At 32.4% G+C, this 57,671-nt stretch carries 39 protein-coding genes, 1 tRNA gene and 1 pseudogene (1 of these 41 running past the window's edge); 19 read left to right on the top strand and 22 right to left on the bottom strand.

Annotation, left to right across the window (positions count from 1 at the left end):
* From ilvB to ES044_RS04600, 4 genes are all read right to left on the bottom strand, one after another.
* Positions 1-264, bottom strand: partial view of a biosynthetic-type acetolactate synthase large subunit gene (gene ilvB / locus ES044_RS04615; protein WP_147118097.1) — the start only. The gene continues 1,470 nt to the left of window position 1, outside the view; the window shows 264 of its 1,734 coding nt (coding positions 1-264); its start codon is at positions 262-264; its stop codon lies beyond the left edge, outside the window.
* 119 nt (positions 265-383) lie between these two features.
* Positions 384-2,060 carry a dihydroxy-acid dehydratase gene (ilvD, locus tag ES044_RS04610; RefSeq protein WP_147118098.1) on the bottom strand — a complete coding sequence of 559 codons (1,677 nt, stop codon included), beginning with the start codon at positions 2,058-2,060 and terminating at the stop codon, positions 384-386.
* Positions 2,061-2,643: 583 nt separating this feature from the next.
* Positions 2,644-3,765: a 3-isopropylmalate dehydrogenase gene (gene leuB, locus ES044_RS04605; protein WP_147118099.1), complete on the bottom strand. Its 1,122-nt coding sequence runs from the start codon at positions 3,763-3,765 to the stop codon at positions 2,644-2,646.
* A gap of 76 nt (positions 3,766-3,841) precedes the next feature.
* The gene (locus ES044_RS04600) at positions 3,842-5,017 is read right to left on the bottom strand and encodes a 2-isopropylmalate synthase (RefSeq protein ID WP_147118137.1); all 1,176 of its coding nucleotides are present in this window, start codon (positions 5,015-5,017) and stop codon (positions 3,842-3,844) included.
* Between the two features lie 131 nt (positions 5,018-5,148).
* Here ES044_RS04600 and ES044_RS04595 point away from each other — a divergent pair, with 131 nt between their 5' ends.
* The 5 genes from ES044_RS04595 (at position 5,149) to thrC (ending at position 12,955) form a co-directional block, all read left to right on the top strand.
* Positions 5,149-6,714, top strand: coding sequence for a hypothetical protein (locus ES044_RS04595; protein WP_147118100.1), 1,566 nt, complete (start codon positions 5,149-5,151; stop codon positions 6,712-6,714).
* A gap of 77 nt (positions 6,715-6,791) precedes the next feature.
* On the top strand, positions 6,792-7,022 hold the full coding sequence (locus tag ES044_RS04590) for a hypothetical protein (protein WP_147118101.1): 231 nt from the start codon (positions 6,792-6,794) through the stop codon (positions 7,020-7,022).
* 668 nt (positions 7,023-7,690) lie between these two features.
* A complete protein-coding gene (gene thrA, locus ES044_RS04585; protein WP_147186924.1) occupies positions 7,691-10,126 on the top strand; it encodes a bifunctional aspartate kinase/homoserine dehydrogenase I in 2,436 nt (811 codons plus the stop codon).
* 77 nt (positions 10,127-10,203) lie between these two features.
* The gene (locus ES044_RS04580; RefSeq protein WP_147118103.1) at positions 10,204-11,133 is read left to right on the top strand and encodes a homoserine kinase; all 930 of its coding nucleotides are present in this window, start codon (positions 10,204-10,206) and stop codon (positions 11,131-11,133) included.
* Positions 11,134-11,671: 538 nt separating this feature from the next.
* A complete protein-coding gene (gene thrC / locus ES044_RS04575; protein WP_147118104.1) occupies positions 11,672-12,955 on the top strand; it encodes a threonine synthase in 1,284 nt (427 codons plus the stop codon).
* A 780-nt stretch (positions 12,956-13,735) separates the two neighbouring features.
* Here thrC and ES044_RS04570 read toward each other — a convergent pair.
* A tRNA-Gln gene (locus tag ES044_RS04570) sits at positions 13,736-13,807 on the bottom strand.
* A gap of 171 nt (positions 13,808-13,978) precedes the next feature.
* Here ES044_RS04570 and ES044_RS04565 point away from each other — a divergent pair.
* Complete coding sequence (locus ES044_RS04565; RefSeq protein WP_147118105.1) at positions 13,979-17,131, top strand: DUF2723 domain-containing protein; 3,153 nt, start codon at positions 13,979-13,981, stop codon at positions 17,129-17,131.
* A 475-nt stretch (positions 17,132-17,606) separates the two neighbouring features.
* Here the strand turns inward: ES044_RS04565 and ES044_RS04560 are convergent, their stop codons facing one another.
* From ES044_RS04560 to ES044_RS04540, 5 genes are all read right to left on the bottom strand, one after another.
* On the bottom strand, positions 17,607-18,197 hold the full coding sequence (locus tag ES044_RS04560) for a hypothetical protein (RefSeq protein WP_147118106.1): 591 nt from the start codon (positions 18,195-18,197) through the stop codon (positions 17,607-17,609).
* Entirely contained in the window at positions 18,187-18,660 is a 474-nt protein-coding gene (locus ES044_RS04555) for an RNA polymerase sigma factor (protein WP_147118107.1), read from the bottom strand. Before ES044_RS04555 ends, ES044_RS04560 begins: the two co-directional genes overlap by 11 nt.
* The gene (locus ES044_RS04550) at positions 18,660-19,589 is read right to left on the bottom strand and encodes an alpha/beta hydrolase (RefSeq protein ID WP_147118108.1); all 930 of its coding nucleotides are present in this window, start codon (positions 19,587-19,589) and stop codon (positions 18,660-18,662) included. Before ES044_RS04550 ends, ES044_RS04555 begins: the two co-directional genes overlap by 1 nt.
* Positions 19,590-19,683: 94 nt before the next feature.
* Positions 19,684-19,977, bottom strand: coding sequence for a thioredoxin family protein (locus tag ES044_RS04545; RefSeq protein ID WP_147118109.1), 294 nt, complete (start codon positions 19,975-19,977; stop codon positions 19,684-19,686).
* 83 nt (positions 19,978-20,060) lie between these two features.
* Positions 20,061-21,284 carry a metallophosphoesterase gene (locus tag ES044_RS04540; RefSeq protein WP_147118110.1) on the bottom strand — a complete coding sequence of 408 codons (1,224 nt, stop codon included), beginning with the start codon at positions 21,282-21,284 and terminating at the stop codon, positions 20,061-20,063.
* Positions 21,285-21,391: 107 nt separating this feature from the next.
* Here ES044_RS04540 and ES044_RS04535 point away from each other — a divergent pair, with 107 nt between their 5' ends.
* Entirely contained in the window at positions 21,392-22,219 is an 828-nt protein-coding gene (locus ES044_RS04535) for a sterol desaturase family protein (RefSeq protein ID WP_147118111.1), read from the top strand.
* Between the two features lie 81 nt (positions 22,220-22,300).
* Here the strand turns inward: ES044_RS04535 and cphA are convergent, their stop codons facing one another.
* Entirely contained in the window at positions 22,301-24,961 is a 2,661-nt protein-coding gene (cphA, locus tag ES044_RS04530) for a cyanophycin synthetase (protein WP_147118112.1), read from the bottom strand.
* 159 nt (positions 24,962-25,120) lie between these two features.
* Between cphA and ES044_RS04525 the strand changes: the two genes are divergently transcribed.
* Entirely contained in the window at positions 25,121-25,984 is an 864-nt protein-coding gene (locus ES044_RS04525; protein ID WP_147118113.1) for a cyanophycinase, read from the top strand.
* 108 nt (positions 25,985-26,092) lie between these two features.
* Here the strand turns inward: ES044_RS04525 and ES044_RS04520 are convergent, their stop codons facing one another.
* Entirely contained in the window at positions 26,093-27,022 is a 930-nt protein-coding gene (locus ES044_RS04520) for an isoaspartyl peptidase/L-asparaginase family protein (protein WP_147118114.1), read from the bottom strand.
* 190 nt (positions 27,023-27,212) lie between these two features.
* On the opposite strand from ES044_RS04520, the gene polA reads away from it, so the two are divergent.
* From polA to ES044_RS04465, 11 genes are all read left to right on the top strand, one after another.
* Entirely contained in the window at positions 27,213-30,047 is a 2,835-nt protein-coding gene (gene polA / locus ES044_RS04515; protein WP_147118115.1) for a DNA polymerase I, read from the top strand.
* Positions 30,048-30,607: 560 nt separating this feature from the next.
* Positions 30,608-33,244, top strand: coding sequence for a phosphoenolpyruvate carboxylase (locus ES044_RS04510; protein ID WP_223813541.1), 2,637 nt, complete (start codon positions 30,608-30,610; stop codon positions 33,242-33,244).
* A 279-nt stretch (positions 33,245-33,523) separates the two neighbouring features.
* Positions 33,524-34,177: a succinate dehydrogenase cytochrome b subunit gene (locus tag ES044_RS04505; RefSeq protein ID WP_147118117.1), complete on the top strand. Its 654-nt coding sequence runs from the start codon at positions 33,524-33,526 to the stop codon at positions 34,175-34,177.
* 7 nt (positions 34,178-34,184) lie between these two features.
* Complete coding sequence (locus ES044_RS04500) at positions 34,185-36,095, top strand: fumarate reductase/succinate dehydrogenase flavoprotein subunit (RefSeq protein WP_147118118.1); 1,911 nt, start codon at positions 34,185-34,187, stop codon at positions 36,093-36,095.
* Positions 36,096-36,101: 6 nt separating this feature from the next.
* The gene (locus tag ES044_RS04495) at positions 36,102-36,848 is read left to right on the top strand and encodes a succinate dehydrogenase/fumarate reductase iron-sulfur subunit (protein WP_147118119.1); all 747 of its coding nucleotides are present in this window, start codon (positions 36,102-36,104) and stop codon (positions 36,846-36,848) included.
* Between the two features lie 995 nt (positions 36,849-37,843).
* Complete coding sequence (locus ES044_RS04490; protein ID WP_147118120.1) at positions 37,844-38,233, top strand: hypothetical protein; 390 nt, start codon at positions 37,844-37,846, stop codon at positions 38,231-38,233.
* A gap of 115 nt (positions 38,234-38,348) precedes the next feature.
* The gene (locus ES044_RS04485) at positions 38,349-39,170 is read left to right on the top strand and encodes an alpha/beta hydrolase (RefSeq protein WP_147118121.1); all 822 of its coding nucleotides are present in this window, start codon (positions 38,349-38,351) and stop codon (positions 39,168-39,170) included.
* A gap of 171 nt (positions 39,171-39,341) precedes the next feature.
* Positions 39,342-40,673, top strand: a complete 1,332-nt coding sequence (gene tilS / locus ES044_RS04480) for a tRNA lysidine(34) synthetase TilS (RefSeq protein ID WP_147118122.1) — start codon at positions 39,342-39,344, stop codon at positions 40,671-40,673.
* Positions 40,670-42,652: a protein-disulfide reductase DsbD family protein gene (locus ES044_RS04475; protein WP_147186918.1), complete on the top strand. Its 1,983-nt coding sequence runs from the start codon at positions 40,670-40,672 to the stop codon at positions 42,650-42,652. The genes tilS and ES044_RS04475 overlap by 4 nt, the downstream gene beginning before the upstream one ends.
* Positions 42,653-42,888: 236 nt before the next feature.
* Complete coding sequence (locus tag ES044_RS04470; protein WP_147118124.1) at positions 42,889-43,272, top strand: hypothetical protein; 384 nt, start codon at positions 42,889-42,891, stop codon at positions 43,270-43,272.
* A 153-nt stretch (positions 43,273-43,425) separates the two neighbouring features.
* Positions 43,426-46,005, top strand: coding sequence for a phosphoenolpyruvate carboxylase (locus ES044_RS04465; protein ID WP_147118125.1), 2,580 nt, complete (start codon positions 43,426-43,428; stop codon positions 46,003-46,005).
* Positions 46,006-46,037: 32 nt separating this feature from the next.
* Here the strand turns inward: ES044_RS04465 and ES044_RS04460 are convergent, their stop codons facing one another.
* The 10 genes and pseudogenes from ES044_RS04460 to ES044_RS18790 all read right to left on the bottom strand — a co-directional run.
* Positions 46,038-46,298: a hypothetical protein gene (locus ES044_RS04460; RefSeq protein ID WP_147118126.1), complete on the bottom strand. Its 261-nt coding sequence runs from the start codon at positions 46,296-46,298 to the stop codon at positions 46,038-46,040.
* A gap of 43 nt (positions 46,299-46,341) precedes the next feature.
* Positions 46,342-46,656: a hypothetical protein gene (locus tag ES044_RS04455; protein ID WP_147118127.1), complete on the bottom strand. Its 315-nt coding sequence runs from the start codon at positions 46,654-46,656 to the stop codon at positions 46,342-46,344.
* Between the two features lie 194 nt (positions 46,657-46,850).
* Positions 46,851-48,695, bottom strand: coding sequence for a hypothetical protein (locus tag ES044_RS04450; RefSeq protein WP_147118128.1), 1,845 nt, complete (start codon positions 48,693-48,695; stop codon positions 46,851-46,853).
* Between the two features lie 429 nt (positions 48,696-49,124).
* The gene (locus ES044_RS04445; protein WP_147118129.1) at positions 49,125-49,721 is read right to left on the bottom strand and encodes a mobile mystery protein B; all 597 of its coding nucleotides are present in this window, start codon (positions 49,719-49,721) and stop codon (positions 49,125-49,127) included.
* Positions 49,712-50,173, bottom strand: a complete 462-nt coding sequence (locus ES044_RS04440; RefSeq protein WP_147118130.1) for a mobile mystery protein A — start codon at positions 50,171-50,173, stop codon at positions 49,712-49,714. The genes ES044_RS04445 and ES044_RS04440 overlap by 10 nt, the downstream gene beginning before the upstream one ends.
* 1,229 nt (positions 50,174-51,402) lie before the next feature.
* A complete protein-coding gene (locus ES044_RS04430) occupies positions 51,403-51,681 on the bottom strand; it encodes a hypothetical protein (protein ID WP_189663180.1) in 279 nt (92 codons plus the stop codon).
* Between the two features lie 207 nt (positions 51,682-51,888).
* On the bottom strand, positions 51,889-54,228 hold the full coding sequence (locus ES044_RS04425) for a choice-of-anchor D domain-containing protein (RefSeq protein WP_147118131.1): 2,340 nt from the start codon (positions 54,226-54,228) through the stop codon (positions 51,889-51,891).
* Positions 54,228-55,295: a T9SS type A sorting domain-containing protein gene (locus ES044_RS19445; protein WP_410524694.1), complete on the bottom strand. Its 1,068-nt coding sequence runs from the start codon at positions 55,293-55,295 to the stop codon at positions 54,228-54,230. Before ES044_RS19445 ends, ES044_RS04425 begins: the two co-directional genes overlap by 1 nt.
* Before the next feature lie 1,668 nt (positions 55,296-56,963).
* Positions 56,964-57,299: pseudogene (locus tag ES044_RS19440) on the bottom strand (S8 family serine peptidase); the annotation flags it as partial.
* A gap of 176 nt (positions 57,300-57,475) precedes the next feature.
* Positions 57,476-57,671: hypothetical protein (locus ES044_RS18790; RefSeq protein ID WP_223269086.1), on the bottom strand; the 196-nt coding region annotated here is incomplete at its 5' end.

Genomic DNA, 57,671 nt, shown 5'->3' with positions numbered 1-57,671 from the left:
GATTGCCACACCCACTTTTCCAGAAATTCTTGCAAAACCCTGTGCAGCGTGTGTTGCACCTTGCTCATGACGCGCTAAAACATGGTGAATTTTATCTTGATATTTGTATAGTTCATCATACACTGGCATAATTGCTCCGCCAGGATATCCATAAATTATTTTTACATCTTCAGCTATTAAGCATCTAACAATAGCCTCGCTACCAGAAATTCTCTCGGTAACTTTTGTTACTATTTCTTTCTTTGTTATGGTTTGAGTTTCCATATTTCCTGTTTTGAGATGAAAGAATAGAGAAAATAGAATAAAGACGTTTCCATCTTTCCTCTTATCTCTTTTTTCTTGTTTCTTATTTCTTTTATCTTGTTTCTTAATTCTTTTAAAACCTACGCGTCAGTAATACACCCTTTTGAAGCAGATGCAACCATTTTTGCATATTTGTATAAAATTCCTTTTGTGTGCTTTAATGCTGGGGCAACCCATTGTGATTTTCTTTCTGCAATTTCTTCATCAGAAATTAAAACGTTTATAGAATTATCTTCTGCACTAATTCTTATGGTATCACCTGTTTTTAAAATTCCAATAGTTCCTCCGGATTGTGCTTCTGGTGTAATATGACCGACAACAAAACCGTGAGTTCCTCCAGAAAAACGCCCATCAGTAATTAAAGCGACAGATTTCCCTAAACCTGCGCCCATAATTAGCGAAGTTGGTTTCAGCATTTCTGGCATTCCTGGTCCTCCTTTTGGGCCAACATATCTAATGACAACGACATCTCCTCTTTCTACTTCTCCGTTTGCAATTCCTGTATTTGCTGCTTGCTCACCGTCATAAACCACCGCTTTTCCTTCAAAAAGCAATCCTTCGTTTCCAGATATTTTTGCAACAGCTCCTTCAGTTGCAAGGTTTCCGTAAATTATCTGAATATTTCCTGACGATTTTAATGCTTTATCCTTTGGGTAAATTACATCTTGATCTTCAAATTCCATTGCTTCAACATTTTCTAAATTTTCTGCTAATGTTTTTCCTGTAACGGTTAAACAATCTCCATGCAAATACCCTTCTTGTAATAAATATTTCATGATTGCTGGTGTACCTCCAACGCCATGCACATCTTCCATTAAGTATTTTCCTGATGGTTTTAAATCTGCAATTAATGGCGTTCTATCAGAAACTCTCTGAAAATCTTCTAACGTAAATTCGATATCTGCTGCATGCGCAATTGCTAAAAAGTGCAACACTGCATTTGTAGATCCGCCTAAAGCATTTACCAGAGCAATGGCATTTTCTAAAGATTTTTTAGAAATAATATCTAAAGGCTTTAAATCTAATTCTAATAGATTTTTTATTGCCAAAGCGGTTCTTTCTGCTTCGGATAATTTATTAGGGTTTTCTGCTGGGATTGAAGAATTATACGGCAATGCAAAACCCATACATTCTATAGCAGAAGCCATAGTGTTTGCGGTGTACATGCCACCACAAGCACCTGCACCAGGAATTGCTCTTTTAATAATTTCTCTATATTCTTCTTCATCAATTTCTCCTGACATTTTTTGCCCTAAAGCTTCAAATGCAGAAACAATATTTAATTTTTTTCCTTTGTAACTTCCTGAGGCCGTTGAGCCACCATACATCATGATCGCTGGGCGATTTAAGCGCAACATTGCAATTACAGATCCTGGCATATTTTTATCACAACCAACAATTGCAATTACTGCATCATAACTTTGTGCATTCATAACGGTTTCTATAGAATCTGCTATGATATCTCTAGAAACTAACGAATAATTCATACCAGAAGTTCCCATAGAAATTCCGTCTGAAACCCCAATGGTATTAAACCCTAAACCAACGACACCTGCAATATTACATTCCACTTTTACCTCTTCTTTCAAATTATTTAAGTGCATGTTACAAGGATTGCCGTCATAACCTGTACTTGCTATACCAACTTGCGCCTTGCTCATATCTTCATCTGTCAAACCAACTGCGTACAGCATTGCTTGAGATGCTGGTTGAGATTCGTCTTGCGTTAACCTTTTGCTGTGTCTATTTAATTCCATGTACAGTTTTCTTCTATTCTTTGTCTAAATTACTCTTTATCTTGATTTTTGTGACACAAAACACCATACAGTTCTTTAAATTCAGGTCTTAAAATGTATACTTAACTTATTTACTTTCAGTTTTTTAAGTATATAAAATTATGATATTCAATTTTTGAAATAAAGTCATAAAAAAACCTTCTTTTTTAAGGAAGGTTGTATTTGTTGTTTATTAAACTATAAAATCACGTAAAGTTTTTTGAAGATTGTAAAATTTTTACGGTTGCCGAACGTGAATTTTTGCGATTTAACAAGCCTTTACTTTCTGTTTATTGGTGAAAGTTCGCAAACAAGTTTAGCCCAGATTGAATGGCCTGTTTGAGCTCTTTTTTATGTTTTAATATTAGGTATCTCTTTTTACAATAAGATTACCTGTGGATAATTAGAAGATGTTATTTCTATTTCACATAAAAAAAGCGAGTAATGAAAGCTGGAAATAGCTTCAAAAAAAAAACTCATTTCAGCTAACAAAATTGATAAATAATTTTAGAACAAACTCTTTATGAAACGTGTGTTTTCCTTTACTTATTTACGGTTCTTTTTTTTAAATAATAGTACTCTGCCCCATATGAATATTCTGAAAATTCATATTGCTATCGTCTTGATTTTTAATATAATCTGCAATAAAATCTCCTACTTTTGATGTGGAAGCAGAAAATTGTGTTTTGCGTTTAATATCTTTTGTCGTAATCCCTAAAGTAATTGATTTTTCTACTGCTCTTTCAATAGCATCGGCTTCTTCATGCAACCCTAAATGCTCTAGCATCATGGCCGCAGATAAAATAGACGCTAACGGATTTGCAATGTCTTTACCTTTTGCTTCTGGATAAGAACCGTGAATAGGCTCAAACATTGCGTTTTCATCGCCAATAGATGACGATGCTAACAAACCTATAGAACCACAAATTGCACTTGCTTCATCAGAAATAATATCTCCAAAAAGATTTTCGGTTAAGATGACATCAAACTGTTTCGGATTTAAGATCAACTTCATGGCCGCATTATCTACAAACAAATAATCTAACTTAATATCTTTATATTCTTTAGCGATTTCTGTAACTGTTTTTCTCCACAAACGTGAAGTTTCTAACACATTAGATTTGTCTACTAAAGTTACTTTTTTCTTTCTGTTTTGAGCTGCTTTAAACGCTAAATGTGTTATTCTAGAAATTTGAGCAACGGTGTACGAACTTACATCAAAAGCAGATTGTTGATCTTTACTCAATTCTTTTTTGCCGAAATAAATTCCGCCAGTTAATTCTCTAAAAATAACGAAATCTGTTCCTTTTATCACTTCTCTTTTTAGAGGAGAATTTGAAATTAAATTATCATACGCCTTTACAGGTCTTACATTGCAGTATAAATCTAACTCTTTTCGCAAACGAAACAAACCTTGTTCTGGGCGCACTTTCGCACTCGGGTTATTGTCATATTTTGGATCACCAATAGCACCAAATAAAATAGCATCTGCTTTTCTACATATTTTTACAGTTTCATCTGGCAAAGGATCGCCTGCAATCTCCATAGCACAAGCTCCTAACTGCGCTTCTTTATACAAAAAAATATGATCGTAAGCCTCTGCTACTGCATCTAAAGCTTTTTTTGCTTGATCTGTAACTTCGGGGCCGATACCATCTCCAGGAATAACTGCAATTGTATATTTCATGTGTTCAAATTCTTACTATTTATGCTGACCAATATTAGTTAAATTACCGATAAACACAAAATTTATCAGCTGTTATTTAAGCAACTATTATTTTAGAAGTTCTATTCACTTTTTCCATAATTATATGGATGTCTTCATCTTTCACTTCTTTTTGTTTATCCGCGGTTTCTAAAAAGCACTCGTAAGCGGTATCTAGTTGAAGTTTAGTCAATTCATAGCCTATTTTTTTTGCTCTGTATGCTAGTGCTGCCCTGCCACTTCTTGCGGTTAAGACAATCGCACTTTCGGTAACCCCAACCTCTTCAGGATCCATAATTTCATAGGTTTCTCTATTTTTTATAACGCCATCTTGGTGAATTCCTGAACTATGAGCAAAAGCATTCGCACCTACAATTGCCTTGTTAGGTTGCACCGGCATGCCCATACTTTCCCGAACTAAAATACTTGTATCGTATAATAATTTAGTGTTAATGCTGGTTTCTAAATTTAAATAGGGATGTTGTTTTAAAATCATTACCACTTCTTCTAGCGCAGTATTTCCTGCACGTTCTCCGATTCCGTTAATTGTACATTCTATTTGACGTGCACCATTAATTACACCGGCAATTGAATTTGCGGTTGCCATGCCTAAATCGTTATGACAATGGCATGATAAAATCACATTTTCGATTCCTTTTACGTTCTCACGTAAGTACCTCATTTTTGCGCCATATTCTTCTGGTAAACAATACCCGGTGGTATCCGGAATATTTAAAACAGTTGCACCTGCTTTAATCACTTCTTCGCAAACTCTTGCTAAAAATTCATTGTCGGTTCTACCGGCATCTTCTGCATAGAACTCAACATCTTCTACAAAAGTTTTTGAATACGCAACGGCCCTTACCGCTCTTTCTATTACCTTTTCTCTTGTAGAATTAAATTTGAATTTAATATGAGAATCGCTTGTACCAATCCCTGTATGAATTCTTGGATATTTAGCATACTTTAACGCTTCTGCAGCAACTTTTATATCATTCTCAACAGCTCTTGTTAAACCACAGACCGTAGCATTTTTTACAATTTTACCAATTTCTGAAACAGAGGTAAAATCTCCAGGACTAGAAACAGGAAAACCCGCTTCGATTACGTTTACGCCCAGTAAATCTAACCTTTCTGCAATTACTAATTTCTGTTTTGTGTCTAATTTACAGCCAGGAACTTGTTCGCCGTCTCTTAAGGTTGTATCAAAAATTTGTACTTTGTTGTCTTGCATCATAATGAAAAGATTATCTTTAATGTGAATCAAATTTATAAATAACATCTTCAATTCTTATGAATTTAACGACCTTTGCACGATTTCTAGCTTCACATTAAAAAATTTAATTATATAATTATCAAGTACTTATGAGTAAAATTGTTACATTAGCCAGTCAACAAAATGATGCTCTTTTTGTTTTAATTAAGTCTTTAACTAAGTCAGAAAAGAGACAATTTAATTTATATGTAGGTAGATTAGGTGGTAATATTGATGCAAAATTCTTCTCTCTTTTTAAATTTTTAGAGAAATTAAAGACCTACGATGAAAAAGTTATTATTAAAAGTGGTATTGTTTCAAAACAGCAATTATCAAACTTAAAAGCACATTTATACAAACAGATTTTAATTAGTCTTCGTTTAAATCCTGCCCACAAAAATATCAGAATTCAAATTCGAGAACAATTAGATTTTGCCACTGTTTTGTATCAAAAAGGTTTGTATAAACAGAGTTTAAAATTGTTAGATAAAGCGAAAAATTTAGCATTAGAAAATGAAGAAAAAAACATTGCTTACGAAATTGTTGAACTCGAAAAAGTAATTGAAACACAATATATTACAAGAAGTTTAAGCAATAGAGCAGATCAGCTTTCGGTGCAAGCTAAAACATTAAGTCAGCAAAATGTTATTGCGAGCAAACTCTCTAATTTATCATTACAATTGTATAGTCATTTGCTACAAAATGGGTATGTGAAAAATAACGAAGAACTAGAATTTATCAATGTTTATTTTAATGCTCGATTACCCGAATATAATTTTGAAGATTTGGGTTTTAGAGAAAAATTATGGTTGTATAAATCGTATTTATGGTTTAGTTTTCTAACGCAGAATTTTTTACAGAGTTACAAATACGCTACTAAATGGGTAGATTTATTTAAAGAAGATAAAAAGCACATTTCTCAACATCCGGTTTTCTATTTAAAAGGAAAAAATTATTTATTAGAAGCTTCGTTTTTTGTACAAAAAACAACCACTTTTAAAAGAGAATTACTTTTGTTTGAAGAAGAAATTGAGCAAAATATTATTCCGTTAAATACCAATACCGAGCTGCTAATTTTTCAGTATTTGTATGCGAATAAGCTTCATTTACATTTTTTAGAAGCCTCATTTTCTGAAGGTGAGTATTTGGTTGAAATCATCAATCAAAAAATTGAAAAATATAAAAATAGGCTAGACCATCATTATATTGTAATGCTGTATTACAAAATTGCCTGTTTGTATTTCGGAATGGGTAAAAACGAAATTTGTATCGAATATTTACAAAAGATTATCAAATCTAAAAACTTAAGTTCCGCAGAAGATTTACAATGTTTTGCGAGGGTTTTAAACTTAATAGCGCATTATGAATGTGGTTTGGATTATGATTTAGAAAGACAGTTTTTAGACACCTATAAGTTCCTTTTAAAAATGGAGAATTTACAAGAAGTACAGAAAGTGTTTCTAACTTCTATTAGAGATTTGAGTGATGTTTTTCCGAGTGAAATAAAAAATGAGTTTAAGAAAATACACAAGAAATTAAAAAAGTTTGAAAATCATCCTTATGAAAAAAGAGCTTTTTTATATTTAGATATTTTATCTTGGTTAGAAAGCAAGATTCAAAACAAACCCATCGCTTTAATTATTAAAGAAAAAATGAATAACAATGGTAAAAAATAGATATCTAGTTTCTGTGACATAAGGTTTTTAAATACTTTAGTAATTTTTATTATATTTGTTTAAAACAATACTGTGTTATGGATTTAGTGTACAGAAAATATAAATTTATGGAGCAATTTATGAAAATTGCCAGTATTGAAAAGATAGAAAAATTAGAGCTTTTTTTAAAAGAAGAAATTCTTGAAGAAGAAATTCCTAACGATTTAAAAAAGGTTTTAGATAAAGGATTGCAGCAAATCAATGAAGGAAAAACGAATTCTACTGAAGAAGTGATAAATAGCGTTAGAAATAAATACAACCTTGTTTAATAAGAATTAAATGGATTGGTTTAGCTACTGAATCTGTTGAAGATGAAATCGAATTTATAATAGAAAAATGGGATACAAAAGAAGCATTAAATTTTTCAGTTTTGGTTGAAGAATTTCTAATTTTACCGCAACAAAATCCATATTTAGGGAAACATCAGATTATAAAGGGCACAGACAATTTGTATGATCAACACAGACAAAAATTTGGTATCAAGTTGATGAAAAAACAGATTCAATTTTTATTGTCTTCTTTTGGAATGATAAAAAACGCCCGATAAATTTAAAGAAGTATCTAAAATAAACATATCTCTTTAATTATTAAAGAAAAAATAAATAATAGCACAAAAAAATAAATATTATTATATTTTGTTTACTTTATTTTACGAACATCGCATTAATTGAAGAATAGTTCAAAATAATTCTTATTAAAATTTATCAAAATAAATAATATTTCTACATTTACAAAGTGAATTTGACAAAAAAAAATACAAAAACTACGTTAACCACTTCTGTGGTTTGTTTGTATGCTCGTCAAATTATTCGCACTACGACCACAACAACCCTTTAGGGGTTTTCTTATATTCATATAATTTCAGGTTATCTCTTGTTTTGAACAACATCAAAACGAACTCACAACAATTTAGTTACATCAATAACGATCATTCAGAATGAAAGTATTAAAATTTGGAGGCTCATCAGTAGCCAATTCAGAAAACATAAAAAAGGTTTTAGCAATTATTGAAAACGCATCAAAAGAAGATAAAGTTGCCATTATTGTTTCTGCTTTCGGCAAAACCACAGACCAACTATTATCAGCTTCGCATAAAGCTTTAGAAGACATTACCCTTTCTAAAGAAATTTTAGAAACGATAAAAGAACTACATTTTAATGTAATTGATGCTTTAATCACCCAAAACAAAGAAGAAGTTCTTAAAGAAGTTCACATTTTATTTAATCGATTAGAATCTATTTATGAAGGCGTTTTCTTGTTACAAGAATTGTCTGATAAAACCCTAGCCAAAGTTTCTAGTTTTGGCGAAAGACTTTCTTCTTTTATCATTGCTAATGCTGCAAAAGAAACGTTAGATGCAACGCATGGAGAAAGTAGCGACCTTATCTTTACAAACGATAATTACTTAAATGCACAAGTAAATTTTAAAATTACCAATAAGAATATTATTGATTTTTTTGATAAGAACAAACATCAGATTACTGTTTTAGGGGGCTTTATTTCTTCTAATAATATCGAAATAACTACATTGGGTAGAGGTGGTTCAGATTTTTCTGCTGCTATTTATGCTGCTGCTTTACAGGTTGATGAATTACAAATCTGGACCGATGTTAGTGGCATGTTTACAGCAAACCCTAGAGTTGTAAAACAAGCTTTTCCTATTAACGAAATTTCTTATGAAGAAGCCATGGAATTGTCACATTTTGGGGCAAAAGTGCTATATCCACCAACCATACAACCTGCTTTAAGACAAGAAATTCCGATTCGAATTAAAAATACGTTTGACCCCGAAAGTCTTGGAACTTTAATTTGTAAAAATCCGAAGAATAGTAATGGTGTAAAAGGAATTTCTCATATCGAAGATATTAGCTTAATTACGCTAGAAGGTGGAGGAATGATCGGAATTCCTGGGTTTTCGAAACGTTTATTTGAAACACTTTCTCAACAATTTATAAACGTTGTTTTTATAACACAAGCATCTTCTGAACACTCCATTTGCGTGGGCGTTTATGAAAATGATGCCCAAAAAGCCAAAGAACTTTTAGACGAAACTTTTAGCATAGAAATAGACAGAAAAAGAATTAAACCTATTAGCATCGAAAAAGAGCTTGCAATTATTGCCGTTGTAGGAGAAAGCATGAAAAACCATCAAGGTTTAAGCGGACAAATGTTTAGCGCTTTGGGAAGAAACAACGTGAATGTAAGAGCCATTGCCCAAGGTTCATCAGAAAAAAATATCTCGGCGGTCATCAATAAAAAGGATGCAAAAAAAGCCTTAAATACGTTACACGAACAATTTTTTGAAGAACGAATAAAACAATTAAACTTATTTGTAACAGGTGTTGGTAATGTTGGCGAACGCTTTTTGGCACAATTGCAGCAACAGAAAAAATTCTTAAAAGAAAACTTAAAACTTAATATTAGAGTTATCGGAATTGCAAATTCGAGAAAAATGTTTTTTGATAACAATGGTATCAACCTAAAAAACTGGAAAGAAAGTCTAGAAAATGGAGAACCAACAACGCTGGAAAGTTTCTACAAAAAAGTAAAAAAATGCAATCATAGAAATAGCGTTTTTATAGACAATACTGCAAATCAGCGAGTTTCTGAAGTGTATGAACAATATTTACGTGAAAGTATTTCTGTGGTAACCTGTAATAAAATTGCTTGTGCTTCTAATTTCGAGAATTATAAAACCTTAAAAGAAGTTTCAAGAAAATACAATGCTTCTTTTCTTTTTGAAACGTATGTTGGTGCAGGTTTGCCAATTATAGACACGCTTAAAAACTTGATTAACTCTGGAGATAGAGTTCATAAAATTCAGGCAGTTTTATCTGGCAGTTTAAACTTTGTTTTTAATAACTATAATGAACAAGCCACGTTTCATGATGTCGTTGCTCAAGCACAAAAAGAAGGTTTTACAGAACCAGACCCAAAAATTGATTTAAGTGGGGTCGATGTTGCTCGGAAAATTTTAATTTTAGCTAGAGAGAGTGGCTATAAATTGGAACTAGAAGACATTGAAAACAATTCTTTTTTACCAAAAGAAACATTAGCAACCGAAAATAACACTGAATTTTATACATCTTTAACCAAACATGAAAATCATTTTCAAAATCTCTATAAAAAAGCAGATGATAAAGCGTGTCGTTTAAAATATGTTGCCGAATTTGCAAACGGCAAAGCAAATGTTGGTTTGCAGCACATTGCTTCAGACCATCCCTTTTACAATTTAGACGGAAGTGATAATATTGTGTTATTTTTCACGGAGAGATATCCTGAAAACCCCTTAATTATAAAAGGTGCTGGTGCTGGGGCAGATGTAACTGCTTCTGGTATTTTTGCGGATGTAATAAGAATTGCTAATAAATAGTTATGGGTTGCTTGTTGTTGGTTTATGGTTCTCATCTGAACTAAAAACGAAAAACTACAAACCACAAACCAAAATAAATGGATTATTTAAAAATATTTTCTCCTGCAACTGTTGCCAATGTTTCTTGCGGATTTGACTCGTTGGGTTTTGCCGTAGATGCGGTTGGTGATGAAATGACTTTTACAAAAACAGCAGAAAAAGGCGTAAAAATAATGAAAATTACTGGTGCAGCTTTAACGTATAATGTTGATAAAAATGCAGCAAGTGCTGTTGTGAAAAAAATGTTATTAAAAGCCAATGCCGATTTTGGATTAGCATTAACAATTCACAAAGGTTTTACTCCTGGAAGTGGTTTAGGAAGTTCTGCTGCAAGTGCTGCCGGCGCTGCTTTTGGCGTAAATCAATTTTTAGAAAATAAATATTCTGAATTAGAACTTACCAAATTCGCTATGTTTGGCGAAGAAATTGCTTGTGGTTCTGCGATTGCTGATAATGTTGCTGCCGCAATTTATGGTGGTTTTGTTTTAGTAAGAAGTTACGAACCTCTAGAAATTATAAAATTACCCGTACCAAGTGCATTAAGAGTTGTGGCAATTCATCCGCAAATAGAAGTGAAAACAAAAGATGCTCGAGAAGTTTTACCAGCAGAAATTCCGTTAAAAGACGCCGTTATTCAATGGGCAAATGTGGGTGGTTTAATTAGCGGTTTATACACCGATAATTATAATTTAATTAGCAATTCTTTAGTCGATATTATTGTAGAGCCGTATCGTAAAAAGTTAATTCCTTTTTTTGATATTGTAAAAACAAGTGCCATTAGTGCTGGTGCCTTGGGCGCTGGAATTTCTGGTTCTGGACCCACAATTTTTGCGCTTTGTAAGGGTGATGAAATTGCCAATAATGTCTACAAAGCCATTGATGAAAGTTATAAAAATACCGGAATTAAGTTTGAAATGTTTATTTCGAAAGTAAATTCTAAAGGAATGAAAATTATTGAACGTACATAAAAAACATCTCGATACAAATTTGATTGAAAAAATCAAATTCACTCGATGTGACAGCCGTCTTTGTAAGTTCTAGTAATAATACCAGAATTAAATTTGAAATGTTTATTTCGAAAGTGAATTCTAAAGGAATGAAAATTATTGAACGTACATAAAAAACATCTCGATACAAATTTGATTGAAAAAATCAAATTCACTCGATGTGACAGCGTCTTTGTAAGTTCTAGTAATAATACCAAAATTAAATTTGAAATGTTTATTTCGAAAGTGAATTCTAAAGGAATGAAAATTATTGAACGTACATAAAAAACATCTCGATACAAATTTGATTGAAAAAATCAAATTCACTCGATGTGACAGCGTCTTTGTAAGTTCTAGTAACAATACCAGAATTAAATTTGAAATGTTTATTTCGAAAGTGAATTCTAAAGGAATGAAAATATTATAATTGCTTTAAGCCTTAAGCTATAGGCTTTATGCAAAACCATTAATACTCACGCTTAAAGCATACAGCCTAAAGCATAGAGCAAAATTTAAAACAATGAACTACTACAGTTTACACCATAAATCACCAAATACAACTTTTAAAAACGCTGTTATTCAAGGGCTTGCGAAAGATAGAGGAATCTATTTTCCAGAAAAAATTACACCACTTTCAAAAGAGTTTATTGAAAATATTGCTGATTATTCAAATCATGAAATTGCTTACAAAGCAATTAAGCAGTTTGTAGGTGATGAAATTCCGACAGCTAAACTAAAAGAAATTATTGCAGAAACAGTTTGTTTTGATTTTCCTTTGGTACAGGTTGATGCTAACATTGCTTCTTTAGAATTATTTCATGGCCCTACCATGGCTTTTAAAGATGTTGGCGCTAAATTCATGGCGAAATGTTTGGAATATTTTAATCGAGATAATGAGAAAGAAATTACGGTTTTAGTAGCAACCTCTGGCGATACTGGTGGCGCAGTTGCCAATGGTTTTTTAGGTGCAAAAGGCGTAAATGTGGTTATTTTATATCCGTCAGGAAAAGTAAGCGATGTACAAGAAAAACAACTCACCACTTTAGGGCAAAATATTACGGCTTTGGAAGTTGATGGGGTTTTTGATGATTGCCAAGAAATGGTGAAAACTGCTTTTTTAGATGAAGAAATTACCAAAACTTTAACCTCTGCGAATTCTATAAATGTTGCTCGTTGGTTGCCACAAATGTTCTATTTTTTCTTTGCCTATAAAGAATTAAAGTCACTAAATAAAGAATTGGTGTTTTCTGTTCCTAGTGGTAATTTTGGTAATATTTGTGCCGGAATGATGGCGCAAAAATTAGGCTTACCAATTAAACATTTTGTAGCTTCTACGAATGTAAATGATACAGTTCCTAATTATTTAATTGATGGTATTTACAAACCAAAACCATCAAAAGCAACTATTTCTAATGCGATGGATGTTGGAAACCCTAGTAATTTTATCAGAATTCAACAATTATTTAACAATGATTTAGAAGCTTTAAAAAGATCTTTTTCTTCGTATAGTTTTACGGATGATGAAACTCGAGAAACCATGAAGGAAATATACGATTCGTCTGGTTATGTTGCAGAACCGCATGGCGCCGTTGGTTATTTAGGTTTAAAAAAATATGGTTTACAAGAAAACGAATTTGGCGTGTTTTTAGAAACTGCACATCCTGTAAAGTTTTTAGATGTTGTTGAAAGTACGTTGCCTGTAAAAGTTGCAATTCCTGAACAAATTCAGAAAGTTATCAATAACAAGAAAGTTGCTATTAAGGCAAGTTCTTACGAAGATTTAAAAGCATTTTTGATGAAGTAGTTTCAGCTTTCTTAAATGCTATACATAAAAAATGAGGAGAAACCTGTTTTAGGATTTCTCCTCTTAAAAAAATTGAATTTGCTAAAACTCTTCCGGTTTTAAATAAAACTGAATGACCCATAGTTTGCATTGAGCGTTTTAGGATGAAGAACGCAATGAAAACAGAAAGCCACTTCCATAAATTAGGGGATACTGCAATAAAAAAATAGTTCTTTCTGATTCTTCAAAAGAAATTATTTTCAGCACCAATCGTACCGACTAAAAATATCCAAAATTTCGTAATTTTAAAAAAACTAAACTAGTTTCGAAATAAAGTAGTTGGCTTTTTAGACAATCAATCTATTTTTTGGAGTATCTCTGTTTAAAAAGAATTAGGAGCATTCAGAAAACTTTTTACTCACTGCATTTATGTCTAAACAAATACTCGAACTCCTTGTTAAATTTATGCCGGCTATCATTTTAAACAAATCTTAAAAGCGTTGTTTTTAAAAGCGAATTACAGCCAAACCGATCTAGCCCAATACTTAAACAGCAATAAAAAACTAATAATCAATAATTTATCTATGTTTTTTTGTGCCTAAAATTGTATTTTGAACACTATTCCATAAATAATGATTTTTTAATTAAATCCAATTTAAACGCACTAAAAAGCAACTTTAAGCGAAATAAGAGAACTTTTTTATAAAAGATGAAAACGAAAAGAAATAAACACAATTACCGCATCAAAAAAAGACTTAAAAAGCAAAAAGCTTATAATCAAATGATTATAAGCTTTTAAAGTTGGCCTACAAGGACTCGAACCTTGAATGTCGGTACCAAAAACCGGTGTGTTACCAATTACACCATAGGCCACTGTGTTTCTGCGGGTGCAAATTTAGTGCATTCTTTTATATTCACAAACATTTTTTTACAATTTTTATCTTTAACAAAGTTTTGTGAGGTATTCTTTCGTCAGAAAAAAACCAAGAGCTTACTTTTATTCATATTTATTAGTAAATTCGCCCACAGATTATTAAGGAACTTATGACAGCAGGAAACTTTAAAAAATGGAACATCATTTTAGGATGGATGACATTTGTAATAGCCCTAATTACCTATACATTAACACTCGAACCAACGGTTAGTTCTTGGGATGTAGGCGAATACATAGCAACATCCGTAAAACTAGAAGTTGGGCATCCGCCAGGAGCACCTCTCTTTCAAATGTTAGGCGCATTTTTTGCCATGTTTTCTACAGACATTAGTGAAATTGCGAAAATGGTGAACTTTATGTCTGCCTTAGCAAGCGCATTTACCATTCTTTTTATGTTTTGGACTATTAGTAACTTGGCCATCAAACTGTCTGCAAAAACAGGAAACATCTCTAAAGGAAAACGTATTGCCGTTTTAGGGAGTAGTTTGGTAGGTGCATTAACCTATACTTTTTCTGATAGTTTTTGGTTTAGTGCTGTAGAAGGAGAAGTGTACGCCATGTCTTCTTTCTTAATGGCTTTATTATTTTGGCTAGGTTTACGATGGGAAAACGAAATTTATACAGCAAGAGGCAACAAATGGTTAGTTTTAATCAGTTTTGTCGTTGGCTTGTCTTTTGGCGTTCACATTTTATCTTTATTGGTGATTCCTGCCATTGTAATGCTGTATTTCTTTAAAACCTATAAAAACATCAATATAAAAACAACAGCAATTGCGACTGTAATTTCTGTATTTGTCTTAATCTTAGTCTTTAAATTTATATTCCCGTTTACCTTAAAATTCTTTAGTGCTTCTGAGTTATTTTTTATCAACTCTATTGGATTGCCTTATAATTCTGGGAGTATTATTGCTGCTATTATTTTAGTTGTATTGTTCTATTTTGGATTAAATTACACAAGAAAAAAGAAAAACTTAACGGCAAATACATTAATTCTTTCGCTATTATTTATAATGATTGGCTTTTCTTCTTGGATGATGTTGCCCATAAGAGCCAATGCAAATACCACTATTAACGAAAACAACCCCTCTAGTGCACGAGAATTATTAGCGTATTATGAACGAGAACAGTATGGCGATGCCAATGTTTTTTATGACACCTATTATTCTAACACCCACAGTAGAGAGCAAGATGCAAAAAACCCTACTAAAGATGATAAACCCAAATATGAACAGATAGATGGTAAATATGTAATTGTAAATACTTACAAAGATGTTTTGCCAAATTGGTCTGACAAACATAAAGGCTTTATACCAAGAATGGTAAATCCTGCTTCAGAAAAAATGTACAAATCTATTGCTGGTATTCCGGCAAATAGCAAACGTAGACCAACTTTTGCAGAGAACATCAAGTTTATGATGAGCTATCAGTTTGGGTACATGTATGGGCGTTATTTTATGTGGAATTTTGTTGGCCGTCAGAACGATATTCAAGGGAATTTAGATATTTTTAATGGCAATTGGTTAAGTGGTATTGATGTTGTTGATGAGGCAAGATTAGGCTCTCAAGACAAATTACCTTGGCAAGTATTGCTCAATAAAGGACGAAACACTTATTATTTTCTTCCTTTACTATTAGGATTAATAGGACTATTCTTTCAGATAAAATGGGATAAGAAAAACTTCTTTACCTTATTCCTGTTTTTTGCGTTCACTGGCTTTGCCATCATTTTCTATACAAACCCAAAACCTTTTGAACCAAGAGAGCGTGATTATGCTGTTGTGGGTAGTTTCTACATATTTGCTATTTGGGTTGGTTTTGGCGTTCTTGCACTTTACGAATATTTAAAACATTTAGGATCTAGAAAAAAAATAGCCGTTATAATTACATTAACTTGTTTAGTGGCAGTGCCCTCTTTAATGGCCTTTGAAAACTGGGACGATCATGACAGATCTAACAGATATACAACTCGTTTAAACGCACAAGCATATCTAGAAAGCTGCGACCAAAATGCAATTATGTTTACGATTGGCGATAATGACACGTTTCCACTTTGGTATATGCAAGAAGTAGAAGGTATTAGAACGGATATTAAACTGATAAATACAAGTCTTTTTCAGACAGATTGGTACATCGATCAAATGAAGCGTGCAACCTATGAAGCTGCTCCTATTCCGTCTCAACTAACACATGAAGAATACAAATACGGCACTTTAGATGTTGCCTATTATTTTCAAGAATTATTTCCTCAATTAAAAGATTCTGTTCTTGATTTAGATAATTTTATGAAATGGATCCGAAGTGATAGCAAACGTACTTTTTACGATTTAGATGATGACGGGAATCCAGAAAAAATATTACCTACCAACAAAATTAGAATTCCTGTAAACAAAGAAAATGTTTTAAAATACGGAATTGTAGCGCAAAAAGATGCAGATAAAATTGTGCCTTATATAGATATTACCATAGATAGAGCGCTTGGTAAAAACACTATTTTAATGTTAGATATATTAAATAATTTTGAATGGAAACGTCCTATATACTTTACAGGTGGCTCTAATGCTGACAGCGAATATATTTGGTTGAAAGATTATTTACAATTAGATGGTGTTGCTTTTAAACTGGTACCTATTAAAACACCCACTAAAATTTATGATAAAAACGGTCAACTACAACGTGAGTTAAGCTTGTTCGATTTAGGCAGAATTGATCCAGAGAAAATGTATAAAAATGTTAAAAAGTGGGATTGGAGAAATATTAATGATGGTAAAATTTATTTAGATGAACAAACCAAACGGAATTCAATTTCTTTACGAAATAGTCTAATGCGTTTATCTAATGCTTTTGCAGAAGAAGGAGACACCTTAAAAGCCATTGAAGTACTAGATTTATCTCTAGACAAATTAGCTATTGAAGATTTTGATCATTACAGCCTGTCTATGGAATACCCAGAAATGTATTACCAACTTGGCGAGCAAGGCAAAGCGAGGGCAACTGCTGAAGATCTAATACGTTTATTTAAAGAGAAACTAGTTTGGTTCAGTACGTTTCCTGCGGATGAGTTTGATCTTGTTTTTGAAGAATTCGATATGACCTTTAGATATTTATACCGAGGTATTTTAGATCAGGTAAGACAGTATGACCTTGATGAAACTTTTGTTAGAGAACTAGAAAATGAATTTAATGAAACTTTAAATTTATTTCAACATATTATTCCTCAAGAAGAGGAAATAGATCCTACAGAATTAGATCTCTTGAAAAAATAAAGTACAACTGCAAATATTAAAACGTCAAATATAATGATGAGAATTTTCTCGAAATTATATTTGACGTTTTTCTTTGCTTACAAATACTAGAAAAGTAGCGCTCATAAAAGCTTAAAAAATAGTTTAAAATAAAAATCCCTTTCTACAGGTATTGAAGCCTTTTTAAATTGTTTCTTAACTCCATTATAAATCTATTTTGAAATGAACAACATCCTGAAGTAAAACCATCGAAGTGACAAAAAAAAAGATTCACAAACAAATTTAGCCTTGCTTAAATACTTTAAAGAATTAGAAACAACAAGCAACTTTTTTGGCTTTTGTGAAGATTAGCAAAAATACAGGGTTTATTAAATGAAAAATAACGCATTTTATGGTGCTAACTTTTCAGTTAAAAACAAATTTTAAATTTATAAAATTCATTTTCACTTCAGCACTTAGACCGCTATTTTTTATACACAGCGCTATATGATGCCTTTTAGTCAATCATTTGGTTATTTAATTTCTCAAATTCAACTAATAACGTATTAAGCTTTGCGTTCTGTTTCGTAATTGCTTTAGGTCTTAAATAAAACCAATTTATCGCAAACCAAAATATGGTGATTGCATAGGTGATTATTCCCCAAGTAATTGTCATTTTAGAAACATATTCAAACATATATAGCCCAATTCCTAAAGAAAGAAGTATGAAATAGACACTTAACATTGTAGTTTGTTGATATACTTGTATTTCTTTTAACTTTATAAGTTGTTGAAGGCATTCCTTACTATTGGGTTCTGTCTTATTCTTCGTCAGTAAAGAAAACTGTTTGTTAAAAGGTAGTAAAAAAATAAGCATCGCTAAAATAGTTAATAGGATACCAATCTTAGTAGTTATTAATTCAGGTTGATAATAATACCAAATAAAGCCAATAAATATAATGGTTAGTAAAAGTGAAATATTGACCACTAGTAGCTTTAATAAGCTTCTACTTTTTAGTTTATTTGCTTTGGTATAAAGAATTTCCACATTTGGAGTTTCTATCTTTTGTGTATTCCATATTTTTTTTAAATCTATATTAGTTTCCATTTTTCTTGAATTTTTGTGTTAATTTTTCTTTTATTCTGTGAATCTTAACTCGAACGTTACCCTCAGACAAACCAACAATTTCAGCTATTTCTTTTTGATTCATATCTTCTAGTTCCAATGAGATGATGATTCGTTCTACTTCTTGTAGTTCTGAAATACAGTGATATAAAAACTGTATATCCTTCTCTATGTTTGTTTCTAAAATTTCATCCTTAATCTCCAATGGTAATTCAGACTTAGGCATCTTCTTATCTTTTTGAATTTGACGCAAACAGGTATTGGATGCAATTCTAAATATCCAAGTTCCAATAGAAGATTCGTTTCTAAACTTGGGTAATTGTTTCCATACTTTAATAAATGTTTCTTGAGCTAAATCTTTCGCGGCATCTGTATCATTTGCATACCCCATACATAGCCTAAAAACCTTTTGCCAATATGTTTTATAAATAGTTTCAAAATTCATTATTCAGTCCATTTTTTTAACGCGCTAATAAATTTGGTTTGCTGGTCTATAAAGAGGTTATGAGAACAGTTGTGTAAATATTCCAAATTATTTTCCCCAATTAAATTTTCAATATTTCTTACTTGACTTTCTGAAAACAAACCATCATCTTTACCATATAAACCGAAAACAGGAGTGCTATTCTTTACTACTCGTTTTAGATTTTCATTTAAATCTAGCGTTGTATATTTTTCGTTTTGCCAAAACCCTCTTGGTGCTTCATAAGTCATTTTTGAGCTATATTTTAAAAGCAAACTATCTGTTTTAAACTTTGAATATATATTTACAGCTTCTTTTGTTGGCTCTTTTGGATAATAAAATCCATTTTGCATAGCGTGACTAAAACAGTATGAACTAAACTCAATAGAATTTTTATCCATTTTCTCTAGCATGTTTATATAGTTAAGATTTACGGAGTCTTTATTGCTGATGTAAATTGATTTTGATGATTTTAATATGGTTGAAAGCGTTTCTTGCATGGACAGCGGTGCAGAAACAAGAATAATAGCTTTGGTTTTAGTTGGATGTTTTTCTGAATATAAGGTTGCAATTACTCCACCGAAACTATGTCCTATTAGTGTTGCTGATGTTAAATTGAATTTGTCGTAAATTAAATTTATATCATCAAAAGTTTCATTAAAAGTGAATTTTGCATTTTTATCTGGCGACCTTCCTTCACCTCGTCTGTCATAAGAAATGACATAAAAACCATTTTCCGAAAGTTCCTTAGCTGTTGTTGCTTCAAAACCCACAGCATTATATCCTGGTCCACCGTGAAGGTAGAGCAGCGGCTTATCATTTGGATTGCCAAATGCTTTTGAATAAATTGTTTGAGAGTTAACTACGAGTGTAGATACTATAAATACGAATACTGATAGTGTTTTTTTCATTTTGTTTCCTTTTAGTTTTCATTTAGATACAAGGAATTTCAAAATGTTACAAATTATTTTTTTTAGGTTGTATATAACTAACTTGTAAAGAATGCTACAAGTATTGTTTCACTAGACCAATTAAGGTATTGGCATCTTGAAAACCTGTCTGGCGCCATTTCATTTCACCATTTTTATAAATCATAAACGTAGGATTTCCTTTTACACGCAAAGCATCTGCCAAGGTTTCGTTTTTCTTAATATCAATCTTAATTACTTTGGCACTCTCACCCAAAGCAGCAGCAACATCTCTTAAGGTATCAATGCTACTTTCAACCTCATCCCAATCTGCATAAAAGTCAATTAAAACAGGCTTGTCTGCACCAATTAATTCTCCAAATTTTGTCATAATACACTGTTTTTAAAGGGGGAAAATTTATTTTATATTTTTTTGATAACAAAGATAAGAAATCTTATTAAATAACCTGATTATCAAGCTTTCTTCAATTCTATAACGGTAATTTCTGGCCAAATACCTACTCTTCCAGGAAAAGCATGATACCCAAAACCCCTATTTACATTAACATATCTACCAAACTCTTCATATAAACCAGCCCATTGTTTGTAAACAAATTGAGAAGGACTCCACTTTATCCAACCCGGAATTTCAATCCCCATTTGGAAACCATGCGTGTGCCCACTTAACGTAAGGTGATAATTAAAATCATCATTTTTTACTTTTTCTTCCCAATGACTTGGATCGTGAGACATTAAAATCTTAAAGTCTTCCTTTTGAATACCAGTAGAAGCTCGTTGCAAATCTCCGGCCTGATTAAATCCTTTTCCCCAATTTTCAACTCCGATAAGTGCAATTTTTTGTCCGTCTTTTTCTAAATAACAGTGCTCATCCAACAATAAATCGAAACCTATTTTTTGATGAATCTCTTTTACTTTTTTAAAATTATCAATTTTATCTTGAGGTGTTTTCCAATCCATATAATCACCATAATCATGATTTCCTAGAATTGCATACTTTCCTTCTTTGGCTTCTAACTTGTCAAAAACATCAATCCAATCATCCATTTCATCCGCTTTATTATTTACAATATCACCTGTAAACAGCATTAAGTCAGATTTTTGTTCATTAATTAAATCAACGCCATATTGTATTTTTTCTTTATTGGTAAAACTCCCTGAATGAATATCAGAGATTTGTGTGATGGTATACCCATCAAATGCCGCTGGTAAATCATCAAAAGTAAGTTGATATTTTATAACCTTATAATTGTACTTTCCTTGCACAATTCCGTAGATAAAAGAAACAAATGGAATCGCTGCTAAACCCAATGCTATTTGCGAAACAAACTTTCTTCTCCCCACTAAAGATCTTGTTTCGTCACTAGAAATTATAGAAATTAATTTTAAAATCCATCGATATATATCTTCTCCAAACAGCACTAAAATGATCACTAATTTCGGAATAGAAAAGGTAATCAAAACACCCACTGCCATTTGAAATTCTGGCGTTTGCCCTTTCCCTCTGTCATACGTTAAAAGAGTGATGAAAAAATAGAGATAAATACCAATACTCAAAGCTAAAAAAGAAAACGGTATTAATTTACTTTTAGAAATGGTTTTAAAGGCTTGAAATGTGTAAATTTCTACAATAACAATTAAAACAATTAAAATAAGAATCGGGAATAACCAACGAGACATGTAGTATATTTTTTATAAGTTGACAAAGGTAGCTGTTAAAAAATGAATGATTTTTAACATCTTGTTAAAAGTTTTTAGTAATTTTAAATCTTGAACGTATTAAAATAATGGACTCAATAGTTACTTTTTTCGAAAATTTAACCAGCATACAAAAGCTAATTTGGGTTGTTGGCTGTTTGTCTGTCTTTTGGATTTTAGAAGGCATTTATCCTCTAAAAAAACATCAATACAACAAGTGGAAACATGCTAAACCAAACTTAATTCTATTGGTATCTACCATGATAATTAATGTAGTTTTTGGGTTAATTACTATAGGTGTTTTCTTGTGGATAGAAACCACTAATTTTGGTCTGCTAAACATGGTTAATTGGCCTGTTTGGATAGAAATTATTTTAGCCATTATGATTTTAGATTTCACCTCACAATATGCTGTTCATGTATTATTGCACAAAATACCTTTTATGTGGCGCTTTCATACTGTGCATCATAGCGATACGCATGTCGATGTTACTTCAGGAACCAGACATCATCCTATCGATTTTATTTTTAGAGAAACCTTTGCGTTACTTAGTGTTGTAATAGCTGGCTTGCCTGTTTCTTACTATTTAATCTACAGAATTTTAACGGTACTTTTCACCTATTTTTCTTATGCAGATATTCAATTACCTCTTTGGCTAGATAAGACAATTAGTTATGTTTTTATTTCGCCAAATACACATAAATTCCATCATCACCATGTAATGCCTTGGACGGATACAAACTTCGGAAATATCTTTTCTTTTTGGGATCGTATTTTTGGAACCTTTACGTATAAGAATACCGAAGATATTGTATATGGGGTGGATATTTTAGACGCAGAGAAATCTGAAGATATTTTATATCAATTGAAAGCTCCTTTTAAAAGGAATTTAAAATCCGCCGTTTATAAAGGATAATTTTCTTGTCTTTTTTTGATGAACACTAATAGAAGCAAAAAAAAAATCGCCTAAAATAATTTTAGACGATTTTTTTGATCTTTAATGACGGTTCGGAATATCGTCATTTGTAAACTCATAGAGTTCATTTGCTTCTTTCTCTTTTAGTGCTTTTACCAAGTTCAAGGCATCCGGAATTACATCGCTACTTAAAACGATTAAAGCGCCTTTTTTTACATTTTTTACAGCATATAAAATGGCTTCTTTTTCAGACGGAATGATCTTAATTTTCTTATTGGGATCTTGACTTAAAATACCATCTTTTACCATTTTAATTAATTCCTCTTCTGTTTTACCGCGTAATTGCTTGTCTTGTCTTATAATAATTTCATCAAACATTTCTGCGGCAATTGCGCCCATTTCATTATTATCTTCAACTCTTCTATCGCCTATTCCTGCAATAATTCCCACTTTTACAGTTGCCTCAATATTATCTGTAAATTGTTTTAACGCTCTCATGCCTGACGGATTGTGAGCATAATCTAGTAAAATTTGAAAATTTTTAAACTTAAATAAATTGAGCCTTCCTGGTGTTTGAGTTGCCGAAGGAATAAAGGTTTCTAAAGCCATTTTCATATCATCGATAGAAAATCCTCTTATATATGCTGCTACCACTGCTGGCAATACATTCTGAATCATAAATGTTGCTTTTCCGCCATAGGTTAAAGGCACATTTACGGCTTTGATAACTCTAATTTTCCATTCTCCTCTACAAATAGTAATGTATCCGTTTTCATAAATCGCAGAGATGCCTCCCACCCTTTGGAGCGCTTTTATGTGTGGATTATTTTCATCCAAAGAAAACAGCGCAACATTACACGTTACATTTTTACGCATTGCATACACCAATTCGTCATCAGCATTTAAAATAGCAGTTCCTTCTGGTGAAACTGTTTCCGGAATTACCGCTTTTACTTTAGCTAATTGCGCTATTGTATGAATTCCTTTTAAGCCCAAATGATCTGCTGCAACGTTGGTAACAATACCAATATCGCAATTTTTAAAACCTAAACCAGCTCTTAATAAACCGCCTCTTGCAGATTCTAACACCGCAAAATTTACTGTTGGATCTCTTAATACAAATTCTGCACTTGCAGGCCCCGTGCAGTCTCCTTCCATTAATAAACGGTTTTGAATATACACACCGTCACTGGTTGTGTAGCCAACTTTATAGCCTTTCATTTTTGCCATGTGGGCTATTAAACGCGTGGTGGTGGTTTTTCCGTTGGTCCCAGAAATAGCAATAATTGGAATTCTTGAAGTTGCTCCTGGAGGAAATAATTTATCGATTACAGGCGCGGCAACATTTCTTGGCAAACCTTCTGTTGGTGCCAAATGCATTCTAAATCCTGGTCCTGCATTTACCTCTAAAACTGCGCCTCCTGTTTCTGAAAGTGATTTAGAAATGTCTGTTGACATAATATCGATTCCGCAAATATCTAAATCTATAATTTTTGAAATACGCTCTACCATAGCAACATTTGCCGGATGTACGATATCCGTTACATCTTCTGCTGTGCCGCCTGTGCTTAAATTTGCTGTATCTTTTAAAATAAGCATCTTATCTTTTTCTAAAATTGACGCTACCGTATAACCCGCATCTTTAATAATGGTTTCTGTTAAGTCGTTAATGGTAATTTTAGTCAATACATTTTCGTGTCCGTAGCCTCTTCTTGGATCTTTGTTAACCACTTCGATTAATGTTTCTACCGATGATATCCCATCACCAATAACATGAGCTGGCGTTCTTTTAGCCGCCGCAACCAACACATTATTAATCACTAATAATCGATAATCTTGACCAACAACAAACTTCTCTACGATAATTGCGCCACTTTTAGAACTATTTTTTGCGTGTGCAAAAGCTTCTAAAGCGTCTTCATAATTCTGGATATCCACTGTAATTCCGCGTCCGTGATTCCCATCTACAGGTTTAATCACTAAAGGATACCCAACATACTTACAAGCATCTTCTAAACTGCTTTCTCTTCGGATGATATCTCCTTTTGGTACCGCTACTTCTGCTTGTTCTAGCAAGTATTTTGTGTCTTCTTTATCGCACGCTAACTCTACACCAATGCTACTTGTTTCACTAGTTACCGTAGCTTGAATTCTTTTTTGATTGGCACCATACCCTAATTGGCAAAGCGAATATTTATTTAACCGAAACCAAGGAATTCCTCTAGCTTCCGCCTCTGCTACAATAGAACCTGTACTTGGTCCTAAACGCGAGCTTTCTCTTAATTCTCGCATTTCTTGAATATCATCCGTCAAATCATAGGCTTCTCCTACAATTAAAGCCTCGCAAATTTTAACAGCTGCTTTTGCTGCATATCTGCCTACATTTTCTTCGATATAAGAAAAAACAACACTATAAACGCCTTCTTCTCCATAACCACGAGTTCTACCAAAACCAGTATCCATATCTGCCAGCGTCTGAATTTCTAACGCAATATGTTCTATAATATGTCCCATCCAAGTTCCGTCATCTACCCGCATAAAGAATCCACCTGCACAACCTTCTGAACATCTGTGCGAATACATGGTTGGAAACATTGTTTTTAAACGTTCTGAAAATCCGTTTACTTTGTTAGAAGGAAATTCTTCCATTTCCTCTAAATCTAAAACCATTACAATTAGTTTATGACGACGAACTGACCAATAATTTGGACCACGCATTGCATTTATTTCTCTAATTTTCATCTTTTATTGATTTTTGTTTGGTTAAATTTATAGGATCATGCGAAATATAAAACAAAATAGGGAATTTGACGATTAAAATTATATTATATTTAAAAACGCCTAGACGAGTTTTTAATTTTACTTTTGTAGAACTGTTCAGTTATTTTAAACTTAAAGAATATGACGATGATAAAAGGTACATTAATACCGATTGGGGGGAATGAAGACAAAGGAATTGAAGAAAGTGAGCAATATACACTCGAATTTATTGATGATGGAATTCTATATCACGTTGTAGAAGAAGCGGGTGGTATTGAAGCAAATATTGTGGTAATACCCACTGCATCTAGAATTCCGATTGAAGTAGGAGCAAATTATATGGATGCGTTTGCCAAGCTAGGCTGCAAAAACGTAACGGTTCTTGATATTAGAAGTAAAAAAGATTCTGAAAAAGAAGCTTCAATTAGGCTGATTAAAAACGCAAATTGTGTCATGTTTTCTGGAGGAGATCAATCTAAAATTACCGATAAAATTGGCGGAACAACGATTCATCAAATCTTAAGCAATCGCTACAACAACGAAAAAGGTTTTGTAATTGCAGGCACAAGTGCTGGTGCAATGGCAATGGCTAATGAAATGATTGCTGGCGGCTCTGCTTCTGAAGCCTTTATTAAAGGCGCAGTAACCATGTATAAAGGATTAAATTTAATTCCTGAATTAATTATTGACACCCATTTTATAAAACGTGGTCGGTTTGGAAGACAATCTGAAGCCGTTGCAAAGCATCCAAATTTAATTGGATTAGGTTTGGCAGAAGACACCGGGATGATCATTAAAAACGGAAACGATTGTACAGTAATCGGTTCTGGAATGGTCATTGTTTTTGACGGCAGTAAATTGACTCACAACAACGAAAAAATTTTAGAAGAAGGAACTCCAATGACCATGGCAAATCTTATTATTCACGTGCTTTCTAATGGAGATACGTATGACATTAAAAACAGAAAAGTAAGCGTTTTAGATATTGATGCTGATTTTATTTAGAAATAGTTTAGACACAAATTTTACGAATTTTCGCTAATTTAGTTCGTTTTTTCGTAAGAATAAAAAACTAAAAATCGGTGTAATTCGTGAAATTCGTGTCTTTTTTTTTTATTTATAAATCAATACCTCTTCAGCTCCATTAGAAGATTTACTACCTCTATACATTCCTTCTGTATTAAAAGGCATGGCAATATTTCCTTTTGCATCCACAGCAATTAAACCACCATCGCCGCCAATTTCTAAAATTCTTTTGTGAATAACTTCGTTGGCTGCTTCCTCTAAAGACATTTCTTTATGCTCTATTAAACAAGCAACATCGTAGGCCACAACGCCACGAATAAAAAACTCTCCACTTCCAGTACAAGAAATTGCACAGGTTTTATTATTGGCATAATTCCCTGCACCAATCATTGGCGAGTCTCCTACTCTACCAAACTTTTTATTGGTCATTCCACCTGTTGAAGTTGCAGCTGCAATATTTCCGTTTTGATCACAAGCAACAGCACCAACGGTTCCGAATTTACTATCTTTTTTAGTAGCATGATCTAATTGAAAACTGTCTGTATCTTTTATTTCTAACCATTGATTATGACGAAATTCATCATAAAAATAAGAAACATCCTCAATTTTATAAGCGTTCATTTTTGCAAATTGCATGGCGCCTTCTCCTGCTAAAAAAACATGTTCACTTTTTTCCATCACATCTTTTGCCAAAGAAACTGGGTTTTTTATGCCTGATATCAACGAAACTGCACCCGCATTTAAAGATTGACCATCCATAATTGAAGCGTCCATTTCGTGCGTTTCATCCGCAGTAAAAACGGCACCTTTTCCGGCATTGAACAAATGTGAATCTTCTAAAATAATCACGGCTTTTTCCACGGCATCAATAGAAGTTCCTCCGTTTTCTAAAATAGCATAACCGGTATCTAAGGCTGCTTTTAAAACTGATTTGTATTGTGCTTCTAAATCGGCAGTCATCATTCCTTTTACTAAAGTTCCTGCTCCGCCATGAATGGCAATTGAAAAAGTATTCATTGTTTAAATTTTAGAGTTCAAAAATACAGTTTATAAATCAGCTTTTCATCAAAAGACTGCTAGATACAGTTCGACAAAAAAGCAAAATCGTTCGAAGTTATAGTGCTCATATATTTTTAAATTTCTAATTCAATCTAAACTCCTAAATGCAGAAGTTTTTGTAATTTTATAGATTCAATCCAATTTCACAATGTCAGATCAAAAAAGAGTTTTTTTAGTGGATGCTTTTGCATTAATTTTTCGCGGATATTATGCCTTTATTAAAAACCCAATGATTAATTCTAAAGGACTAGACACCTCTGCAATTATGGGTTTTATGAACTCACTTTTAGATGTAATAAAACGTGAAAAACCAGATCATTTAGCAGTTTGTTTTGACAAAGGCGGAAGTGCAGACAGAGTAGAAATGTTTGAAGCCTATAAGGCCAACAGAGATGAAACACCAGAAGCAATTAAAATTTCGGTGCCCTATATTCAAGAAATTTTAAAAGCCATGCACATACCCATTATGGTAAAAGAAGGTTTTGAAGCGGATGATGTAATTGGGACACTTTCTAAACAAGCGGAAAAAGAAGGCTATAAAACGTTTATGGTAACGCCAGATAAAGATTTTGCGCAACTGGTTTCTGAAAATATTTTTATGTACAAACCTCGTTTTGGTGGTGGTTATGACATTTGGGGAATTCCTGAAGTGCAAGAAAAATTCGGTGTAGAAAGACCAGAGCAAGTCATCGATTTTCTAGGAATGATGGGTGATTCTGCCGATAATATTCCGGGATTACCCGGTGTTGGAGAAAAAACCGCAAAGAAATTTTTAGCTACGTATGGTTCTATGGAAAACTTATTAGCCAACACACATGAGCTAAAAGGAAAAATGAAGGAAAAAGTTGAAGGTGCTAAAGAGTTAGGGTTGCTTTCAAAAAAATTAGCAACCATCATGTTAGATGTTCCGGTAACTTTTCATGCAAAAGATTTTGAACTCGATCAACCAGATATAGAAAAAGTAACAGCACTTTTTAACGAATTAGAGTTTAAGAAATTATTACCCAGTTTTACTAAAATTTTTGCTACTGAAGAAGCTGTAAATTCAGCAGAAAATAATACTGATGAAAAAGCAAGGGCTAAAAAAGTGGCTCCTATTGTAGAAGGACAATTTGATTTATTTGCAGCTCCTGGCTCAGGAAGCCTCTCTGAGGCAGACAGTGCATCAGGCTTTAAAACAATAGAAAATACCAATCATTTTTATCAACATATCGATACTCCTTTTTCAAGAAAATTATTGTTGCAAAAATTAATGCAACAAACTTCTGTCTGTTTTGATACAGAAACAACGGGCTTAAAAGCGTTAGAAGTTGAGTTAATCGGAATTGCTTTTTCTTTTGAAGCTGGCAAAGGGTACTATGTTTCTTTTCCGGAAGATCAAGAAGAAACCGAAACAATTTTAGAGGAATTTAGACCATTTTTTGAGAGTGACATCGAAAAAATTGGGCATAATTTAAAGTATGATATTAAAGTTTTATCGAATTATAAAATGCCTGTAAAAGGGAATTTATTCGATACCATGATTGCGCATTACCTCATTAACCCAGATATGCGCCATGGAATGGATGTTTTAGCAGAAACCTATTTAAATTACCAACCCGTTTCGATCACAGAATTGATTGGTAAAAAAGGAAAAAATCAGCTTTCTATGAGAGTTGTACCGATAAAAGAGCAAACAGAATATGCTGTTGAAGATGCAGATATAACGCTACAACTAAAAGAACATTTTACAACGGAATTAGAAAATGGAAATGTAACCAAATTATTTAAAGATGTAGAATTGCCCTTGGTTTCTGTATTAACAGCTATGGAAATTGAAGGAATAAACGTAAACACAGAATTTTTAAGCGAATTGTCTGTAGCGCTAACGAATGACATCAACCGATTGGAAAAAAACATTTATGAATTGGCAGGAGAAGAATTTAATATTGCTTCACCAAAACAGTTAGGAATTGTTTTATTCGAAAATATGAAGTTGGTTGAGAAACCAAAAAAGACCAAAACAGGTCAATATAAAACAGGAGAAGATATTTTATCCTATTTGGCAAAAGACCACGAAATTATTAGAGATATTCAAGAATACCGTCAATATAAAAAATTACAAAGCACCTATGTAGATGCGTTGCCGAATGAAATCAACCAAAAAACAGGAAGAATTCACACACAATATATGCAGGCGGTTGCGGCAACGGGAAGGTTGAGTTCTAACAACCCGAATTTACAAAACATACCCATTAGAACAGCACGTGGTCGTGAAGTTCGAAAAGCCTTTATTCCGAGAAGTCAGGAGTATGTTTTACTAGCTGCGGATTATAGTCAAATTGAATTGCGAATTATTGCCGCTTTAAGTGAAGAAGAAACCATGATGAATGCTTTTAAAAATGGCGAAGATATTCATGCTTCAACAGCTGCAAAAGTTTTTAATGTGGATATTAAAGAGGTAACTCGAGAACAAAGAAGCAATGCTAAAACGGTAAATTTCGGAATTATTTACGGGGTTTCTGCTTTTGGCTTGAGCAATCAAACGGATTTAAGCAGAAGTGAAGCCAAAGAATTGATTGACACGTATTACGAAACTTACCCGAAGTTGAAGGCTTACATGGCGAGTCAAGTTGAATTTGCACGAAAGCATGGGTATGTAGAAACGGTTTTAAACAGACGTCGCTATTTAAAAGATATCAATTCTAGAAACGCAATTGTTAGAGGTGCTGCAGAGAGAAATGCCGTGAACGCTCCTATTCAAGGTTCTGCTGCAGATATTATTAAAATAGCCATGATTAATATTCACAGACGTTTTGAGAAAGAAAATTTCAAATCGAAAATGCTCTTGCAAGTGCATGATGAATTGGTTTTTGACGCTCATAAAGACGAATTAGAAACCATACAACCAATTATTAAGTTCGAAATGGAAAATGCTTTTAAAATGAGCGTTCCTTTAGATGTAGAGATGGATGTGGGTTCTAATTGGTTAGAAGCGCATTAAAATTAGCAATTTCTAACACAGCTTTTACGTCAAATAAAAAGACCTTTTAGTCTTCATTATTTTTATTACTTGATAAGCTTAAATTTTAAGTATCTACAAAGAACCATTCTTTTTTCTAGTATTTTACTAGAAAAAAGAATTGCAAATACGGCAAACCTTTTAGCCCCTTTTTGCAAAGAATAATCTATTAAGTATTTTTATGATATTGACCATCCTACAGATTCGCTATTTTGCAAGACTGCTATTTCATTGTTATTTATTTAACAAAATTTACATGCTTTTAAAATATTAGTTTTTTGAATACCTATTTTGGTATTGATTCTAATCGGTTAGAAACGACTTAAAATATATGTATTCTATTTTTTTTAGTCTTAACCTCCCTACTTTTTAATTTATTTCCATTCAAATCATCTAAAAACATGACATAAATCATAAAAAAAAGCCTCGTGTTTTTTTATTTTTGATTAAAAATTAATTGCATGGAAAAAAAAACACTTGAACTACAAGGCTCACAGAAGATTAGAGTAGATTTCACCTATCTCATGTCTGCTTTCAAAGAAATGTTGCAATCACTCGGCGAAGAAAAACTAGCGGCGATGATTCCTTTAGAAAATAATCAATTGAACTTCAATTACAACGAAATTCCCAATGAAAAAGTGGCACAAGCAATCGGAATTTGTTTTGAACTCCTTAATTCTGTAGAAGAAAACGCTGCCACTCAATTTCGTAGAAAAATAGAAACTGAATTCGGATTGGAAAGTATCCGTGGATCTTGGGGAGAAACCTTGAAATTATGGCATACATCAGGAATTAAGGAGCAAGAAATAGCCGATTTATTGCCAAAAATTAAAGTAACGCCTGTATTAACAGCACATCCTTCAGAGGCAAAACGGTTAACGGTATTAGATATTCACCGAGAGCTTTATATTTTATTAGTAAAAAATGAGAATCCACTTTGGTCTAATTCAGAACGCGCAGTACTAAGACAAGAAATTAAAAGCTTACTAGAGCGTTGGTGGCGAACAGGAGAAATTTATCTACAAAAACCAAGATTAGAAGATGAACGCAGTAACGTAATGCACTACTTTGAAAATGTATTCCCAGAAGCTTTGCGATTGGCAGATCAACGTTTACTAAATGCTTGGAAATACATGAGGTTTTCCCAAAAAAATCTAGAACGACCAGAACAATTTCCTAAACTTGAGTTTGGAAGTTGGGTTGGTGGAGATCGAGACGGTCATCCATACGTTACTCCAGAATTTACTGCCTCTACGCTGAAACTGCATCGGCATTCAGCCTTGAAAATCATAAAAAAAGAGTTGGTTCTTTTAGCCAAAGAACTCAGTTTTTCAGAATACTTAAATGAGATTCCATCGAACTTTGTTCTTGAATTTAAAGCAAATGCCGAAAAATTAGGGGAAGCTGGTCAAAAGGCTTTAGAACGCAATCCGTCTGAACCTTTGCGTCAATTCGTTAACTTGTTAATTGTGCGTTTGCAAAATACGCTAGATGGACATTTTAAGCTTGACAAAGAATGCTATTACCACCGGCCAGAAGATTTAGTTAAAGAATTAAAAAAACTAAGAACTATTTTAGTTGACCTCGGAGCAAACCGAATAAACAAAGAATGCCTGCTTCCTATTGAGCGATCTCTTGATTGCTTTGGCTTCCATTTAGCAAAGCTAGATATTAGGCAGAACAGTGAATATCATGAAAAAGCTATTCGTCAAATACTTCTAGCTTCAGGCGCCATAGACACTGATTATTCTAGTTGGAATGAAGAAAAAAGACTGTCCTTTATCAATCAAGAATTATTAAGCAATCGTCCTTTTCTGGTGGCTGGAACTTTATGCGGACCAGAAGCAGATAATCTACTTGGATATTTTAGGGAAGTCAAAGAATATGTAGATCTGCATGGAAGCAATGGTATTGGAGCTGTAATTGTAAGCATGACTAGAAGTTTAAGTGATTTACTTCTTGTTTTTCTCTTTTTGCGTGAGGTAGGTCTTAAAGATTCTAATTTACCTGTTGTACCATTATTAGAAACTATTGATGATTTGATTGCTGGTCCTGATATCCTAGAAGCATTTTTGACTCATTCAACGGTTAAAAACTTACGAATGCGCAAAGAAACCTTTGTTCAAGAAGTGATGTTAGGGTATAGCGATAGTAACAAGGATGGTGGTATTTTAACTAGTAGATGGACTATTTACAAAGCAGAAGAAAATCTTACCGAAGTAGGCCGTAGACTCGGAATTCAACTTTGTTTTTTTCATGGTCGTGGCGGAACTATCAGTAGAGGAGGCGGAAAAATCCATCGTTTTTTAGAAAGCATGCCACCGGGTTCTATGAGTGGCCATATTAAAATGACGGTGCAGGGTGAAACCATTGCCGATCAATTTGCCAATCGCATCAACGCTTGTTATAATCTAGAAATGATGATTTCTAGCACCGCTCGTCAAACAATGATAGCAAATAACGAAGTTAAAGACCAAAAATTATATGATATAATGGACCGTCTTGTAGAAATGTCTCGAAATAATTACAGACAGTTGTTAGATCATCCCAAGTTTATAGAATTTTACAGCCAAGCTACCCCAATAGATGTTTTAGAACAAAGCAAAATAGGTTCTAGACCCGCACGAAGAAGGGGACAACGGTCTCTCAATGATCTTCGTTCTATACCGTGGGTATTTAGCTGGAACCAAGCAAGATTTAATCTTACGGGTTGGTTTGGAACTGGCGCCGCACTTGGTAAGTTTGAAGAACAGTACCCTGATGATTTTAAGTACTTAAAAACTTTGGCACAAGAATGGCGCTTCCTAAAATATGATCTGATTCAAATTGAGACGAATCTTTTGAATTCAGATACTGAAATTATGAAAGCCTTTGCTGATTTGGTTCATGATCCTGAAGTTAAAACATCGCTGATGGAACTTATAGTAACCGATTACGAGCTCTGTTTAAAACAGATTGAAAACCTGTTAAGTAGATTGGTCGCAGAACGAAGAGTTTCTAAACTAGAAAATAACAAGTTAAGAAAAGAGGCTTTAGGTGTGTTACACGTTATTCAAATCCAATCGCTCAAGAAATGGAGAGCGCATAAAAACAGTGACTCAAAAGAGGAAAATAAATTATTATTAATGCTTTTATTATTAGTAAATGCATTGTCTGGCGGATTAAAAAGTACAAGTTAGGAAATACCAAAAGACACCTTTTTTATACTTTTTAATCAATTTTGATATCAAATGAAATAGATAAAGATGCGTCATAGAAAAAGTTTACATCATTGCTCTATGAACAATTTTATAATAATGCTTAGGCGCAGTTTCTAGTGCTACACTTTTCTGAAAATTTCGTACTAATTTTTAGTTTAGTCCATGCTTAACTGATTTTAAGAATCTATTTATAACGAAAGAAACAACACATAAATGATACTCGTAGTTTTCACATCCATTCAAAAATATAAATAACAGATGTTTTTCAAAAAATCTATCATTGCACTCACAGGTTTATTTCTATGTGTTTTTTTAGTTGTACATCTCTCTGCAAATTGCATTTTACTATTACCAGAAGATATTGCTAGAGATGCATACAACTCCTATTCAACAACATTAAGAGAAAGTTCGTTCATCAAAATTATAGCCTACATTTTATATGTTTCTATTATTGTTCACGCACTTTATGCCTTATTAATAACACTAAAAAATCGCAAGGCTAAACCTCAAAAATATGTTTTAAATCACTCCAAAGAAAACAGTGCTTGGGCATCAAAAAACATGGGGATTTTAGGAACGCTTATCTTAATTTTTATCATTATTCACCTTGCTAATTTTTGGGCACGCATCAAACTTGGTTTAGGAGAAGAAGTTGGTATGGATGCTTTTGGACATAAAGATGTTTACGAAGTAACTTACAGTCTCTTTCAGAACATCTACTTTGTTCTTTTTTATACATTGATTTCTATTCCGTTGGCATTGCATTTGCATCACGGCTTAAAAAGTGCCTTTAAAACTTTAGGTTTTTACCATAAAAAAGGTTTGCAAATTATAGCAAAAATAGCCTTAATATATGCTGTTATTATGGGAGTTGGTTTTGGCATCATTCCTATTATTGTGTACCTAAAATAACTCGAAAATGAAATTAAATTCAAAAATACCAGAAGGAAAACTAGAAGAGAAATGGCGTAACTATCAAGTGAAGTCGCAATTAATAAACCCAGCAAATAAGAAAAAACTGAATATTATTGTGGTTGGCTCTGGATTGTCTGGAGCTGGTGCAGCTTCTACTTTGGCCGAATTAGGCTATGATGTGCAATGTTTTTGCTATCAAGATTCTGCAAGACGAGCGCACTCTGTGGCAGCTCAAGGCGGTATCAACGCAGCAAAAAACTATCAGCATGACGGCGATAGTGTGTATCGTATGTTTTATGATACCTTAAAAGGTGGTGACTTTAGATCGCGTGAGGCAAACACTTATAGACTAGCCGAATTATCTGCACCACTTATTGATCATTTTGTACAACAAGGTGTACCTTTTGCAAGAGAATACGGCGGTACTTTAGTCAATAGAAGTTTTGGAGGTGTTCAAGTACAACGTACATTTTATGCTCGCGGACAAACAGGCCAGCAATTGCTTTTAGCAGCGTATTCTCAATTGTATAAAATGGTGCGCGCTAAAAAAGTAGCAATGTTTCCGCGCAGCGAAATGTTAGATTTAGTGGTGATTGATGGAAAAGCAAAAGGCATTATTGTTAGAGATTTGGTTACTGGTAAATTAAAACGTTTTGCTGCCGATGCCGTAGTTTTAGCAACAGGAGGCTACTCTCGTGTGTTTAGACTTTCTACATTAGCCATTGGCTGTAACGGCAGTGCCTTGTGGAAAGCACATAAAAAAGGTGCTTTATTCGGAGCGCCTAGCTTTACCCAAATTCATCCAACAGCGCTGCCTCAATCTAGTGAAGCACAATCTAAACTCACATTAATGTCTGAATCTCTGCGTAATGATGGTCGTATTTGGGTTCCGACAAAAAAAGCAGATTCAAGAAAAGCCAACGATATTCCTGAACAAGAGCGGGATTACTACCTAGAAAGACGGTACCCAAGCTTTGGTAATTTAGCACCTAGAGATATTGCATCACGCGCTGCAAAAGAACGCATTGATGCCGGTTTTGGAGTAGGGCGTTTAAAAAATGCGGTTTATTTAGATTTTAAGCATCCTATTCAAACATTTGGCTTGGAAACCGTAAAAGATCGCTATGGAAACCTCTTTAAAATGTACAAAAAAATTACAGGTATTGATGCGTATAAAGAACCTATGCAAATCTCGCCAGCAGCACATTTCTCGATGGGTGGCCTTTGGGTAGATTACGAATTAATGACCACCATTCCTGGTTTATATGCCATCGGAGAGTGTAATTTTTCAGACCATGGCGCTAATAGGCTTGGAGCAAACTCGTTATTGCAGGCAAGTATTGACGGTTATTTTATATTACCAAATACCATTAATAACTATTTAGCTTCTGAAATTAAAACAGACCATCCAACAACAGATCACCCAGAATTTGACAAAGCTGAAAAAGAAACCAAAGCTTATATAGATAAAGTACTAGCTATAAACGGAACAAAAACAGTAGATCATTTTCATAGAGAACTCGGTAAAGTCATGTGGCAAGAATGCGCTATGAGTCGAAATAAGTTGGGTTTAGAAAAAGCTATTTTTCAAATTAAAAGGATTAAAAATCAGTTTTGGAAAGAGGTAAAAGTCACAGGAGATGACAAAGAAATGAATACAGAATTAGAAAAAGCATTGCGTGTAGCTGACTTTATTGAATTAGGAATTTTGATGTGTACCGATGCGTTAGAGCGCGAAGAATCTTGCGGCGCACATTTTAGAGAAGAGTTTCAAACTAAAGAAGGCGAAGCCGTTCGTATCGATGAAGAATATTCTTATGTTTCTGCTTGGGAATATGATAAAGGTGATTTTAAATTACATAAAGAAGCACTCAAATTCGAATTTGTAAAACCCTCCGTAAGAAGCTATAAATAATATATCATGAAAATAACATTCAAAATCTGGAGACAAAATAGTCCGAAACATAAAGGAGCCATAAAGAATTACGAAGTAGAAGGTTTAACTGAAGACATGTCTTTTTTAGAAGCTTTAGACCATTTAAATGAATTACTCGTTCTTAAAAACGAAAAAGTCATTGCTTTTGAGTACGATTGTAGAGAAGGTATTTGTGGCCAATGTGGTGTTTTTATCAATGGTCGTGCACACGGCCCACATGATAACATAACGACCTGTCAATTGCACATGCGAAGTTTTAATGACGGCGATACTATTGTGGTAGAACCTTGGCGTGCAACTTCATTCCCGATCATTAAAGATTTAGTTGTAGACCGCTCTGCTTTCGATAGAATTATAGAACAGGGTGCCTATATTAGTTCAAAAACGGGAACTGCGCCAGAAGCAAATGCAATTCCGGTACCCAAAGCTATTTCAGATCGCGCCATGGATGCAGCGGCCTGTATTGGCTGTGGTGCTTGTGTGGCGACCTGTAAAAATGCATCAGCTGCTCTATTTACATCAGCAAAAATTAATCACCTAAACAGTTTGCCTCAAGGAAAAGCTGAAGAACATAAACGTGTTGCAGAAATGACCTATCAAATGGAGGCAGAAGGTTTTGGAAACTGCACATTTACGGGTGCCTGCGAAGTAGAATGCCCCGAAAGTATTTCGATCATCAATATCGCAGAAATGAATGCCCGAAGAATTAAAAGTAACTTGCTAGGATCATAAAAAATGACAACGAATTTATTTTTGCAAAACTGAATGCTCCAGAAAATTTATTGAAGTTATTCTAGCTTATTTTCCTTTTTTAGTAAAAAAAAAATATACTATTTTTAATATAAATGCCTTTCTAACGGCGATAGTGCGTATATAAAATACAAAAAAATAGCCAGAAGCTATTCATAAATAACAAATCGATGCTTACGAAGTTTCCGATATTTTTAGTTGGTTCTTTTTCGAAAAAAAGTTAACAATATGGTTTTAAGTGATACATAAACTTATTTAAAAGAGCCATAAAAGTAATAGAAATAAGAACGATTTGTTTCAAGAATCAAGCTTTTTTTGTCTTGATTCTTGATTCTAAAAATCTTGAATCTATTCACTACAACTAAGGCAAAGCCTCGGGGAGTTATTTCGATAAAAATAAAACAATCACATCTTATCAGCGAATAAAAAAAAGATAATTTTCTTGTCTGTGTGATAAAGTTTCCTGGAGCTCATTATTTAAGAACTTCAATAAAAATCATTGCTGACCAATCCACTTTAAAAAAATAAAACCATCTGAATCGTTAAAAATTAGAAACTATAGATCCTTTTAAAATGTGTGTTCCTTGAGAAGTTGACATCGGATTAAACTCTAATTAGTTAAAAGCAACCTAAAAACAGAATTCCAAACCTATGAATTCCTTTTTTATGAAGCTTCATTGATTTGCTTCTAGACTCAAAAAAATTAACTTTGCTCTGGTAACTTTAGGCACACACCAATCAAAATCAAGACCTGTTTGTATTAAATTCGCATCACAAAAAAAGCTATAAAAACGAAAAAAGCTTCTTGTTAATTTTAGGAAAAACTATTTTATAGAAGGAAGAATTCTATCGATTAAATCAAACCTGCTTCAAAATAATGAAAAAAATTCAGCGTATGAAGTGAGATTAGCTCAAATAGCAACTTTGAATTCATAACTTTGCTACTAAAAAAAAATAAGCTTCACTAAAAACAAAAAATGGAATTAGATTATATAGAAAATTTTAATGGTCTCGACGAAAATATTGTTCGCCTTTATAACTTTGACAAAGCAGAAGCAATAAAGTTTAGAGGTCTTTTGATAGACACTGTTATTGACAAAAAACAAAAACTAGATTTAGGGCAAGTCGATTTTATAACGCCACGTAACTGCAATTTGATTTTCGGGTTGTTCAAATCTGATGAAGGAATTCTTACAAAAGACAACGAAACTTTTTTTTGTGTACTTACAATGGCAGGTTATAAGAATATGGTAAAACTTTTAGAACCTTTCTGTAAAAAAGAATCTAAAAGATATCAGTATTTATATGATATTGACAATCCTACTGATTTGTTATTTTCTCCAAGTGCTGGTTCGGTTGATGAGTAATATATTCACAATTAAATGCAGCGCATTGAAGTCATTTTAAAAGTGTATTTTTATCATCAGGAAATTTATTTTATAGGATTATTCCATCAGAAAAAAGATACACTAACAGCCAATTATGACACATAAAGAATTCAACTTTACTCTTTACAACGCCGAATTTTACGGGCAATATTGGCAGGCAAAAACCACAAAAGCCGCTGTGATTTTGGTCCATGGAATGGGTGAACATTCTGGACGTTATCAACATGTTGCAAAAAAACTAACTGATAATGATTTTTCTGTCGTTACTTTTGATCATTTTGGTCATGGAAAAACAACTGGAAAACGAGGTCATAATCCTAATTTTGAAGCCGTTTTAGAAAGTGTTTCAAAGACCATAGAAAAAGCAAAAAAGCTCTTCCCGAACAAGCCTGTTTTTTTATATGGTCATTCTATGGGTGGCAATACGGTGATCAATTATACCATTCGACAAGAGCATGAATTAAAAGGAGTTGTTGGTACAAGTCCGTTTTTAAGATTAGCTTTTAAACCACCTGCTATTAAGTTATTTGTTGGCAAAATGCTTCAAAATATGATTCCTTCCCTAACAATGGCAAACGAATTAGATATAAATGCGATTTCTCGGGATAAAGAAGAAGTAAAAAAATACATGGAAGATCCGTTAATTCACGCTAAAATAAGTCCTAATTATTCTATCAAATTTATTGAAACCGGAGCATGGGCCATCGAAAATGCGCGCAAATTAAACACGAACATATTCTTATTGCATGGCACTGCCGATAGCATTATCGATTATAAAGGAACACAAGAATTTGCCGATAAAACAGACAAAGCAACTCTAAAATTGTATGAAGGTGGCTACCATGAATTACAAAACGATTTGTGCAAAGAAGAAATGCTACAAGATGTTGTAAACTGGTTAAATTCTCAACTGTAATTTACATATTGCTTCTGTATAAAATAATTGATTTAAAGAACGCTATAATCGACCTAAAACACTATAAATGTGCACTTTTTTCATCAAAAATAGCGCCAAGATAAAGTCCATCATAGAAACCTAGTGCACAAAGAGAAATAGACCATTAAATTTGTTATTTTTGATGCGCAAATGATTCAAAAATTTTCAGAACATATCAACGCTAATTTTCCTTTTTTAAAGGATAAAAAACTACTGATTGCCATTTCTGGCGGATTAGATTCTGTGGTTTTAACCCATCTTTTCTCTGCATTAAACTACACCATTTCTTTAGCCCATTGCAACTTTAAATTAAGAGGAATAGAAAGTAATTTAGACGAAGAATTTGTAAAAAAATTATCACAAAAAACGTCTAATCAGATTTTTATAAAAAATTTTGAAACAAAAAAATATGCCACAGAAAATAAAAGTTCCACACAAATTGCAGCAAGAGAACTGCGGTATACTTGGTTTCAAGAAATTATAAAAGAACACAATTTTAATTTTGTTTTAACAGCACATCATGCAGATGACAATTTAGAAACATTTCTAATTAATTTAACGAGAGGATCTGGACTAGATGGTTTTACAGGCATTCCGGAAATTAACGGAAATATTATTAGACCTATTTTGCCATTTTCTAGAGCAGAAATCATGGAATATGCAAAAGAAAATAAAATAGCATGGCGAGAAGATGCTAGCAATGCCACCACAAAATATATCAGAAATAAAATTAGACATCAAATTGTTCCTGTTTTAAAAGAAATTAACCCTAGTTTGTTAAGTTCTTTTGAAAAGACGATTGATAATTTAAAAGAAAGTCAGCAAATTATAGAAGATCGTATTGAAGATGTTATAACAGATATCATTAAAAAGGGTTCCTCGGATGATTTGCAAATCACAAAAATTCATATTGAAAAATTGCAGCAACTTTCAAATCCGAAAGCGTATTTGTATCAATTTTTAAAAGACTATAATTTTACTGAATGGAACGATGTGTATCATTTACTTTCTGCGCAATCAGGAAAACAAGTTTTTTCTAAAACCCATCGTTTATTAAAAGACAGAGAATTCTTGCTTTTAAGCATCAAAACCGATCTTAAAAATAAGCAATTAGAAGAGTATTTTATTCAAGAAAACGAGAATTTTATTACAAGTCCTATCGAAATAAATTTTGAAGCTGTTAGGCAAAAATCAACAGAAAATAAACGCAGCATTTACGTTGATAAAGGTTTGTTAAAGTACCCGTTACTTGTAAGAAAACGGCAAAATGGAGACTATCTTTATCCGCTAGGAATGCAAGGCAAAAAGAAGTTAAGTAAATATTTTAAAGACGAAAAATTCTCTCTTTTAGAAAAAGAAAATACTTGGCTACTTTGCACTGCCAATAACGAAATTATTTGGGTACTGAATCACAGACAAGATAGCCGTTTTTCATCCAAAGAACATAGTGACAATATTTTAAAAATAACATGCATATCATGAAGAAATTCATCACATTATTCCTCTTTTTATCGGCTTTATATGTACAAGCACAAACCGAAAATGAACCTATAAAAATTAAAACAGCTGTAAAGAAAATATCAGATACAGAATATGATATTATTTTTAACGCATCGCTTTACAAAGGTTGGTATTTATACTCACAATACAATCCAGAAGATGCTTCGCTACCTTTAGAAATAACCATTCAAGAAGAAGAAACAGGTTACAAATTAGTAGGGAAAGCGGTTGAAAAAGATACGTTTAAAAAGTATTCTGAAACTTGGGGATTAGAAGAAATTGTTTTTAAAGAGAAGGCGATTATTACACAGAGAATTCAATTAACCAACAAAAAAATTACCAGTGTAAAATTAAATTTCTTTGGCCAGGTTTGTGAAACTGCTTGTATAAATTTTGATGAAAACTTCACGATTTCTTTAACGGGTAAAGTCATTATAGAAGATATAACGATTGATGAAAAAAGTAAAACTTTAACGCAAAATCTGCAATTAGATTTAAAAAACACGTCGCTTTTAGACAATTCTAATACGACTGATTCAGAGAGTTCAAACGGATTATTTAATATCTTTTTTCTTGGTTTTGTTGGTGGTTTATTGGCGCTGTTAACGCCTTGTGTTTTCCCGATGATTCCTTTAACCGTTTCCTTTTTTACGAAACAATCTCAAAATAAAAGCAAAGGAATTTTCAATGCCATTTTATACGGATTTTTTATTGTGCTGATCTACATTTTATTGAGTCTGCCTTTTCACTTTTTAGATAATTTAGATCCAGAGATATTAAACACCATCTCAACAAATATTTGGTTAAATATTTTCTTTTTTGCCGTTTTAGTATTTTTCGCCTTTTCTTTCTTTGGTTTTTACGAAATAACCTTACCAAGTTCCTGGGGAAATAAAATGGATTCTGCCTCTTCGGTTGGCGGTCTTATCGGTATTTTCTTTATGGCATTAACTTTAGCAATTGTCTCTTTTTCTTGCACGGGCCCTATTTTAGGTTCTTTACTGGCAGGTTCATTAACTTCAGATGGTGGCGCAACGCAATTAACTGCGGGTATGACTGGCTTCGGATTGGCCTTGGCATTGCCTTTTGCCTTATTCGCCTTGTTTCCTAGTTGGTTAACTTCTTTACCAAAATCTGGTGGTTGGTTAAATACCACCAAAGTAGTTTTAGGATTTTTAGAATTGGCATTAGCTTTTAAATTTTTATCGAATGCAGATTTAGTAGCACATTGGGATTTCTTAAAACGTGAAGTTTTTATCGGAATTTGGGTTATTATTTTTATCGGATTGGCCTTGTATTTATTTGGGAAACTAAAATTCCCGCATGATTCTCCGATTAAAAAATTATCCTTTTCAAGAATTTCTTTTGGAACGCTCGTCATTGCTTTTGTCATTTATATTGCGCCCGGAGTTTTAAAAAACCCAACTTGGAATTTAAGTTTGTTAAGTGGTTTTCCGCCGCCTCAATTTTATAGCCTATATGAACAAGAAAGCGATTGTCCTTTAGGTTTAGATTGTTATAAAGATTTTGAAGAAGGTTTGGCAAAAGCAAAAGAAGTTAACAAACCCATTTTATTAGATTTTACAGGTTGGGCTTGTGTGAATTGTAGAAAAATGGAAGAAAATGTTTGGAGCGAACCAGACATTTATCAACTGTTAAAAGAAGATTATATTTTAATTTCATTGTATGTAGATGATAATAAAAAGCAATTACCAACGGAGCAACAATTCGATTTTTTAAAACAAAATGGTAAAGTAAAAAAAATAAGAAGTGTTGGGGATAAATGGTCTACTTTTCAGGTGATCAATTTTAAAAATGCGTCACAACCTTATTATGTTTTATTAAGTCCGGATTTAGAAATCTTAAATAACGCACAACAATATACAGATAGAGATACTTATTATGATTGGCTTCAAGAAGGCTTACTCGTTTTTAATAAAGATTCATTAGTGTCCGATTAAAAATAGTACAAGCTCATAAATCGCCTTAAAATAAAGGATTTAAACTTGTTTTGCAGACTTAATTTTGAAATAAAAAACTCACCTTTTTTTATCTAATTTTAAGATCGTTCAACTCTAGTCTTGGTTCTCTGCTTGCGGTAGGATGGTTCCAAAACGAAAGCGCACATGTTTCTTTTATTAGACAATATTAAAAAAGATTAATTGTATCTTTAAGCTATACTTAAACGAATAGCATTATGAAAAATAGACTTTTTTTTATTGTTACATTTTTTATTTTTAGCATTTCATTAAACGCTCAAATAGCAAAGAAGAAAACCGCAACGAAACCTACAAGTATTTATACAATTTCTAATGTATTGAATGCGAACAACAGTTTTTCTACCATCCATAAAAAATTAAAATTAAACAATTTCAATTTTGTTTATGTAGATTTAATTGATCTTGATACCAATACTTTTTCTTTTAATTTTGATGATTTAGGTAAAAATCCGACTACTTATATTTACGACGACTATGAAAAGTATCGCAATGAAAATTTATTAAAAGGATTTATACAAAAAAATGATCCTAGTTATTGGAATTTACAATGCCCACAGCCCAATTTACATCCTTATGAGTAATCTTAAAACAATTCACTTTTACAGAAATTAAACATTTGCACAATAAATAGCTTAATTTCTATCGTTTTCGTAGTTTAATAAGGCATTATTCGTGAAAACCTAGCTTCTTTATTTTTGGTTTTTTGTAATTTCACAGTACTAAAAATATAAAATATGTCTGTATTACCAAAATTAACAAGATTTAATGACAATGTGTTGTCTAAATATCAAATTTACAACAGCATATTTATCACGCTTCCGTTTGATACCATCGATAATACAGGTGTATTATTACCGCTATTTCATAAAATTTGTGAAAAAGGTTTTCAACAAGGAAACAATCCTACCGAAATTGTAGAACAGTTTTTTGCAAAATATCTAGACGCATCAGAAGATAAGAATAAAAAAGATTTATTGTTTCAATTTATTCAATACATAGAACGCCAAGTAGTTTTATTTGATGCTGTTGAAGATGCCGCTTTTCCTATTGTAAACAACATGGATGGTATTGGTACGCTTCGAAATTCTAAAGAAATTGCCATTTTAAGTGATAAAAAAGAAGAGCTCAAAAAACATTTAGAAGACTTTAAAGTACGTGTTGTTTTAACAGCGCATCCTACACAATTTTACCCTGGTTCCGTTTTAGGGATTATCACAGATTTAGATAAAGCCATACAAAATGATGATTTACTGTTGATAAAGAAATTGTTGGCTCAATTAGGAAAAACACCTTTCTACAAAAAAACAAAACCAACGCCTTACGATGAAGCGATCAGTTTAATTTGGTATTTAGAAAACGTATTTTATCATTCTGTTCCTAAAATATACAACTATATTCAGCATAACATATATGACGGTCATCCTATTGAAAATGAAATTATAGATCTTGGGTTTTGGCCCGGAGGCGATAGAGATGGAAATCCGTTTGTAACCACACAAATAACCCTAGATGTTGCAGAAAAGCTGCGTCAATCTATTTTAAGAAGCTATTACAGAGATGTGAAGCGCTTAAAACGACGTTTTACTTTTGATGGAGTTCAAGAAATTTTAGCTCAAATTGAAAAACGACTTTACAAACATGTTATCAGAAGTTATTCGAAGGTTAATTTTTCTCAAAAAATATTATTAGAAGAGTTATATGCGGCTAGAGAAATCGTTATTAACAACCATAATTCTTTATTTATTGAAGAATTAAATGACTTTATTAATAAAGTAAGAATTTTCGGTTTTCACTTTGCTACGCTCGATATTCGACAAGACAGTAGAGTACACCACAAGGCTTTTACCCAAATTGTAAATGACTTATTAGCTTCTGGAGACACTACGTTTCCTGAAAATTATCATCAGTTAAATGAAAAAGATCAAATTGATGTTTTGGCTGTTGTTAAAGGAGATATAGATCCTAGCATTTTGTCAGATGAAATGTCGGTTAGTACCATAGAATCTATTTATGCGCTTAAAACCATTCAAAAAAGAAATGGAGAACGCGGCGCAAATAGATATATTATTAGTAACAATCAGACTGCATTAAATGTGATGCAAACTTTTGCCATGTTAAATTTATGTGGTTTTGAAAACGGATTGCCTGTAGATGTAATTCCGCTTTTTGAAACGGTAGATGATTTAGAAAATGCTAGCGATGTGATGCGCACTTTATACAGCAATAATACCTATCGTTATCACCTTTCTAAAAGAGGAGATAAACAAACTATTATGTTGGGTTTTTCTGACGGAACCAAAGATGGTGGTTATTTAATGGCAAATTGGGGGATTTTTAAAGCAAAAGAAGCGCTTACAAAAATTTCTAGAGAATTTGATATTGAAGTTATTTTCTTTGACGGTCGTGGAGGACCACCAGCTAGAGGTGGAGGAAAAACCCATCAATTTTACGCCTCTTTAGGCCCAACGATTGAAGACAAAGAAATTCAGTTAACCATTCAAGGGCAAACAATTAGCTCTAATTTCGGAACTCTAAATTCTTCTCAATTTAATTTAGAGCAATTGATAAGTTCTGGTATTAAAAATGAAGTTTTCACAAAAGATCAATTAAACGATTCGCACAGAACTATTATTGATGATTTGGCACAAACAAGTTATAAAACCTATGTAGCCTTTAAGAATCATCCGCAGTTTTTGCCGTATTTAGAAAAAATGAGTACGTTAAAATATTATGCAAAAACAAATATTGGTAGTAGACCAAGCAAGCGTTCTAATTCTGATACCCTAGATTTCTCTGCTTTAAGAGCCATTCCTTTTGTGGGTAGTTGGAGTCAGTTAAAACAAAATGTACCAGGGTTTTTCGGAGTAGGAACCGCTTTAAAGAAATATGAAGATGCTGACCGTTTTGATGAGATTATTGAGTTTTACAATGCGTCTGATTTCTTTAAAACATTACTAGAAAATAGTATGATGAGTTTATCTAAATCGTTCTTTGCCCTAACGGCTTATATGGCAGACGACGAAGTTTTCGGTGAATTCTGGACCATAATTTACGAGGAATATAAAACCACAAAACGCTTATTATTAAAGCTAACCGGTCATAAAGAACTCATGGAGAATTACCCTGTGGGTAAAGCTTCTATAGAAATGCGAGAGAGTATCGTATTACCCCTTTTAACCATTCAGCAATATGCGTTGAAGAAAATTCAAGAATTACAAAAAAACGAAGGAAACGCTGAAGAGATTGAAGTGTTTGAAAAAATGGTGATGCGTTCTTTATTTGGTAATATTAATGCGAGTAGAAATTCTGCTTAAAATAGTTTAAATTATAACTGTCCATATTTTCTTTAGCACAGAAAGTATGGACATTTTTTATTTCGTAAATTAAATACATAGTGCACAATTCGAGTTCCTTTCTCTTTTTCAGCATTGATAAAAAGTTTTCCATCAATTAGTTTTAAACGCTCTTCCTTTAAGAACAATCGCATATCTCTAACTGAATCTACTTTTTTAACGTTCTTCATATCAAAACGAATACCATCATCAGCAATTAAAATTTGTATGTTTTTTGTTTTTAGAAAGATTGAATATGGATTATTTGTATTCAAAAAAAAGTTTTTCTTCTGGATATAAAATGCTAGCTTTTGTGTTTTAATGAGCGTGATTAATTCGAAATAACACAGGAATGATCATGCCATTGAACCCATTTATTTCAGTTTCGATGATGATATTTTCGTTATTTTGTTTGTAATTTCTGCTAGCCATGGCTAAATTTATATTCATGTCAAACAACTTTTTTCTCCTCTTGATTGTGAAGCCATCCAACCTTACAGATCCTTTGTATTCGTTTTTACTAGAAGAAAAAACCTTAAACGGATTAGAAAATATTCCTGTGCTTCCTTCGTCTACTTGTTCTTTAAATTTTGATACAAATTCGTTTTTCGAAATTTCAATTTTAGTTGTCAAAAATTGAGTTAGTTTTATCTTTTTTAATAATTTATTGTTCGTTGTTTTTTTAAATAGTTATGTTTTTTGAGTTATTAATGGCTGCATGTTTGAAAGCTAAAGTTAGTAAATAATTCAAAGAGAGAAAGTTTGCAGACAGTTCCTAATTTAAATAAAACTATTAATTACTGAACAAAGAGTATGAGCCAATCTTATTACTTACTTAATGCTTTTATTATTCTCTCCTCATTAATTACGATATCTCTAAATAAGACATGCGGAAATTCCGTGTATTTTGAGTTTTTAAATGCTTCAGAAATATTCGATAGCGTAGAAGCTGTAATTAAAGACAAGTTCATTTCCATATCCATTTCACAATCTGTAACAAAATCATCACTAAACTCTGGTGCGACGAGCAATATTTTTACAATCCTTAAATCATTTTTTAAGGCTAAATTTTGATACGACTTTAATTGTCTTGAAACTGAACTAAATTTATTGTAGCCTCTTTCTTTACTCGTTTTACATTCTACAATTATAATTTCTTGATTTCCTAAATTTAAAAGAATATCCATCATATCCTTTGTTGTATTTAATTGACTCTTAAATTTATCATCAACATTAAAGCCAATTCCTTTAAAAAGTACACTTGTAAGTTCCTCAAACTTTAAACCAAGTTCACTTTCTTTTATTGTGATTCCGTTTTCTTTAAGTAAGTTTAAGTTTCTATAAGCTACATTTTCGTAGTTTTCTAAATACAAATTCTCAACATCTTTATAATGTTCTAAAATATTTAAAACATCATCTCCTCTTTGTTTAATTCCATTGTCTTTAAGAAATTTAATTCTGTCTATTTTGATTAGTAAATCTAAAATATCTCTTGGTTTTATGTTGTAATCAAGCAGAAAGTCTGCTGTTAACACAAATTCGTCTTGAAGTTCAAATTGTTCACGAATCTGGTTGTTTAATTTGGGTAACGAAACATTTAATTCCGATAAAAGTTTATCAAAACCATCAAGAGAAATACCAACTTTTTCGTCACGCTCAATAGTTTCAAAATACACAATTAAGCTACTGATTTTATCTTCTAGTGTACTGCCTTTTAAGCTATTAATATTTAGTCCTTTTTCGCAAAGTTCATTTAAAGTTTTCTTCTTTTCTGTTAATGTACTTCCTGCTTTATAAATATCCGACAATAATAAGTCGGTAAATGAAACACCTTCGTCAATGATTTCTTCAATCTTTTGAGAATACGTTAATTTTCGGTCAATATTGTGATCTTTTGAAATTTGATTGATAATAGGCTCTCTTAAAAGTTTTAAAGTTCTACGATAAAATTTTTCTGCGATTTGTTTTTGGCGAATTTTTCGTAAAAACCGAACCATTTCGTCAGCAACATAAATCGTACTCTCTTTATTTGAATAAAAAATTACTCCAATATTTTTAAGTCCTTTTATCACTTCTTGAATATCAATTTTTTTAATTGGTAAAATCGAATAATTAATTAACTTAACTTCCTCTTGTGAAAGCCCAAGTTGCTTTGAAAGAGTAAGAATTATTGAAAGTTCGTCAGCACTTACTTTGGCCTCTCTATTATTTTCCTGATCATTGTAATAGGCTGTATGCAAACAAGATTTATAAATCTTATAATCTCTTTTCCTTGTTTCGCTTAATTCTGATTTTTCGTTTTCAAAATCTGCGTTTAAAATATTTCGTTTACTCTTTAGTTGTTTTATCTCATTCTCGTATAATCTCGAAAACCAATCTTGCTTCATGATGCAATTTCCGTCACGAATTATAATATCAATTAAAATATCAAGTTGTGAAGTGATTTCTTGAAACTCACATTTTATGTGTTCTTGAAATTCTTTTGAAGTTAAAGCAAAAACTTTAGCAATATTTTGACTGTCAACCGATTTTAACCCTTTATTTGTCGAACTTAAAATCTTGTCAATTTCTTTGCTGTTTTTAGGGTGTTTTGAAATGATATTGTCAATAATTTTTATAAACGAATTCTTTTCTAATGAGCCAAGTTTGTCTAATATCTTTTCTAATTTCATGTTTTTATATTTTTAATTCCGTTATTCGTTTTAACTAAACCTAATAGATTGAAAAACAAATAAATGTATTAAGTGTCAGTAAAATAATTTTGACTTAAGAAGTTACACTTTTATCATCTATTTTAGAATCATAAAATTTAATAAACGACTCAAAACCTTTAGCTTCTTAAAAGTAGCTAATTACTTTAATCAAAAAATGTGATGCTATTTAAAACGAAGTTGTGAACTGATGCTGTTTTTTTTGTTCTAAAAAACAGCCTATAATTTTTAATTCCTTTTAAATAGCATCTAAAAACAAGCAATAACATTTATGTAAATAACCTTTTACGCTTTTAATTTTTATGGAAAGGCAAATTAAAATTTCTTACCTATTTAAACATCATCTTGTTATACTTGAAATTCTTTAATCAAGCTGTTTGTAGAAGTTTTTTAATTTTTAGCAAATTTTATTAAAAGATTTATATTTCCATGATCAGCTGCTTTTAATGCTAGAATGTATTCCTTTCTTGTTTCATCAGCTTTAACCATATTTGACTTATGCCAGCTAAAAATTTCTTTTTTAAAAATAGATTCAACAATTATATCGGCCATTATTCTTGAGTGCCTGCCGTTTCCATTTGAAAAGCAATGAATTGCAACAATTCTATGTTTAAACCTGATCGCAATTTCGTCTGGCAAATACGTTTTATTTTCTATCCAGTATTTAGTGTCGTCTATCAGATTTTTTAATTCTACCCTAATTTGAGTCCAGTTTACGCCTATATTTTTGTTGGTTTTTCTAAATTCTCCCGCCCATTTCCAAACATCACTATACATTTTTTTGTGTAAGTCTTTTATAAATTTTTCCGTGAGCAATTTTTCTTGTTTTAAATTTGCATGAATAGTCCACTCAACTGCCTTTTCTATATTTAGTTGTTCAAATTCATCCAATTCTCCTTGGCTTGTTATTGACTTTATCTTTAGCCCATCCTTTTCTTCTTCATCCAAAGGTGTTTGACCATCTTTATAATTTAATGCTAATCCCATAACGACTTTTTCATCTCTCTTTTTATTTCAATAGCCAATTCTTTTATGTTTTCAATAATTTTTTCATCACCAATTCCCTGATCTTCTAACTTCATATTTTGATTGGTTCTTAACACTATTTTTTGAGCCAATTTTTCAGCCTTTATATTAATTAAATTATCAATGGTTCCATGTTTAGAAACAAAACCATACACAAACTTTAAATCCAATGCATCTCCCACTTCTTTTAAAGAATTAATTGATATTGACCCTTTTGATTCACTTTCTTCAATACTTTTTACTCCTTGTCTAGTAATTTGAAGTTTGGTTCCAAGTTGCGCCATAGTCATATTAAAGGCAGTCCGAATTGTATGTATCCATCCTTTATTTGGAACTAGAACCATTTCTATTTTCTGATAAGGTTTTAGTTTCTGGTCTAATTGATCGATTAGAAGTTTTCTTTTATTTCTCATTATCTGTAACGATTTAAGTTTACAAATAAATTAAATTGTAAACTAATATATTTACAAATATATTAAAAAGTAAACACTTATGTTTACAAAAAATAAATAAAGTAAAGAAAAGTACTTACTTTTTAAAGTAGTTGAACGAACACTAGAAACTACCTTAAAAATAGTTTCAACACCTTTAAAACAACAGAAATTTTATTTTTTAATCACTAACTGCATAGAATCGAGCATTTTATTTTCAAGACAGACACTCCCCTTTTAATTACCAGTGCAATTTGTATTAAAAATTTAGGTTTTAGCTACTGCCTTCCATACAAACTGCGATTTTCTTCGGAATTCTATTTTTTTCGGATTGTACGCCATGCTGATGCCATCTATTTAGGTGCTTAACTGCGAGTGTTAGATATTGTACCACCTATAAAAAATTCTTGCAAACTTGCTAAAGAAGGCTTTACATAAAAGAATCAATTACACTTGATATTGCCATTCGCTCGCACAGAACGTTAAAATAAAACTTATGAGTGCATCATCAAGGGATAAATCAAAAGTTAAAAATTATGAGAATGAATCAAATTTGACTGAATTTCAAATCACTAAAAGAAAGAAAAACATTATTTTAATAGATTAACAAATGAGAATCTAAAGCTCCACAAAAAAGGAAATAAAAAATGAGCATACCAACTAAAAATATCATCACGAAAATCTTGTAAAATAATAGAGATAAAAAAGCTATGTTTATTAACCAGTTAGCAAAATTAAAAACTGAATTGAAAAATAAAATCGAACTGAAAATTATAAAAGATATAAAGTTATCTGAACAAAATTTTCAGCAAAACCTAAATTTAAATAATTGTTAAAATTTTAAACCAAACTCAAATCTAAAAACAAAAAATCGTTAGATTTACAATTGAAAAATCAAAATAAAAACCATCGAACTATGAATAATTTAAAATTATTTTATCGGAATAATAAAAAACTGTTCACACAAACATTTTATATTGGCTTTGCTATTGGTGCGATTTTAATGATTTATTTATTAAGTACTGGAAAAATTAGCTAGGTAAGCAGCTGTGAAAAGCAAATAATATAAATCGAATAACCAACAAAAAGCTGACACCTTATGTAATTAAGTACTTGTTTTTAGGCTACTTAAAAAAATACTTTCGTGTTTTATTTGCTGGCTATCCTTAACCAAGAAACTAATTATGCAGGGATATTAAACCATGCTCGTTTTATTCTTTTACAATCAGGAAACTATCCAACACAATGGGCACTTTACGAGTTTCATCTAAAATTCCCTCCATTTTTAAATGGTTTACAACAGGCTCTTTTGCCATTCTTACTAGCGTAACATGATCAAAAGACATCGAGTCTTTAGAATTTTGAGAACCACCAGTTGTAACCAATATTGAATAATCCCTACCCAATCTTTTACGATGTGAAAACGAATGAAAATGACCATTAAATAGGGTATAAGGTCTATTGGCTAATGCAGCTTCCAATTGCCCCATGTTATTCCTTCACCAATTCCTTTAAGTTTTTATATTGGTCTATTTCCCAAACATTAAAAACGTCATCACTATCAAAATCTGTTACTGCTATTGTTTTGGATTTAAAAGAATTATTGTTAGTTTGTATCACCTCATATCCATAATACTGATACCAACATTTTTCACTGTTTGTTCAGCTAATCAGCTAAGAAATAACGATAGCTTTGGTTAATTCTTTATTAGTCTTTTATTTGTGATTCCTTTATCAGAATAAATCTGTAATAGATATATTCCTCTAGATAAATCATTTGTGATAATTGAGTTGAAGTTTGATTTAATTTCTTTAACTTTTTCTCCAACTATAGAGTAAAATTGAACTTTCAAGATAGGTGAGACTTCAGATTCAATAGACAATATATTTAACACTGGGTTTGGAAATAAGAAAATAGATTCATCAAACACCTCATCTTTTACCCTTAAACTGGTATCTGAACATCCATTTGAATCTACAGTTTCTCCTGCTGGTGTATCTGCACAAGTATCTTTATCATCCGTAACGCCATCTCCATCTGAATCAACCTGAGAGGTAGCACATCCGTTTGAATCAACAGTTTCTCCTGCTGGTGTATCTGCACAAGTATCTTCATCGTCTGCTACACCGTCTCCATCTGAATCTTTCAATGCAACGATAATCAACCCTTTTTCTAGGATAGTACTACTTATGTTCTTATTATTTACATCACTTATAACAGTATTCAAAAATTGAAACTCATAATCACCTAAAGCAACAGTATCTTCAATAAAAACTGGCAACTCTATAATTGCTGTGTCTCCTGTGGCTATGATACTATTATCCGAGCTGTAAAGAATAATTCTATACGCTGTATTGTTTTGCTGAGAACCCACTAAAGAAAAATCACTTGTGCTTTCCGTTTTACGAATAGCATCAACATCCATACGAAAGCCTATGGGTAACTCAACATCAAACTGAACCCCCTTTACAGCGTCATTATTCTTTAAAACAATTTGAATCTTATTTATTTGATCTTTGTAACTTTTTACATTTTCTACCAATACGTAATTTGGAGAAAAAATGGTTGCAGATACATTTAATACATTTTGCACGTCAGCTCCATTATGTCTAAAAGAGATTGCTTTGGAAAAATTTCCTGCAGTCTTTGGGGTAAAAGTTAATTTCACCTCTTCAAACTGTCCTGCTTCAATAACTAAAGGCAGTTTCACATCTAAGCTAAGCGCTGTAGCATCATACATAACTTCATTTATATTCAGTGTTGCACTACCAGAATTAGAAAGTCTAATTGTTGTTTCTCTTGTTTCTGTTATCGGCACAGTTCCGTAAGAAATTAAAGAAGTACTTAAACTTAAATTAGGTGCGTTTATCTGTATTGCACCATTATATGCATCTGAAAGAATATCCCCCAAAGAAGTATGTGTTAAGATCGCTTCTTCAATTCTAAGTGGATAATTTCCTGATGAAACATTTGGCTTTAATTGAAAGCTAAAAACAGTTCCTGCAGTTCCTTTAAAATTTTTATTTGATGAAGAATATCCTAAAAAACGAAGTGTCGTAGGATTTATTAAACTAGCGCTGACGCTGTGCCCATCTAATCTATCAGAAAAAACAAGTGAATTCTCAACATAAGTAATATCATTTGGTAATTTTATATCAAACTGAAACCCATTAAAAGGCTCCATATTTTCTATGACTACAGGAATTTCTATGGCGGTATTTATTTCTCCATTCCCAGCACCAATCCTTATTTCATTCACAGCAAATACCTCTGCTTTTAAAACAACCGTCTTTATTTTCCTCAGAGGGTCTGCATCATTGTTCTGAAAACGTACCGTTTCACTGCTATTGTATTTAGAACCACTGTTTACATTTAAGGTTAGGTTTTTACTACTATTTGGCGCAATGCTGATTGGAAAACTTTCTTGAATACTAAAAGGCGTAATGGTGTTTATTCCCGTCAGAGCTAAATCTAAATTTCCGTCATTTTTAATAGATACTGTTCTTTGAGGTCCACTACCAATAGGAACTCTGCCAAAATTTACTTCTGAAGACGTAATGTTTAAAATAGGACCTAATACTTTTACAGCTCCTGTTTCTATCGTTGCAGATACTGCTGTTTGCTCTGGAGATGACACTACCAATGCATCATCATTGACATTAAAAGTACCTGGTAAAGTTTTAGATTTTAGCTTTAAGTTTATGATAACACCTGAATTGCCACGAATAGCAGCGTTAGCATCTGAATACACCAATACTCTAATAACGCCTTCAGAAGGATTACTAACGGCAAGTGTATGAGAATCCGCTCTACTTGCTAACTGATGCCCGTTGACCAATTCAAAAACAGCTGCATTAAAAGTAATATCAAATTGTAGTCCCGCTATTTCGTCTGCGTTGTTTAGTGAAATATCAAAATCGAAATTGGTTGCTGTGCCTATTTCTTTAGTATCAAATACAATGCTATTTTGAGCCTCTGTACTTTGTATTATAAACACCAAAAAGAAGGAAGCAATTACTGTGTAAAATGCTTTCATTATTTTTGTATTATAATTTTTTTAACTTCTCTTTTTTTAATTTCAGTACTTCTCACTACATCAATAACTAAAAAGTAAATGCCGTTCTGTAAAGAGGATAGATCTACAGCAGTATTTGTTTGGCCGGACGTGTTTTTAAATGAATCATTTGTCCAGATAACTTTACCTTGTAAATCATAGGCAGCCATTCTTACTTTATCCATTTGTTCTGGTAAATAATAGAATACATTTAACAAACCAGCTGTTGGGTTTGGACCTACTGTAAATATTTTAGATACAGCACCTTGTTCTGGTGCATCGATGCCTAAAACTGTTTTATCTTCATATAAAGCAGTTAGCTTGCCTCCATTTGTAGTTGCTACCACTGCTTTGTCAATATTAAAAAGATTTTCTGCTGCACTTGTTTTGGTGAACAGTTTTGTTTTACCTGCTGGTAATCTTACATCTCCAAAACTATACATCATGGTAACTTTATACCCTTCTTGCTCATAATTTAACCATTCAAAATTTGGTAAATCCTCATTAATCGTGTGTTTTAAATCTTTATCAAATGCTAACTGAATACCTGTTATTTCATATTCAGACGTTACGTATAAATCATTTCCTTCCCAATAAAAAGTGGCATCACCAACAGCATCGTTGCTATAGTAATTAATACTACTAGCACCTTTGGTTGCTGTTTTATCTGAGCTAGGATTTAGAATAAGATCTACAGTACCAGAGATGTCTAAAACATTTATAGTAGCATCTTTATTTACATCTGCTGCATTAAAAATAAAAGGTGTTGGATTGCTACCTAAAATATAATCTACATTTTGTAGCAGGTCATTTACATTTACCTCAAAATCTCCGTTACTATCTCCCAATTTAGAAGTTAGTGGCTGCGTTGTAACTGTTGTAGAGAAATCTGTTTCTTCAAAATTTGTTCTTAAAATTTTGTACTGATAAAAGTACTTTACTTCTTCTTCTACCTCAAAATCTTCAAAAGTTACGCCTGAAATTAAGTTTTCATTTATCTTTTGAGATGCTGTAAAAGTAGTATCTGTAATGGCTTCATACCGATACATATTATAGCCCAAAACATCCTCTAATTCATCTTCAGATGGTTCTACCCATTCTAAAGCAATTTCTCCCAAACCTGCCGTTGCTAAAAAACCTGTGGATGCAGACCCTGCGGATTGCACCAACATATTAAATCGAGAGTCTTCTACAGGAATATCAAACCAATCTAAATCTCTAGCGTCTTGCACCCGTATTCTATTGATACCATCTGCAGCTCCAATCTTTACCTCGTGGGTAACGGCGTATATTTTACCATCTGCAGACCAAGTACCTTCTTCTGAAATAATTTTTTGGTTATATGGTTCTCTTACCCCATAACTAACTTGTGGTGGTTTCGTTTTGTCCATTTCTCTATTGAAATAGATATCAAATTTATGAGTACCAACTCCTACAGGATCCATTAAATCATATTCATCTTGAGCATCCTTACCGTTTACTAATACTTTCCAAACAATACTATGCGCCTCTTCGTATGGGGTTTTAGAGATACTATCAGAATTAAATAAACCTGGTAGATCACTATCATTTAGAGCATCTTTTACTACATTTCTATATTTACTTTCATATCCCGACCCTAAGTATGCTTTAAAGGGTTCTGAACTCCCATTATTATAAAAGGAAAAAGAAACCACATTATTGAATATATTAATTTTTTCAAAAGAAGCTTTGTTATAGTTAAAGCGTATCCCTGAAGGAGAACTACTATTTCTTGATTCATTATTTATATAATTACTATAAAATTGAGATATTGTTGCTTTAGAGGAATATCCATCCATAGCTAAATAAATGGTCTTATTCTCATAAAAATTGTTGTGATATGATATATTATTGTTGTATTTAGTAATAAAAGTATCCCTTAAAAGCCAAAAAGAATAACATCCTGTTATTACAGAGTTTTTTAATTTTAAATTATCAGCATCTGGAAAGATATGACGGTTGTTAACATCTCTATAAATTACATATTCTAGAATGGATTTATTAGTGTTAGAACTTGTAAAACCTATACCCGCCCAATACGTATTTTCTGCTCTAAAAACAATTAAAGAATCTTTTTTGCCTACTGCCTCAATGCGAGAAGTATCGAATAAATTTATCTTTTTTTCATCAGCAATTTTTAAAATAACTCCAGGTTTTATAAATAAAGTAGCATCTCCACTCATTATTAAATTGTCTGATACTAAGTATTCTTTATCTGGATAAAGCGTTAAGTCTTCGCTAATAACACCAAACAATAAAACAGAGTTCTTCACATTAATAACATATTCTGTAGAAGTTAAATACTCTTTATCTGGGCCAGACCAAACTTTTAAATTGAATTTAATATTTACATTATTAGCAACATTCTCTGCAATTTCAACTTTTAAAGATTTTGTTAAATCTTGCAAATTTGCATACGCAGAAATAGAACCAATAGCAATTTCAGATTCCAAAATAGTAGCTTTGGTTTGGTCTTCAAATTCTGCAAATTCAATACCTACTCTTACATCCTCTGTTGGTCCCCAGTAATTTTTTACCAGAGGAAATATTTCAATGGTTTCATTAGGTTCTATAAAATCGTTTCCGTTTTGGCCATTAATAGTATCTAAAACTAATGCTGATAAAACCCTTAATTCTGGTTCTGGCACCACTGTAATTGCTGCTTCTATATCTACAAATGTAGCAGCCGTGTTAATTAAATTACCAAATAATAATTCTTTGCTATCGTCTGGATTTTGTTGTAGACATAATGCAACACCACCCGCTAATAAAGGACTAGACATCGAAGTTCCTGTTAATTTACGGTAACCACCATTTGGCACGGCACTCATAATAGCTGTTCCTGGGGCAGTTGTTTCATAGTTTAATAAGTTATCATATTTAGAGAAAATAGGGCCATCTTGGTCATTATTAGAATAGCCTGCAGCATCTTGCACTCCAATTACAAAAGTATAAGCTCCAGGATATGATGGCGCACAAAATGGCCCAGGTCCAATACAAACACCGTCATTACCAGCACTTGCTACCAATACACTCGTTGCGTAAGCATTTTCTAGAGCATTTCTTAAAGTAAATGACTCAAGTTTCGCACCTCCAAAGAACGTAAGAACATTGAGATTTAGATTTTTTTTTGAGTGACTTTAAGTAAGTTAAACACTTGATCATTAAAAGTTTATTGCTTTTGTTCCAAAACTAACTTTTCAAGCTACTATTCGGTTAGTTTTAAGTTAGGATCTGGCTCAAAAATTCTTTTGATCCTGTGAAAATAATCAGAATCAGCTATCATCCTAGTCATCATTTTTCGAGAATCTACCTCGGGAAATAGTTCTTCCACAATGGTAAGAATAGCAATAAGTAATGCGATGAGCCTTTGATGTAATCTTACTTCAAGACATTCTGCCTTA

The sequence above is a fragment of the Polaribacter sp. IC066 genome, assembly GCF_007997085.1.
In the GTDB taxonomy this organism is placed as follows: domain Bacteria; phylum Bacteroidota; class Bacteroidia; order Flavobacteriales; family Flavobacteriaceae; genus Polaribacter.
This window is presented reverse-complemented; position numbering and strand designations above follow the sequence as displayed.

Excerpts from the sequence above, each read along its gene's own strand:
- ES044_RS04560 (WP_147118106.1), bottom strand. The coding sequence starts at position 18,197 with ATGGAAACTAATATAGATTTAAAAAAAATATGGAATACACAAAAGATA.
- ES044_RS04500 (WP_147118118.1), top strand. The coding sequence starts at position 34,185 with ATGAAATTAAATTCAAAAATACCAGAAGGAAAACTAGAAGAGAAATGG.
- ES044_RS04555 (WP_147118107.1), bottom strand. The coding sequence starts at position 18,660 with ATGAATTTTGAAACTATTTATAAAACATATTGGCAAAAGGTTTTTAGG.
- ES044_RS04440 (WP_147118130.1), bottom strand. The coding sequence starts at position 50,173 with ATGAGAAATAAAAGAAAACTTCTAATCGATCAATTAGACCAGAAACTA.
- ES044_RS04600 (WP_147118137.1), bottom strand. The coding sequence starts at position 5,017 with ATGCAAGACAACAAAGTACAAATTTTTGATACAACCTTAAGAGACGGC.
- ES044_RS04490 (WP_147118120.1), top strand. The coding sequence starts at position 37,844 with ATGGAATTAGATTATATAGAAAATTTTAATGGTCTCGACGAAAATATT.
- ES044_RS04520 (WP_147118114.1), bottom strand. The coding sequence starts at position 27,022 with ATGAATACTTTTTCAATTGCCATTCATGGCGGAGCAGGAACTTTAGTA.
- ES044_RS04595 (WP_147118100.1), top strand. The coding sequence starts at position 5,149 with ATGAGTAAAATTGTTACATTAGCCAGTCAACAAAATGATGCTCTTTTT.
- ES044_RS04475 (WP_147186918.1), top strand. The coding sequence starts at position 40,670 with ATGAAGAAATTCATCACATTATTCCTCTTTTTATCGGCTTTATATGTA.
- ES044_RS04445 (WP_147118129.1), bottom strand. The coding sequence starts at position 49,721 with ATGGGATTAGCATTAAATTATAAAGATGGTCAAACACCTTTGGATGAA.
- tilS (WP_147118122.1), top strand. The coding sequence starts at position 39,342 with ATGATTCAAAAATTTTCAGAACATATCAACGCTAATTTTCCTTTTTTA.
- ES044_RS04450 (WP_147118128.1), bottom strand. The coding sequence starts at position 48,695 with ATGAAATTAGAAAAGATATTAGACAAACTTGGCTCATTAGAAAAGAAT.
- ES044_RS04470 (WP_147118124.1), top strand. The coding sequence starts at position 42,889 with ATGAAAAATAGACTTTTTTTTATTGTTACATTTTTTATTTTTAGCATT.
- ES044_RS04590 (WP_147118101.1), top strand. The coding sequence starts at position 6,792 with ATGGATTTAGTGTACAGAAAATATAAATTTATGGAGCAATTTATGAAA.
- ES044_RS04495 (WP_147118119.1), top strand. The coding sequence starts at position 36,102 with ATGAAAATAACATTCAAAATCTGGAGACAAAATAGTCCGAAACATAAA.
- leuB (WP_147118099.1), bottom strand. The coding sequence starts at position 3,765 with ATGAAATATACAATTGCAGTTATTCCTGGAGATGGTATCGGCCCCGAA.
- ES044_RS04565 (WP_147118105.1), top strand. The coding sequence starts at position 13,979 with ATGACAGCAGGAAACTTTAAAAAATGGAACATCATTTTAGGATGGATG.
- ilvD (WP_147118098.1), bottom strand. The coding sequence starts at position 2,060 with ATGGAATTAAATAGACACAGCAAAAGGTTAACGCAAGACGAATCTCAA.
- ES044_RS04505 (WP_147118117.1), top strand. The coding sequence starts at position 33,524 with ATGTTTTTCAAAAAATCTATCATTGCACTCACAGGTTTATTTCTATGT.
- thrA (WP_147186924.1), top strand. The coding sequence starts at position 7,691 with ATGAAAGTATTAAAATTTGGAGGCTCATCAGTAGCCAATTCAGAAAAC.
- ES044_RS19445 (WP_410524694.1), bottom strand. The coding sequence starts at position 55,295 with ATGTATCGGTATGAAGCCATTACAGATACTACTTTTACAGCATCTCAA.
- ES044_RS04430 (WP_189663180.1), bottom strand. The coding sequence starts at position 51,681 with ATGGGGCAATTGGAAGCTGCATTAGCCAATAGACCTTATACCCTATTT.
- ES044_RS04545 (WP_147118109.1), bottom strand. The coding sequence starts at position 19,977 with ATGACAAAATTTGGAGAATTAATTGGTGCAGACAAGCCTGTTTTAATT.
- ES044_RS04485 (WP_147118121.1), top strand. The coding sequence starts at position 38,349 with ATGACACATAAAGAATTCAACTTTACTCTTTACAACGCCGAATTTTAC.
- cphA (WP_147118112.1), bottom strand. The coding sequence starts at position 24,961 with ATGAAAATTAGAGAAATAAATGCAATGCGTGGTCCAAATTATTGGTCA.
- ES044_RS04510 (WP_223813541.1), top strand. The coding sequence starts at position 30,608 with ATGTTGCAATCACTCGGCGAAGAAAAACTAGCGGCGATGATTCCTTTA.
- ES044_RS04535 (WP_147118111.1), top strand. The coding sequence starts at position 21,392 with ATGGACTCAATAGTTACTTTTTTCGAAAATTTAACCAGCATACAAAAG.
- ES044_RS04465 (WP_147118125.1), top strand. The coding sequence starts at position 43,426 with ATGTCTGTATTACCAAAATTAACAAGATTTAATGACAATGTGTTGTCT.
- ES044_RS04425 (WP_147118131.1), bottom strand. The coding sequence starts at position 54,228 with ATGAAAGCATTTTACACAGTAATTGCTTCCTTCTTTTTGGTGTTTATA.
- ES044_RS04525 (WP_147118113.1), top strand. The coding sequence starts at position 25,121 with ATGACGATGATAAAAGGTACATTAATACCGATTGGGGGGAATGAAGAC.
- thrC (WP_147118104.1), top strand. The coding sequence starts at position 11,672 with ATGAACTACTACAGTTTACACCATAAATCACCAAATACAACTTTTAAA.
- ES044_RS04540 (WP_147118110.1), bottom strand. The coding sequence starts at position 21,284 with ATGTCTCGTTGGTTATTCCCGATTCTTATTTTAATTGTTTTAATTGTT.
- ES044_RS04550 (WP_147118108.1), bottom strand. The coding sequence starts at position 19,589 with ATGAAAAAAACACTATCAGTATTCGTATTTATAGTATCTACACTCGTA.
- ES044_RS04580 (WP_147118103.1), top strand. The coding sequence starts at position 10,204 with ATGGATTATTTAAAAATATTTTCTCCTGCAACTGTTGCCAATGTTTCT.
- polA (WP_147118115.1), top strand. The coding sequence starts at position 27,213 with ATGTCAGATCAAAAAAGAGTTTTTTTAGTGGATGCTTTTGCATTAATT.